This is a genomic window from Salinivibrio sp. VGrn1 (assembly GCF_009377995.1).
GTDB lineage: Bacteria > Pseudomonadota > Gammaproteobacteria > Enterobacterales > Vibrionaceae > Salinivibrio > Salinivibrio siamensis.
Genome location: NZ_SATA01000002.1, coordinates 403,699 through 461,369, shown reverse-complemented (window position 1 = coordinate 461,369; position 57,671 = coordinate 403,699). Strand labels below are relative to the sequence as shown.

The 57,671-nt window shown below is 50.4% G+C and carries 48 protein-coding genes and 1 riboswitch (2 of these 49 only partly in view); of the genes, 25 read left to right on the top strand and 23 right to left on the bottom strand.

Annotation, left to right across the window (positions count from 1 at the left end; genetic code table 11):
• The 4 genes from EHW56_RS05065 to EHW56_RS05050 form a co-directional block, all read right to left on the bottom strand.
• Positions 1-1,392, bottom strand: partial view of a DUF342 domain-containing protein gene (locus EHW56_RS05065; protein ID WP_152794412.1) — the 5' portion only. Its footprint begins 273 nt before the window's first position; only the first 1,392 of its 1,665 coding nucleotides appear in the window; the start codon lies at positions 1,390-1,392; the stop codon falls past the left edge of the window.
• A 364-nt stretch (positions 1,393-1,756) separates the two neighbouring features.
• Positions 1,757-3,778, bottom strand: a complete 2,022-nt coding sequence (locus EHW56_RS05060; protein ID WP_172969915.1) for a GNAT family N-acetyltransferase — start codon at positions 3,776-3,778, stop codon at positions 1,757-1,759.
• Positions 3,779-3,882: 104 nt separating this feature from the next.
• Complete coding sequence (locus EHW56_RS05055) at positions 3,883-4,854, bottom strand: ParB/RepB/Spo0J family partition protein (RefSeq protein WP_152794406.1); 972 nt, start codon at positions 4,852-4,854, stop codon at positions 3,883-3,885.
• Between the two features lie 9 nt (positions 4,855-4,863).
• Positions 4,864-6,072 (bottom strand): ParA family protein, encoded by a 1,209-nt coding sequence (locus EHW56_RS05050; RefSeq protein ID WP_152794404.1) that lies wholly within the window; start codon positions 6,070-6,072, stop codon positions 4,864-4,866.
• Positions 6,073-7,429: 1,357 nt separating this feature from the next.
• Here EHW56_RS05050 and EHW56_RS05045 point away from each other — a divergent pair.
• From EHW56_RS05045 to EHW56_RS05035, 3 genes are all read left to right on the top strand, one after another.
• Complete coding sequence (locus tag EHW56_RS05045; protein WP_152794402.1) at positions 7,430-9,409, top strand: replication initiator protein RctB domain-containing protein; 1,980 nt, start codon at positions 7,430-7,432, stop codon at positions 9,407-9,409.
• A 277-nt stretch (positions 9,410-9,686) separates the two neighbouring features.
• Positions 9,687-10,559, top strand: coding sequence for a DMT family transporter (locus EHW56_RS05040; RefSeq protein WP_046075597.1), 873 nt, complete (start codon positions 9,687-9,689; stop codon positions 10,557-10,559).
• A 159-nt stretch (positions 10,560-10,718) separates the two neighbouring features.
• Positions 10,719-11,348 carry a GNAT family N-acetyltransferase gene (locus EHW56_RS05035; protein WP_152794399.1) on the top strand — a complete coding sequence of 210 codons (630 nt, stop codon included), beginning with the start codon at positions 10,719-10,721 and terminating at the stop codon, positions 11,346-11,348.
• Here the strand turns inward: EHW56_RS05035 and EHW56_RS05030 are convergent.
• Complete coding sequence (locus tag EHW56_RS05030) at positions 11,316-13,574, bottom strand: EAL domain-containing protein (RefSeq protein ID WP_172969914.1); 2,259 nt, start codon at positions 13,572-13,574, stop codon at positions 11,316-11,318. The two genes, EHW56_RS05035 and EHW56_RS05030, sit on opposite strands and share 33 nt — an antisense overlap.
• Positions 13,575-14,051: 477 nt before the next feature.
• Between EHW56_RS05030 and EHW56_RS05025 the strand changes: the two genes are divergently transcribed.
• The 5 genes from EHW56_RS05025 (at position 14,052) to thiD (ending at position 19,907) form a co-directional block, all read left to right on the top strand.
• Complete coding sequence (locus tag EHW56_RS05025) at positions 14,052-14,834, top strand: HAD-IA family hydrolase (protein ID WP_152794395.1); 783 nt, start codon at positions 14,052-14,054, stop codon at positions 14,832-14,834.
• 18 nt (positions 14,835-14,852) lie between these two features.
• Positions 14,853-15,116, top strand: a complete 264-nt coding sequence (locus tag EHW56_RS05020; protein ID WP_074214461.1) for a DUF3081 domain-containing protein — start codon at positions 14,853-14,855, stop codon at positions 15,114-15,116.
• 76 nt (positions 15,117-15,192) lie between these two features.
• Entirely contained in the window at positions 15,193-17,082 is a 1,890-nt protein-coding gene (locus EHW56_RS05015; RefSeq protein ID WP_152794393.1) for a PAS domain S-box protein, read from the top strand.
• Complete coding sequence (locus EHW56_RS05010; RefSeq protein WP_152794391.1) at positions 17,079-18,836, top strand: bifunctional diguanylate cyclase/phosphodiesterase; 1,758 nt, start codon at positions 17,079-17,081, stop codon at positions 18,834-18,836. Before EHW56_RS05015 ends, EHW56_RS05010 begins: the two co-directional genes overlap by 4 nt.
• 54 nt (positions 18,837-18,890) lie before the next feature.
• A riboswitch (TPP riboswitch) is annotated at positions 18,891-18,991 on the top strand.
• A 61-nt stretch (positions 18,992-19,052) separates the two neighbouring features.
• On the top strand, positions 19,053-19,907 hold the full coding sequence (thiD, locus tag EHW56_RS05005; RefSeq protein WP_152794389.1) for a bifunctional hydroxymethylpyrimidine kinase/phosphomethylpyrimidine kinase: 855 nt from the start codon (positions 19,053-19,055) through the stop codon (positions 19,905-19,907).
• A 115-nt stretch (positions 19,908-20,022) separates the two neighbouring features.
• On the opposite strand, the gene EHW56_RS05000 is transcribed toward thiD, so the two are convergent.
• Positions 20,023-21,048 carry a potassium channel family protein gene (locus tag EHW56_RS05000; protein WP_046075602.1) on the bottom strand — a complete coding sequence of 342 codons (1,026 nt, stop codon included), beginning with the start codon at positions 21,046-21,048 and terminating at the stop codon, positions 20,023-20,025.
• 173 nt (positions 21,049-21,221) lie between these two features.
• On the opposite strand from EHW56_RS05000, the gene EHW56_RS15605 reads away from it, so the two are divergent.
• Both EHW56_RS15605 and EHW56_RS04990 read left to right on the top strand, forming a co-directional pair.
• Entirely contained in the window at positions 21,222-22,322 is a 1,101-nt protein-coding gene (locus tag EHW56_RS15605; protein WP_152794387.1) for a methyl-accepting chemotaxis protein, read from the top strand.
• A gap of 80 nt (positions 22,323-22,402) precedes the next feature.
• Positions 22,403-23,305, top strand: coding sequence for a homocysteine S-methyltransferase family protein (locus EHW56_RS04990; protein WP_152794385.1), 903 nt, complete (start codon positions 22,403-22,405; stop codon positions 23,303-23,305).
• A gap of 251 nt (positions 23,306-23,556) precedes the next feature.
• On the opposite strand, the gene EHW56_RS04985 is transcribed toward EHW56_RS04990, so the two are convergent.
• The 3 genes from EHW56_RS04985 to EHW56_RS04975 all read right to left on the bottom strand — a co-directional run bounded on the left by EHW56_RS04985 (position 23,557) and on the right by EHW56_RS04975 (position 25,944).
• A complete protein-coding gene (locus EHW56_RS04985; RefSeq protein ID WP_152794383.1) occupies positions 23,557-24,153 on the bottom strand; it encodes a hypothetical protein in 597 nt (198 codons plus the stop codon).
• A 104-nt stretch (positions 24,154-24,257) separates the two neighbouring features.
• Positions 24,258-25,154, bottom strand: coding sequence for a hypothetical protein (locus EHW56_RS04980; RefSeq protein WP_227986264.1), 897 nt, complete (start codon positions 25,152-25,154; stop codon positions 24,258-24,260).
• A 385-nt stretch (positions 25,155-25,539) separates the two neighbouring features.
• The gene (locus EHW56_RS04975) at positions 25,540-25,944 is read right to left on the bottom strand and encodes a hypothetical protein (protein WP_152794381.1); all 405 of its coding nucleotides are present in this window, start codon (positions 25,942-25,944) and stop codon (positions 25,540-25,542) included.
• Between the two features lie 446 nt (positions 25,945-26,390).
• Here EHW56_RS04975 and EHW56_RS04970 point away from each other — a divergent pair, with 446 nt between their 5' ends.
• Genes EHW56_RS04970 through EHW56_RS04945 form a run of 6 tightly spaced genes read left to right on the top strand, consistent with a single transcriptional unit; the run spans position 26,391 to position 31,257 of the window.
• Positions 26,391-27,158, top strand: a complete 768-nt coding sequence (locus EHW56_RS04970; RefSeq protein ID WP_172969929.1) for a DUF3450 domain-containing protein — start codon at positions 26,391-26,393, stop codon at positions 27,156-27,158.
• A complete protein-coding gene (locus tag EHW56_RS04965; protein WP_152794377.1) occupies positions 27,155-28,504 on the top strand; it encodes a MotA/TolQ/ExbB proton channel family protein in 1,350 nt (449 codons plus the stop codon). Before EHW56_RS04970 ends, EHW56_RS04965 begins: the two co-directional genes overlap by 4 nt.
• A complete protein-coding gene (locus EHW56_RS04960; protein ID WP_152794375.1) occupies positions 28,501-29,049 on the top strand; it encodes a MotA/TolQ/ExbB proton channel family protein in 549 nt (182 codons plus the stop codon). The genes EHW56_RS04965 and EHW56_RS04960 overlap by 4 nt, the downstream gene beginning before the upstream one ends.
• Positions 29,049-29,453, top strand: a complete 405-nt coding sequence (locus tag EHW56_RS04955; RefSeq protein ID WP_152794373.1) for a biopolymer transporter ExbD — start codon at positions 29,049-29,051, stop codon at positions 29,451-29,453. Before EHW56_RS04960 ends, EHW56_RS04955 begins: the two co-directional genes overlap by 1 nt.
• The gene (locus EHW56_RS04950; RefSeq protein ID WP_046075610.1) at positions 29,453-30,085 is read left to right on the top strand and encodes an energy transducer TonB; all 633 of its coding nucleotides are present in this window, start codon (positions 29,453-29,455) and stop codon (positions 30,083-30,085) included. The genes EHW56_RS04955 and EHW56_RS04950 overlap by 1 nt, the downstream gene beginning before the upstream one ends.
• Positions 30,085-31,257: a lipopolysaccharide assembly protein LapB gene (locus tag EHW56_RS04945; RefSeq protein WP_077638399.1), complete on the top strand. Its 1,173-nt coding sequence runs from the start codon at positions 30,085-30,087 to the stop codon at positions 31,255-31,257. Before EHW56_RS04950 ends, EHW56_RS04945 begins: the two co-directional genes overlap by 1 nt.
• Positions 31,258-31,457: 200 nt before the next feature.
• Here the strand turns inward: EHW56_RS04945 and EHW56_RS04940 are convergent, their stop codons facing one another.
• Entirely contained in the window at positions 31,458-31,670 is a 213-nt protein-coding gene (locus EHW56_RS04940; protein WP_069360900.1) for a cold-shock protein, read from the bottom strand.
• A gap of 251 nt (positions 31,671-31,921) precedes the next feature.
• Positions 31,922-32,398, bottom strand: coding sequence for a redox-sensitive transcriptional activator SoxR (gene soxR / locus EHW56_RS04935; protein WP_152794371.1), 477 nt, complete (start codon positions 32,396-32,398; stop codon positions 31,922-31,924).
• A 98-nt stretch (positions 32,399-32,496) separates the two neighbouring features.
• On the opposite strand from soxR, the gene EHW56_RS04930 reads away from it, so the two are divergent.
• Positions 32,497-32,685, top strand: coding sequence for a hypothetical protein (locus EHW56_RS04930; protein WP_046075614.1), 189 nt, complete (start codon positions 32,497-32,499; stop codon positions 32,683-32,685).
• A 117-nt stretch (positions 32,686-32,802) separates the two neighbouring features.
• Here the strand turns inward: EHW56_RS04930 and tkt are convergent, their stop codons facing one another.
• From tkt to EHW56_RS04915, 3 genes are all read right to left on the bottom strand, one after another.
• Entirely contained in the window at positions 32,803-34,797 is a 1,995-nt protein-coding gene (tkt, locus tag EHW56_RS04925; protein ID WP_077638397.1) for a transketolase, read from the bottom strand.
• Positions 34,798-34,895: 98 nt separating this feature from the next.
• Complete coding sequence (gene tal, locus EHW56_RS04920) at positions 34,896-35,846, bottom strand: transaldolase (protein ID WP_152794369.1); 951 nt, start codon at positions 35,844-35,846, stop codon at positions 34,896-34,898.
• Positions 35,847-36,026: 180 nt separating this feature from the next.
• Positions 36,027-37,043, bottom strand: coding sequence for a sugar-binding transcriptional regulator (locus EHW56_RS04915; RefSeq protein WP_046075617.1), 1,017 nt, complete (start codon positions 37,041-37,043; stop codon positions 36,027-36,029).
• A 333-nt stretch (positions 37,044-37,376) separates the two neighbouring features.
• Here EHW56_RS04915 and EHW56_RS04910 point away from each other — a divergent pair, with 333 nt between their 5' ends.
• Positions 37,377-39,953, top strand: coding sequence for an EAL domain-containing protein (locus tag EHW56_RS04910; RefSeq protein WP_172969913.1), 2,577 nt, complete (start codon positions 37,377-37,379; stop codon positions 39,951-39,953).
• A gap of 16 nt (positions 39,954-39,969) precedes the next feature.
• Here the strand turns inward: EHW56_RS04910 and murQ are convergent, their stop codons facing one another.
• Both murQ and EHW56_RS04900 read right to left on the bottom strand, forming a co-directional pair.
• Positions 39,970-40,884, bottom strand: a complete 915-nt coding sequence (gene murQ, locus EHW56_RS04905; RefSeq protein WP_152794365.1) for an N-acetylmuramic acid 6-phosphate etherase — start codon at positions 40,882-40,884, stop codon at positions 39,970-39,972.
• A 9-nt stretch (positions 40,885-40,893) separates the two neighbouring features.
• Positions 40,894-42,006 carry an anhydro-N-acetylmuramic acid kinase gene (locus tag EHW56_RS04900; RefSeq protein ID WP_152794363.1) on the bottom strand — a complete coding sequence of 371 codons (1,113 nt, stop codon included), beginning with the start codon at positions 42,004-42,006 and terminating at the stop codon, positions 40,894-40,896.
• A gap of 197 nt (positions 42,007-42,203) precedes the next feature.
• On the opposite strand from EHW56_RS04900, the gene nagZ reads away from it, so the two are divergent.
• A complete protein-coding gene (gene nagZ / locus EHW56_RS04895; RefSeq protein WP_152794361.1) occupies positions 42,204-43,208 on the top strand; it encodes a beta-N-acetylhexosaminidase in 1,005 nt (334 codons plus the stop codon).
• 121 nt (positions 43,209-43,329) lie between these two features.
• Here the strand turns inward: nagZ and EHW56_RS15305 are convergent, their stop codons facing one another.
• The 5 genes from EHW56_RS15305 to EHW56_RS04875 all read right to left on the bottom strand — a co-directional run bounded on the left by EHW56_RS15305 (position 43,330) and on the right by EHW56_RS04875 (position 46,970).
• Positions 43,330-43,506, bottom strand: coding sequence for a hypothetical protein (locus tag EHW56_RS15305; protein WP_172969890.1), 177 nt, complete (start codon positions 43,504-43,506; stop codon positions 43,330-43,332).
• Positions 43,507-43,656: 150 nt separating this feature from the next.
• Positions 43,657-44,502 carry an HTH-type transcriptional regulator HdfR gene (hdfR, locus tag EHW56_RS04890; protein WP_152794359.1) on the bottom strand — a complete coding sequence of 282 codons (846 nt, stop codon included), beginning with the start codon at positions 44,500-44,502 and terminating at the stop codon, positions 43,657-43,659.
• A gap of 79 nt (positions 44,503-44,581) precedes the next feature.
• Positions 44,582-46,048, bottom strand: a complete 1,467-nt coding sequence (locus tag EHW56_RS04885) for a lactate dehydrogenase (RefSeq protein ID WP_046075623.1) — start codon at positions 46,046-46,048, stop codon at positions 44,582-44,584.
• Between the two features lie 18 nt (positions 46,049-46,066).
• A complete protein-coding gene (deoD, locus tag EHW56_RS04880) occupies positions 46,067-46,777 on the bottom strand; it encodes a purine-nucleoside phosphorylase (protein WP_046075624.1) in 711 nt (236 codons plus the stop codon).
• A gap of 22 nt (positions 46,778-46,799) precedes the next feature.
• Entirely contained in the window at positions 46,800-46,970 is a 171-nt protein-coding gene (locus tag EHW56_RS04875; protein ID WP_021023774.1) for a XapX domain-containing protein, read from the bottom strand.
• 176 nt (positions 46,971-47,146) lie between these two features.
• Here EHW56_RS04875 and EHW56_RS04870 point away from each other — a divergent pair, with 176 nt between their 5' ends.
• From EHW56_RS04870 to EHW56_RS04850, 5 genes are all read left to right on the top strand, one after another.
• On the top strand, positions 47,147-47,437 hold the full coding sequence (locus EHW56_RS04870) for a hypothetical protein (RefSeq protein ID WP_046075625.1): 291 nt from the start codon (positions 47,147-47,149) through the stop codon (positions 47,435-47,437).
• 55 nt (positions 47,438-47,492) lie between these two features.
• Positions 47,493-48,407, top strand: a complete 915-nt coding sequence (locus EHW56_RS04865) for a siderophore ABC transporter substrate-binding protein (RefSeq protein ID WP_077606684.1) — start codon at positions 47,493-47,495, stop codon at positions 48,405-48,407.
• A 75-nt stretch (positions 48,408-48,482) separates the two neighbouring features.
• Positions 48,483-49,430: an ABC transporter permease gene (locus EHW56_RS04860; protein WP_046075627.1), complete on the top strand. Its 948-nt coding sequence runs from the start codon at positions 48,483-48,485 to the stop codon at positions 49,428-49,430.
• On the top strand, positions 49,423-50,370 hold the full coding sequence (locus EHW56_RS04855; protein ID WP_152794357.1) for an iron chelate uptake ABC transporter family permease subunit: 948 nt from the start codon (positions 49,423-49,425) through the stop codon (positions 50,368-50,370). The genes EHW56_RS04860 and EHW56_RS04855 overlap by 8 nt, the downstream gene beginning before the upstream one ends.
• A 4-nt stretch (positions 50,371-50,374) precedes the next feature.
• Entirely contained in the window at positions 50,375-51,166 is a 792-nt protein-coding gene (locus EHW56_RS04850) for an ABC transporter ATP-binding protein (RefSeq protein ID WP_152794355.1), read from the top strand.
• Between the two features lie 41 nt (positions 51,167-51,207).
• Here the strand turns inward: EHW56_RS04850 and yddG are convergent, their stop codons facing one another.
• Together yddG and EHW56_RS04840 are read right to left on the bottom strand one after the other, a co-directional pair.
• Positions 51,208-52,125, bottom strand: a complete 918-nt coding sequence (yddG, locus tag EHW56_RS04845) for an aromatic amino acid DMT transporter YddG (RefSeq protein ID WP_152794353.1) — start codon at positions 52,123-52,125, stop codon at positions 51,208-51,210.
• Positions 52,126-52,243: 118 nt separating this feature from the next.
• Positions 52,244-55,990, bottom strand: coding sequence for an EAL domain-containing protein (locus EHW56_RS04840; RefSeq protein WP_152798772.1), 3,747 nt, complete (start codon positions 55,988-55,990; stop codon positions 52,244-52,246).
• Between the two features lie 317 nt (positions 55,991-56,307).
• Here EHW56_RS04840 and EHW56_RS04835 point away from each other — a divergent pair, with 317 nt between their 5' ends.
• Positions 56,308-57,671, top strand: partial view of a methyl-accepting chemotaxis protein gene (locus EHW56_RS04835; protein WP_172969912.1) — the 5' portion only. 235 nt of this gene lie beyond the right edge of the window; 1,364 of the gene's 1,599 nt are visible here — the first part of the coding sequence; the start codon lies at positions 56,308-56,310; the stop codon falls past the right edge of the window.

Genomic DNA, 57,671 nt, shown 5'->3' with positions numbered 1-57,671 from the left:
CTCTTCTGGGATCGCTTCAAGTTTTTTCTCTCCCGCCTGGATCTTATCCAGTTGGACACTTTTCTCTTCCCAGCTTTTATTTAAATTGACGAGTTCCCGTTTAAGTATTGGCAGACGCGGAAAGCAATGTATATACGTATGCGCCCCTGCGCTCGCGCCGATAATCACCGCCTGGACTTTTTCGCCCACTTCATGCTTACCGCCCGCCAACGTGCCTTTGCGCTTGGTGGCATCACTAATAACGATTGACTGCCCTACATGCGTTTTGCAATGCATCGCATGCAAGGTAAGTTCTAGGTTTTGATTGGCACAGAGTGTGGCATATTGCGCGAACTTGGCGACAATATTGCCCTCCGCAACCAGGGTGCAGTTGATGTCAGAGTCTGCTGCGACTTGTCGACCAATGATCCCATTTTGGACAATAATGTCTGCGCCAGCGGTAATGGTCGCTGATTCCACTACCCCTCCCACGGTGACCGTTCCCGATGCTGTGACCTTCATACCCACTTCAACATCACCTTTAATCACCACACTGCCTTCAAAGTTGACATGCCCGGTGCCGACATCAACCGCATCTAAGCTCAATGCATCATCGACCGCCACGCCGTCTTTTTGTAACCGTGGGATCCCAGCCATGGTCGCCACTAGAATATTAGGGTCTTTGTTACTTAACTCGCTGCCTGGGTGCGCGGTCAATGTCATTGGCTTACCGGAAGATGTCGATAACACCGACCCAGTTACAGTAAAGCCCTCATAGCCCGATGTTTCAGGGATCAGTTTAGCTAAAGGCTGTCCTTGCTTAACCATCACCATTTCACCCAAATCACGCATGTCAACGGTTCCATCCTCACGCTGTTTGGGACGGCGAACACGCTCGGCAGGATCTTCAATGAGATAGACAAGGTGCGCATCTTCGCCCGCAACCGGCTGCCGACCGAATGCGACGGGAACATCAAGGTATTCACCAGGTTTGAGCTTTCCTGACGCGGAGAGAAGTTTTTGCAGGGTCGGCTTTTTTATCCCTCGAACGATATTGGCATCACGCAGCGTCGAGAGAATGTCATCGGCTTTCAGTCCACGCCCGCCACACGCGCCGTTAACGATCAAATAGGCCGTCATTTTATCGTCGGCGATACGCGCTTCGATGGTTGCATCACGGCGTTCTGCAATAATGAAGTCTTCCGATTCAGCATCATCCGGCGACGCGTTTAACTTGGTTAATGCTGACTCTATCGTATCATCAAAACAAAAAAAGCCCTCGACTTGGTTGCTCACCAACCAGTCCTTGATTTGTTTTTTCTCTATCGGTTGGCCATTGGTATGCTCGACTTTCCCTGCCGATAAGTATACACGCTGACCATCCTGAGAGACGCGGAGGATATCGTCTAGCATCTCGCTTCCTGCCTATCTAATCCCTGTGGCGGCCTTATTAGCCAGATAAACCACTTGGCAATGCGCTTGCTCCATCATCTCGAGGAGCCTTGCACTCGACTGTTGTCACTGATTAGATTAGTCCAAATCTAATGCAAGTGTGCGCAATTGTCTCATTTATAATAAATTATACAGGTTTATCCCGCTTGGGAGCAGGATCACTGATAAAAACGTGACCAGGATAGGATTAATTCAGTCGCACTCAGCACGGCTCCCATAATGAAGGGTAGTAGACCGATTTACAGTGTAAATAAACGTAATAAGCGACAGCGTTTACACTGTAAACCAAGCCACTGCCACGTGTTCAGTTTACAGTGTAAATGGGTCATGTCGTCATGTGTGTTTGAATATAATTCCGTATCCGGGATTCCGCATCCCTCTTTCCTGCCAGCAGATACCTGGTGCAGACAACAGACCAAGGCAACCCTAACAAAATACGGCTAACCAGAATGGGTAACGTGGCATTTTCGTCGTTTTTCCGAACGCCACCTATATGATGATATAACCAAGCCTGTAAGCTTGAGAGGGCAGCATCGACCCCCACCCCACCGGCGACAAAGCCATCAATTTGTTGTCTTACTTCCTCCGATAGCGGTGCAGTTGGTAACCCAGCAATGATAGAGGCAGCGATGTCAGTTTCCATCCGTTGATGGCTCGTGAGCATCTGAATGGGAAGGTTTTGCCTAAATAAGCGTAACGCCTGATCACACCATTTCAAAGGCTGGATAGGCTTAAGCATTTGCAGCGAATAGCACCCACTGGCTTGATCGCGTTTTAATCCCAATTTAACCGGCTTAAATCCTTGCTTAAACCAAAACGGCGTCAGCACTGCGGTTGCACCGAAGCTAACACCGACCCCGACCACTGAGGCTTCAGCCGCGTGTTTATTCACGGTCGCGAGCAACCGTTGACCGACGCCTTGCTGTCGATAAGGCTCAGACACGGCAATGCGTTGGACTCGCCAGAGCCTGTCGTGCAGAACCTCCGCAAGCCCCAAATGCGCGGCGACCGATTGGCTAAACAGATGCCCTTTTATCCGGCGTTGCCCTGCGACCACCGCGTGACAAGTTTGCCAATCTAATCCTCCTTCTTGGCTCACCACACACGCGGCAATCAATTTATTATTGAGCCAGCCAGCAAAGATTAAGCCGGCGTCATCGTCCAGAAGACGGGCTAAGTCATTAGGCGATGTTTGATAATGGGCCGCGATCAGTAATGTGAATAACTGCCGTAAACACGCCTCATCTCGATACAACTGCTGACGGCTAAGCGGCTCAATCACCATATCGTTCACCCACCCTGTTTCGAGCATATCGGTCTGATCGCTGCCTACGTCGTCGCCATTCAGTAAAAAGAGGGCGTTCAACGTGCGCTCAACCGGATCATCGTCAGCCCATCTCATAGGCGCCGTGAGCTTCAATGTGCGCCACTGCGGCTGCTCGACGTCCAACATTTGCTTGAGTCGGAGCGTAAAAGCACGTCCTGTCCCTTCATAGCCATGCTCGGTCGTCGCAATCGCAACGCGACTGTATTGATTCAGCCATTGGCTGATTATCGGAAGTGGGATTGCCGCCGCTTCATCAACCAATAACAAGTCTGCTGCTGGCGCGTCTTGTAGCAGCGCATCAGGGGCAATAAAGCGTATCTGGCTTCCTTGATAGTCGATATGTTGGCCAGCATCATCGATCTGAAGGGTGGCTTTCAGATGATGAAAAAGCGTTGATGCATGGGCAGGGGAAGGCGATGACACAATGATGCGTCTTGGTTTTTTCATCATCAAATTAGCCGCGGCCATCCCTAATGCGGCTGATTTCCCCCGACCGCGGTCAGCGGTTAGCAGCAGGGGGCGGCGCCGATGTCCAGTCACGACTTTTTCCACGGCAGCAATCGCATCATCCTGAGTCACTGAATGCGTTTGATGTTTCGCTGGACGTTGCTGGGGTAAACGATGCAGCCAATGACAATTAAATGCGACGCTATCATCTTCACTCAAACAGCGAAGAAGGCGTTGTACGGACGGAGGCATTTCGTTATCGAGGGCGGCAATTCGGAGCACAATGAGCGCACCCGCGCGGCAACAACCGACTATGGCGCAAAAGGCCTCCGCATTAAATTGCGCATTCACCTCCACCACGATATGACCACATTCTTGTCCCAGCTTTTGATGTGCTTGGCGCCAACTCAAACCATATTCTGTGTTTCCCACAAGCAGCGGGGGCTGAGTCTCACCAAAGCCGGCCAGTACAGTCGCCAAGTCCTGATCGACACAAACCAGTTGACGGTGGGAGTAGTGCGCTGCACGTAAGATCAGTGGCTCAAAAAAGTCTTCCAATGTGGGTAATGTCATCATGTTTCCATAAGGCTTTTACCAAGCGGATAGGAGATGATAACACGCAAAAAAAAACGACACGCTAGGCATGTCGTTTTTAACGCTGGGGCATGTGCAAAATATTAGTTTTCTAGCGCTTGTTTAATCAGTGCCAGAATTCGGTCTGCGTCCTCATCACTGACTTTCCTTAAACTAATATTCAGGTTATTTCCTTTGCGACGATAAGACGCACGTCCGTCCAATAAGGTTTTGGTTTGCTCTCGTTCACTCGATGTCGGCTCGACAAGTTCATCTTTAAACTGCTCAATCAACTGGGTGACTTCTCGCGTAATACGCGTCACTCCTTGCGCCTCTACCTGTTGCCATAAAGGCGTGTCACCAAGCTTGGCAACCAGCTTTTGTTGCAGGGACGCATCAAGGCTAAAATATAAGCGATGCAACTTCACGATGGTTGGCCGTCCCAGCTCAGACACACTCGGGTAGGCTTGCAGTAGTGGTAAGGGCAGGGCCGCGGCTTTTAAGGCACCGCTGACCAAGGCTTCGCTACACTGACACGCACTCGCCAATGCTTTTTGATCACTCACTTCCCCACTGTCTAACATTGCCTGCATCTCTTTACCGCGTTCATAAAGCGATAACGGTTTGTGGGCATTGGCGACATCGGACAAGAATTTAGCATGGCGTGTACTGATGCCTTTCGCCACGTAGACTAAGAAATCTTGTTCTGCAATCAGACACGACATGCGGCGTCGGCTACCGTCGAGGACTTCAATACGACCATCGTCAAGCCAACGACCCACAGCAGGGTACTGCTGGCCATGTGCTTTTAACGTTACCAAAATATCGGATAACGCGAGTTCATTCAGAAATGACTGCTCTCGCGCATTCTTATCAAAAACGGTCGTTTTATCTCGGATCTCACTGGCAGGGACTTTTACCAGCTCAAATTCAACCGTGTGTTCACCGGCGACCGCAAGTTCAATGACTGCCGCTTTCTCACTCGCCGCACTCTGAGCTTCTTGCGTTGTCGTTGCTCGTCGCTTGTCTGCTTTGGCAAACAAACGCGCATTTAAATCAGAGGTCTTAATGGCCATTTTTTGTGATTACTCCTGATTGAGCTGAGACCAGTGGCTGTGCAGCACACGCTCTAGTTCTAAACCGACACGATGGACGGCATCTTGGGCTGTCGACAAGGTCTTCTTACCGCCTTCAAAATCTTGAGAGGTAAGATCAAAGACTGTGCTGTAAGTGTCGGCACAGGTCTCAAACGCGCGACTTCTTGGAATGGTCGCCATCATTACTTGTTCACCCAAAAGATAATTCATTTCCGTTAAGACCGAAATCTGTTTTTTGTTGTCATCTTCAAACATAGTCGGCATTAAACGAACAAACTCAAGGCCATGCCAGTCTTCAGGGAACATCTCATAGACTTGTGGCAGATGCTGGAAAAAGTTCACCGTCGACGCCCAATCGAGGCGTTTTGCCGCACAAGGGATCACTAACGAGTTCGAGGCGTACATCGCATTCCACACCAGCGGATCGATATGCGGGCCTGTATCTATCATGATAATGTCAAACTCATCACTGATTGGGTCGATGACTTTTTCTTGCAGCAACTCAACCACGTTCAGAGACTGGCTAGTCGCTAGTGCTTGCCATGCCTCAGCATTAAACATCGCGTCTTCTGGAAAGGCCGCCATGGTTTTTAAGTTTGGATACTGTGTCGGCAGTAAGACATTTCGCATCATGAAGTCTTTGTCTGCAGGCTGGGGCGTATTATCCAGCATGACGTCAACGGCGGAGTAAATCCCCTCTTGCTCGGTCAAACTAATTTGTGGATTGAGGAACAGTCGCAATGAGCCTTGTGGATCCAAGTCGATTAAGCAAATGCGATAACGCTTTTCCAAGTTGAGGGCCATACATGCTGCTAAGTGCACCGCACTCATGGATTTACCCGTTCCGCCTTTCTGATTCTGGATGTTTACCACCCAAGGCTTATGGGTTTTTCCTTTATGCTCATGGAAAGTCGGCACGTTCGCCGCATCCATGATTTGGTGCGCCTCATCGAGTGTAATCGAATAATGGTTAGCATTGTTTTTAGTGAACTGATGTCCCTCTTGCTCCATGCGAGAGATCGCTTCATCGAGCTTTCGCCGCGTTAATCCCGAACGTGTTTCCATTAATGCTTTTGACATCGGTGGAAAGAGTTGGTCGTGGCGCTCTTCCATCACAATCTCGACCCGATCAGACTGAACCTGTTTCGTCTGCGCGGCGATATTGCGGAGGTTTTCAATCGTCTTTTCCCTATCCATATTCTTTTTCGCCTTAACGAGAAATAATTGCCGATTGTACAGCACATTCCACACAAGACAATAAAAAGGTGAACAAAAGCCAATCAAATAAAGATCCTGCTCACAATTGTTATCATGGATGATTGATGAAAACATCGACGAATAGTTGGTTATACTCACTTCGACAAACCATGCGATAAATTCCTCACATTTAAAATGTCACAGCGTCACTTATTTACAATGTAAACAGTTGATAGAGTCGGAAGCCTATCTTTGAATGGCTAATTTACGGTACCCGATCGTTGAACCGAATTTATCGCCTTTTACCCCTTAAGAGGGGAGAGCGGTTAACAATCTCACCCATTAGCCGTTCATGCGATGGCTTACCGCGGTTTTGATCATTTTTCCCGTAACGATGATCAAGGTGTTCGGCCTTAATAGATGCTAATACTTGATCATGCTTTCGAGAGTAAAGGCGCTGTTGGGGAAGCATGATCAAGCAGAATTATGGGTTAAATCATCGGCAAATCTGCGCGATGTGTCTCTGTATATTACGGAACAATGATCAAGACTGGCTGTAAAGACTACCAGCCTGGGCGGTTGTTCGGAACGATATAGTCGAACCGCCAAATTACGGATAACGTCAGGTGTAACAAGGGATCGAGAAGGATCCGGGCATTCCATCCATATCACGTGGACTAAACAACGGTTTACATCAAGATGATCGAACAGCACGATCTCATACATGATCATTGTTCCACTAACCGGACACATACATTCCTATGGCAGTTATACTGTCAATGTCATCTCGATTTGGAGGATGAGAGTGAAATAGTCGCTAGCCTTATCGGCAACATGCACGCTTTTTCATCAAATCAGCTAAAAAAGCGCTGTCTTGATCATTGTTCCTAAGCCTCATTAGCCTGATTAACCACCGAATCCAATAACGTCATCACCCGCGACATCCTATAGCTGTGGATAAGATGTGTATCACGCTTGATCATTGTTTCAGTTATTATCTGATCATTAATGCGGTAAGGTGTTGATCATTGATGCAGGCCTCACTTGATCATCGTTGGTGCATGATGTTGATCATGCCTCCAAGACATTGATGATCATGCTTTCGAGAGGGCTGAAATTATAATTCATAAAAATCATGGTGTTATAAAAAAATAGCCACTCGGATCATAAGATCAGATCATCAAATTAGATCAGAATAATCATAAAGATCAGTTAAAAAGCACAATAAAAAAGATCTTTCTTTTTGGGTCTTTTTTTATTAGTCTTTACCTGGAAGAGTGATCGATTTACGGTTTCCGTCACCTCAATTTAAAAAAATGCGCGTTGAGTATGCCCGTGACAAAGGATTTAAGCTGACATGAGTGCCAGTAAACCCGAAAAAATCTTGATAAAAGCCCCTCGCTCCCACAAAGACGGGCATTTGTTCGCCGTACACGATCAGTTGATTGATTGGCTTGCACAGTATGAGCACTTTAAAGGGGTAACCAAAAGTATTCTAGAGCTACTGAACTTAATTTCAGTACGCGGTTTTGCCTCTCAAGACGGGTATGTATCCACCACTGAATTGGTTGACGCAACAGACGGGCAACTCACTCGCGCAGCCATCCAACAACGACTCCGTGCCGCTGTCCAGTTAGGGCTGTTCATTCAGCAACCCGTGCGGTTTGAAGAAGGACTCGCAGGCAAAACCATGCTGCATCAGTTTGTTAATCCCAGCCGATTGATTTCATCACTCGGCAGTGCAGGCTTGATGACAGAAAAAAGTCGCGATGCCGTCAAGCAAAAACGGTCGAAAGCGTTAGCGCAAACGCAAGTTAATCGACAATTGCTCAGTGAACATGGACTAGGCACCCCTCCGATGATGCCTGGTGAAAAAGATCAAATTTTGGTCTCACCGACCAGTTGGGCTGGGATCATTGATCAAGCGCTTGCTCCGCCGCGAACCAAAAAGGGTTATCAGAAGTCGATGGTGGCGATCAGCGGCACTAAGGCGATCATTGAAACGCGATCGGCCAAGTCGATCATGACGGTTGATGATCTGATGACACTGTTCGCCCTGTTTACCCTCACGGTGCAATATCATGATCATCATTTACCCAATTACGAGTTACAGACCCAATCTATAGGCAACAAAACACCGATCTATATCACTGATATCCTGCAGTTACGGGGTAAAAAAGACAGTGGTCCTGCGCGTGATGCCATCCGCGAGAGCATTGATAGAATCGAGTTTACTGACTTTCAGCTTCATGAACTAACAGGTCGTTGGCTGAGTGAAAACATGCCAGAAGGGTTTAAAAGTGACCGATTCCGGTTCTTAGCCAGAACCATTACCGCTTCCGAGGAAGCGCCCAAAGAGGGTGAAGACGGTGAGGTCAGGATCAAGCCCAACCTTTATATCTTGGTATGGGAGCCCTCGTTCTTTGAAGAATTGATGACGCGTGATTACTTCTTTTTATTTCCACCAGAAATATTGCGTCAGCATACCTTGGTGTTTCAACTCTATTCGCTCTTCAGAAGCCGTATGTCGCGTCGACTCGAAGATACCATGCTACTTAGCGAGCTGAACCAAAAAATGGCCCGTAATATCGAATGGCGCCGTTTTTCCAGTGATTTAACCCGGGAGCTCAGAAAGCTGGCTGAAGGTAAGGTGACAGAGTCTGTCTTTGCGGTGAACTTGTGGGGATATCACTTAACGTTAACGCGCGAAGATGAAGAGAAAAAATATCCTGACTATCGCATGGATATAAAGTGCAACGTCGACGAAGTGATCCGCTACTCTCGTGCCAAAATGTATAACGAGGGCAAGCGCTCGTTGGCTCCCACTATGCCCAATCCGCTGAGAAATGAGATCCTTCCTAGCCAAGACCTTGATCAGCTTTCCGGGATCATTGATGGCGAGTTTGAACCGATTCAGCGCAAAGAGAAGAGCAGTGGCCGGTTAGGGCGTCGTGTGAAACAACGCAAGCACTTGGTTGAGATTAATGCGGATGAGCTGACCATTGTGCTCTCAAAGTATACGTCTGAGGAGGCGTTGCAACGCAGCATTACCGCGTTGTCGGCGATGACAGGCCATCCTTCCTCCGTGATTACCGAAGAATGTCAGGGTTATCTCGAAAAACTGGATTGGTTGCGGGTCGGTGATCAGGTCGTCTCCTATGAAACGCTCAGCCGTACGATTGAGTTTTACAATCAACAAAAGCTCGATAGACATCTTTCTATTGAAAAGTTGATATCTGGGTTAGCCGTGCGAAGAAAAGTCTGTCAGCGCGTGTTTGAGGGCCATCTCGATGGGCAAGTGCTCAAGGCCTTGGATGACATAGCGATGGGAGGGTAGTGACCGATTTTTCAGGTTGTTGACGTGGTAATGACACAACCTTTGATGAGCGGCGTAAACTACTCACCGATAGATACCTTTGTCCTATTGGGTGCCTTGATGGCACCATTTGGCTAATCACTTGCCGAGCGGGCTTTGCCCGCTTTTTTCTTCCTTGCCAACGATGATGCGTTTCCCTCTTTGTCGTGGGGTCACGTCAGCTATTGGTTTTATTCTGCGTTTTACAGTGTAAACTGCCTACTTTCTTCCACCCTATATTGGGCTTTGCGAGGCCATGATGCCATTTCTCTTGCCATTGGCGGCGGTGCTCATTTGGTCGGTAAACACGATTGTAAACAAGATGTCTGTCACTGTGATTGCACCGGGTGCGATGGCATTCTATCGGTGGTTTTTTGCCATTTTGGTATTAACGCCGTTTTGTTTACCGACATTATGGCGCCAACGACGTGCGGTGCGTTGCTATGCACCACGTCTTGCCATTCTAGCGCTGTTAGGCATGGTCACTAACCAATCCGTTGCCTATTTTGCTGCGCAAACCACGACGGCGACCAATATGGCGCTGATTATGTCGTTGGTGCCCATGTTGAGCTTGTTGATCAGTGTGCCTGTGCTGTCACAGCCGTTGACGATGCGTGCGATCCTCGGGGCTGTGTTATCCTTCGCTGGCTTGGTGTATATGCTAACGCTGGGCAAACCGCTTTCTCTTTTTCACGCAGGCGCGTCGGTGGGAGACGGGCTAATGCTGGTATGTGCGTCCTCGTATGCGCTGTATTGCGTTTTACTTAAACGTTGGTCGATGGCGCTGTCCAATTGGGTGTCTGTGTATGTACAAGCTGTATTTGCGGTGGTGATGTTGTTGCCCGTTCTGTGGATGGCGCCCAGTCCTGCCATCCCCGCTGACGCCTATCCGCTAGTGGGGTTTGCCGCCTTAGGCGCTTCCGTGCTTGCGCCTGCGATTTGGCTAAACGCTATCGCGCTCAATGGGGCGAGTCGAACGGCGATGTACATGAACCTTTTACCCGTGATGACAGCGGCTATTGCAGTGGCGGTACTGGGAGAAATACTGACTCAGTATCACATCCTCGGTGGAGGGCTTGTGATGCTGGGCGTTGCCATATCACAGCAATCAAGGCAGCCGTCCTGTCAGTAACCGTCTACACTCAATTAAGTGGGTTCTTTGACGGAGGTCGCCAATGTGGTGGTTAATTGAGTTAGACTGGGTACCCTTGTGGGTCATACCGACAAGCGGTCGCGCTGAGCGGACAGCGTCGTCGCCCATCATTTGGTAAAGAGAGAGCAATAATCTTACATGGATGTGGATGTATCTGAATGTTGCGTCGTCACCATTCGGCCTGCGCAGCGCAACGAAGCGCGCTACTTTTGGCGTAATATATATTATTCCCGTGCTTGGAAGCAGTATGATGCGCCGTATACACCGATAGATCCGGTGTCGTTTTGGTCGTTTCGTTTTGGGCTTTTTCGTCGTTTCATCGTGGGTGACACGGCGCAGGTGATTTGTGTGGACAATAAGCCTGTGGGTTATGTCACCCTGTATTGGGAAGACAAGCGCACGCGTTGGTTGGAAGTGGGGATCACCATTTTCGATCCTGTCCACTGGGGCAAAGGTATCGGCCGACATGCTCTGACGCAGTGGATTGACCAATTATTTATTCGCCATCAAGTAAACCGAATCGGCTTGACCACTTGGTCGGGGAACACGGGGATGATGCGCTGTGCTAAAGCACTAGGGATGCGCGAAGAGGGGCGCTTACGCGCCGTCCGTTATTATCAAGGTGAGTACTATGACTCACTCCGTTATGGGGTATTGCGCGATGAGTGGTTGCAGCAAGCTGCGCCAGTGCGTCAAAACGGTCCTTCGTCCGCCAACACCCTGGCCGCTGTCGCCTCAACCATGCACCAAGACCATTCGCTGGTTTGATTGCGGCAGTAACCAATCTTCAAGTGCTGTCCGTTCAATCGGGCGAGAGAGCACATACCCTTGCAAGTAGTCACATTGGTGTTGGCGCAGCCAGCATAGCTGCTGTTTCGTCTCGACGCCTTCTGCTACTACGGTTAAACCGACGGCATGTGCCATGGCAATCATTCCTCGACACAGGGGCGCCGCTTTACCGTTAGGCTGATCGATATCCATAATAAAACTGCGATCCATCTTAATCACGCTAAACGGATATTGGCGCAGCAGCGAGAGGGATGAATACCCGGTGCCAAAGTCATCGAGGTACAGTTTTATTCCCAGTGCGTGAAGCTGACGCAAGTTCCTCCCCACCGTTTCTGAGTGCTCAAGTAAGGCCGTCTCCGTCATTTCTAACCCTAGACACTGAGGCGCGAACTGGTGCCTGGCGATCAGTGAGGCGACGTCATCGGCGAAGGTGGCGGACTGACACTGCTTGGCGGACACATTCACGGTGATAGAAGGGCATTGATTGGCAGGGAAGCGGGTGTGCCAGTTATCCAATACGTCGGCGACTTGCTCGAGCACCCAGTCGCCAAGCTCAATAATATAACCGGTTTCTTCTGCGATTGGGATGAACTCTGCGGGCGAGATCCCCCCTAGCGTCGGATGCTGCCACCGGAGCAGTGCCTCTGCATGGCTGAGTGTTTCTTGTTCGCCATCAAAAATAGGTTGAAACATCAGATGAAACTGCTGCTGTGCCAACCCTTTTTTTAAGTCTTGTTCGACAATAAAACGTTGCTGGACTTTGGCAAGCATGGCCGGCTGGAAAATCGCGAGGCGATCACGGGTTTGCTTGGCGTGATACATGGCAATATCCGCCTGCTGAATAATATCCGTCACTGATGCATTGGCTTTGTTCACCGAGGCAATGCCAATACTGGCGGACAGGTTAATCATATGCTCGTCCACCTTGTAAGGTGTGCTAAGCGCTTGAAGTAGGTGCTTGGCCCTAGTTTGTGCCAATGCCAGTGAACTGTCGGCTTTAAGCAAAATGATGAATTCGTCGCCACCAAAGCGAAACACACGCTCGCCACTGACGGATTGGTTCAGGCGTTTGGCTACCTGCTTGAGAAGCTTGTCACCCGTCATATGACCGAGAGAGTCGTTAACCACTTTAAACCGATCGAGATCGATAAACAGCAAGGTAAAATGCTCGCTGTACTGGGCGCTCACTTGCTGGAGTGCGCCCTCCAAGGCATTGTCGAGCGCCGCTCGGTTTGCCAGCCCCGTTAAACTATCGTGCTGTGCTTGGTGGGTGAGCTGGCGGGTCTGCTTGTTGACTAATTGTTGTGCCAATGACAGTCGGTTGGCGTAGGACCAAAAACTGGCCAGAACCGACAAGCCGAGTGACAGTACCAATAGTCCAACCAGCACCCCGTAGAGTAGCCCCGTGTGCAAGCCGCGTAGATGGGTGAACCTGACCACTAACCCTTCTTCGCTTCCGGCTATCGGAATAGTGATGTCGGGCGAGTGAGTATTTCGCCATTTTTGCAATGCTTGCGTTGAGTGCGTGGTAAACATTTGCTGGTGGCCAAAGGCTTCGCGGGCGATTAGCCCCATATCGGGCGCGGGGGTGTCATCTTGCCAGAGTGTGGGTAGAAAGGTATCAAAATAAAGTGTGGTGGAGAGAAAACCGGCTAATTGGCCGTCTCGTGCAGTAATGGCCGCGAACCAACGCACCCCATGTCCTTGCTCGTCGTGAATCAGTCTTGCCACCGGTTGGCGCTTAAAATAGGCACGCTCCATGGTGACGGTATTCTCGCATTGCGCATCCGCGCGCCAACCTAAATATCCCTCTGCCGCGGCTTTGGGAGACAAGTAAAGTGCGGGAAACGTATCACCTCGCATCACCCACTGGCAGGCGTGGTTATTGAGTGGCGGAAAGGGGTGATAGTGACCTTGTTGCGCGGCAAACTGTTTTAACTCAGCGCGATTGACCCGAGGTAGCCACATGACGCTATCAAGCCCTGAGCGCTTTTGGGTATGGTTATCGATAAAGGCATGGAATTTATCACGCGTTGGGCCGCCTTCTTGTTGCAGATAAAGCTGCGCCGATAGTTGTAGCTCATAGAGCTGAGAAAACGCTTTACTGAGTGCGTGACGCTGCTTTTCAACATCGGTAGAAAACCGGCTTTGCTGACGCTGGTTTTCCAAGGTATAGACTGACCAACCTGCGATCAGCGCAATCATAATAACCGTTAGGTAACGCCATAGAGGCTGTGAGGAAAAATACCGCATATAAAGAATACATCGAGTCTCACTATCGAGAGAGACAGGGTAGAGTGCATCGATGACAATCTGTGCCTATTTAGGTTTCATTTTTGTGACAAAGCGATGGTTTTCGATCGCAGGGCGCAGTCATCTGGTCAAATAATCGTCAAAAATGTGACGGTTTTTTATACAGGGTTAAGGTCGGTATCGGTGAGTGCGAAGATATGTAAATGTGAAATTGATCACGGTATGGTTAGGGGCTTGATTCGCCTCTGAAGTTTGGGCGCAATCGGTCAGTTATACAATTTTGTCTCGGTGATTCGATACATTCTGCCTGCGGTTTTGGTAGGACGCGTTCTCGTTCTCTGCTAACTTTCAAAGACTCGTTGGATAGCAAGTCCGATCCACCGTTCCCTTTCCTTTCTGGCTATAACACACTGATTGTGGAGGCGTTCCATGAAAAAATTGGAGAATATCTCTGCGATATGCTTTGACTTAGACGGCACGATCGCAGACCCTTTTGATGATCTTTATGACGCTGTCCTCGGCATGTTGCGAGGGTTTAATTTGCCAGAGGAAGAGCCCAGTGCGATTCGAGACTGGATTGGTGATGGTGCGGATCTATTGATCCATCGGGTGCTCACGCGACACATTGATGGACGGGTTTCAACCACAGTGTTGAATCAAGCCCGTGCGTTGTTCCTGTCCTCATACCTAGGCAAAAAACCGCCAAAAACTCGACTCTATCCAGGGGTACTTGCTTGCCTTGAAGGACTCTCTCAGCGCCAGTTCCCGATGGTATGTACCACGGACATGCAAACGGCGCATGCGAACAGCCTTCTTAGAGCGCTTGGGGTCAGCCACTTTTTTACCCGTATCTTAGGAACGGATGCGATCGCGGCCGGAAAGCCGGATCCCGATAGTATTTTTGAGTCGGCGGCGATTTTAGCGGTTCCGCCATCAGAATTGCTGGTGGTTGGCGATGCGGTGAATGATGTTCATGCGGCAAGGGCGGCGGGCTCTCCTGTCGTCTGCGTTGATTATGGCTATAATTATGGTACAGCGATCCAAAAAACGGGACCAGACACCACCCTTGATACATTGGCAACCTTGCCCAATATTATTTCTAAGCCAAACCGGATTAAGGTGTCAGGGCATGTGTTGACCACGCCACCGGTATTGGCCGGCCCACTTTATGGTCGTGGATCACGGCCGGGAGGTGGGGCACAGTTTCGCTAACACTGCCAGGAGGGAAGCGTGAAAAACGAACTCAATCCTACCCACCTACTACGCGCCTTTGAGATAGTGACAGAGTATGGTGAAGAAATTGAAGATGGACACCGCCTAGATGGCATCGACGCTTTCTCAGATTATGACGGCTATACCATTTATTTAGCGGGCAATGGCGTACAGTTACGTGTGGGGTTCCACAATACCTATGATCTCGACTATGAGCACGAAAACCTAAAAGAGCAGTTCCTGAAAAAGGTGGACGCTTTGGTCAAAAACTACAAAAAATGACTACGATATCAACTCGTTAGGTCCGTGGTAGACGCCCCAATATAGCTGGGGCGTTTTTGTTAGAGGCGGGAACACGATGACGGATCAATCTACCATGGATGGGTGGCGCACGGGCGGCTCGCAGGCTCACTACAAAGCGCTGGTTGACAGTGCGGCCGCCGCCATTTTAGTCATTGATGACCAAGGTATTATCCTTGATGCTAACCCTTTCACGCACACGCTACTTGGCTACGAGCAACAGCAGCTTATCGGCCAGGATGTGGCGTGTTTAATGCCTCCCGAGCATCGAGGCAAGCACGGCCAATACGTAGAAAACTACCTTGCAACCGGTCAGCCCAATGTTATTGGCACAGGGCGGCGCGTGAACGCGCGGCACCGTGATGGGCGCCTGATCCCAATCCATTTGGCGGTGAGCGAAGTGTGGATCGATGAACGACGAGAGTTTATCGGCATTATGTCGGATTTAAGCGCACTCACGCATGCCCAAGCCACTGTTCAGCACGAGCGAAATCGGCTAAAAACCATCATCGATGCCATCGGTAATCCGGTATTTGTTAGAGAATTAGGTGGCCAATATGCGTTGGCAAACCGAGCCTGTTTACAAGCGGTGGGAGCGGATCATGTGAGCCAACTGGCTGACGCATTTGGTCGCGCGCTCCCTGACGGCATGCGCGATACCCTCAATGCACTCGATCACCAATTAACGGTCGACGGTGAGCCTGTACATATTGATGTGACCTTGCGTGACGGCCGGACGTTTAAGTTGGCGAAAACACTGATCCACCATCTTGCCGGAGAGCCTTACGCGATTGTAACGGTGGCGTATGATGCCACACCGCTATTACAAGCGATGCAAGAGGCCGAGCGCGCCAACCAAGCAAAAAGTGACTTCCTATCCGCTATGAGTCACGAGCTACGTACGCCTTTAAATAGTGTGCTGGGGTACGCGCAACTACTACTCAAATCTCCCACTCAGATGCTGGCCGATGATCAGCGCCAGTACGTTGATCATATCCACCAAAGTGGGCGACATTTGCTGGCACTGATCAATGACGTGCTCGATCTGGCCAAAATAGAGGCCGGACAAACAGTGCTTCATCTCACCTGGTACCCTGTTAGCGCATTGGTCAATGATGCCATTCAAACCTTATCGCCGCTGGCAGAGCGACAGAACGTTAGCTTGCAAAATTGTTTGCCTGCGGAGCAAGAGGGAGAGCTTTATGTGGATCCAACGCGGTTTAAGCAAATCTTAATTAACTTACTCAGCAATGCAGTGAAATATAACCATCCACAAGGCAGGGTTTGGGTGGATGCGCACACGCATCACGGCAATCTGACCATGACGGTGAATGATACAGGCATTGGTATTGCCGACGACCAGCTCGACGGCCTTTTCGAGCCCTTTAACCGTTTAGTGGCAGAAGACTCTTTGATAGAAGGCGCGGGGGTTGGGCTGGCCGTCACCTATCAACTGGTGACTCAGATGCAAGGTGAGATCAGGGTTGCGAGTCAACAGGGCAAGGGCAGTGCCTTCTCGGTGACCTTCCCTTATCGCGCGAAGCCACACTCCTCTGAGCCCCTGGTTGCAGAAGCCTCTGACGCGAATATACGCCTCACTCAGCCACACCGTGTGCTTTATATTGACCAAGGCAGTCACCAGCAACGGCTGGTCTCTGATTGCTTTGAGGACTGGCCGCTGTTGACCTTGCACCATGCGCACGATTTTTCGTTGGCTGAAGCGATGACACATAGGCTCGCCCCATCACTTTTTATCATCCATGGTAATGACTTAGCGCGAATGCCCGCACATTGGACGTGCCTGATGGAGCATAAACCGCTGATCATACTTGGGGCGGAAGGGCAAGCCCATTGCAGCGCCGCCACACCACACATACGACTACAGCAGCCCGTATCGTCAACTGCGCTCGCCGCGGCTATTCAATCGTTATTAGAGGACAGGGAATGATAAAGTCACCATCACAAGCGACCATTTTGATCATTGACGATCGCGCGGAAAACATTGACTTACTCACCGCGATGCTTGACCAAGCGGGGTACGTGCATCTGATTGGGCTAACGGACCCCTGTGCTGTGCACGACCACTTGTCGCCGGTGCCCGATCTTATCTTGCTTGATATGCGCATGCCACGGCGCTCGGGACTCATGGTGCTGGATGATCTGAACCAAGCATTGGGGGACCATTGTCCACCCGTCATGGTGCTCACTGCGGATAATGATGTGGGGTTACGTAATCAAGCGCTATGCCGAGGGGCGATAGATTATATCAGCAAGCCGTTTGATTATGACGAAGTGCTTCAGCGTATTCACAACCTACTGCAGTTACAGCTTAAAACATTGAAAGAGCGTGACCAAGCTGCGCGTTTGCAAATGTTGGTGAACAAACAAACCGCCACTTTACGCGCCCTTTCTCTTACCCACCCATTGACAGGTCTCCCCAATCGCCGAGCCTTATTGGATGCAGCGGAGCGACAATTGATGCGAGGGTCGGTGACGGTGTTGATGATTGCGCTTGATGGGATGGAAGCGGTGACGCAGCATCAAGGGCATTTAATGACCGAAGCCCTGTATAAGCACATTGCTGAGCTGCTGGCGAACAGTGCGGTGGCGCGCTCGCATCGAGTGGGGGTTTGGGACAGCTCGAGACTGGTGATGCTGATAGAGGGAGACGGAGAAGAGGCGGTGAAAAAAGCAGCGAGGATTCACCGACTCATCAGTGGTCATCATACCCTCGAAGGGCGACTGATGTTCTTGCATTGCCATATAGGGATCAGCCGTGCTGACTCGGAAAGCGCCGATGTGCCGCAGTTGTTTCGCCAAGCGATCCTGGCTATTCCGACCGATGATCAGGCTGTCGGTGAGTATCAGCCCGAGCTAGACAGTAAAGCGCAGCGAGAGCACTTGATCCGTACTGAGCTAGGCCCGGCCTTGCAAAGCAATCATCTCTCCTTGGTCTATCAACCTAAATGGCGGCTTGATGGGGGCCTGCTGGTGGGCGCAGAAGCACTACTGCGTTGGCAGCATCCAGCCCTAGGGGCGATAAGTCCCGCCGAATTTATTCCCATTGCCGAGCGCAGCGCCGATATGATGCAACTTGGCGATAAAGTACTGGCGATGGCACTGGAGGCGGTGGCGCAATGGCGCGTACAGGGCCTGACTGATGAGCACTTTCATCTGTCAATCAATGTCTCTGCCCAGCAACTCCGGCATGGTTTTGCCGAGAGTGTGCTGGCTCGCTGCCATGCGACAAACACGCCGCCGGCGATTATTCAATTGGAAGTCACGGAATCGGCACTGATTCAGCAAATCTCGGTGGCATTGCGCGAGCTACAACAGCTGCGGGATGCCGGGATGCATATCGCGTTGGATGACTTTGGCACCGGTTACAGCTCGTTAAGTTACCTTAAGCAACTGCCAGTAGACTGGGTTAAACTCGACCGCAGTTTTATTCAAGATTTGGCCACCAACGCCAGTGACAAACACTTGGTGGGTAGCGTGATTGAGTTAGCCCATGGCTTTGGTCATGGCGTGGTTGCCGAAGGGGTGGAAGAAGTCAGCCAGCAGCAGGTGCTACAGACAATTGGCTGCGACCAAGTGCAGGGGTTTTTATATGCGCGGCCGCTTATCCAAGATGGATTCGAACAACTGCTTAAAACCGCCCAACAAGGCAATACGACCATTAACCATTACGAGAATGTGTAAACGCGCCATCAGAAACATCAGACTTGCGCTTTATCATTAAGGTTTATATTCTGACCGTGTTAGTCGGGGAGCAAGTGATTGCTGAGACTGCGAAAGCAGGACCCGTAGAACCTGATCCAGTTAGCACTGGCGGAGGGAACTGACACGTTCAGCACACGAAGTGGCGCATTCTGGCTCGCTTTGTCTCCTTCCGCCCCTGATGATTAAGGGGCCATTATGAACCTATCTCCACCTGTTATTCTTACCATCGCCGGCTCAGACAGCGGTGGCGGTGCTGGCATTCAAGCCGATATCAAAGCGATTTCAGCCACCGGCGGTTATGCGTGCTCGGTGATCACCGCGTTAACCGCGCAAAACACCTGTGGCGTTGAGGCCGTCTCGGCGGTTGATCCTGGTTTTGTCCGTGCCCAGTTAGAGGCCGTCTTGTACGATATGCCGGTGCGTGCAGTGAAAATTGGTATGCTCGCCAACCAAGCGGTTATTCGCGAAGTGGCCGCCGTGCTGGCGCGATCGCCTCACTTACCGGTGATTTTAGATCCCGTGATGGTAGCCACCAGCGGCGATCCTTTGTTGGATGAACACGCCATGACAGCGCTGATTGAAGCGCTGATCCCGCGAGCAACCGTGCTCACCCCCAACCTGCCTGAGGCGGCGCGATTAACCGGTCAGCCTGTTCCCACCTCCATTGAGCAAATGCATGCGTTAGTTCCAGCCCTACGTCGGCTCGGGTGCCCGTATGTGATGCTCAAAGGCGGGCATTTACATCACGCCCCTGAAAGCGTGGATGTGTGGATTAGCCAAGATACCTGTCAAACCCTGAGCGCCCGTCGGGTTGAAACCGTTAATACACACGGCACAGGCTGTTCACTGTCTGCGGCGATGGCCTCTTATTACGCGCAGGGAATGACGCCCGTTGAAGCCGGGCGGGCGGCTAAGCAGTATTTGACAGAGGCTTTAGCGCATAGTCAGCAGTTAAAGGTGGGAAGAGGCGCGGGGCCTGTGCATCATTTTTACGCCTACCCAGTCGAAGCGTGTCATTCTGATGCACAAGAAACCTCGGTGGTCGAATAGACCGTTTTTTCGCGAATAGGGCACGTAAAGCCAGTCCGCCGCCTCCGTCTTGGCGGCGGCGGACTGCTCCGGAAGGGTTAATAGCCAGTGTCGCGTGTGATAAATGGTGCCCGAATCACGCCGCCGACCAATGCGGTAAACGTTCAGCGGCAATATAGAAAAGGCGATCGCCGGGGGCGACTTCGGTTTGCAAGCTGGGGTTAAGGGTAATGCCCTCACCTTTGTCGATACCAATTAAGGTTGTATCGTATTCATGCTTTAACTGATTGAACAAGGTACCCACATCCGTCGTGCTCGCGTTAGTCGGGTAGCGCGCACAATACTGTGTCATCCCTTGTGCGGTACTCAACAACTCGTGATGCAACTGGCTGGAACCCGGATCAACAGCGGCTTTCGCCAGCATTTCTACGGAAACAGACGGTACACATTCTGCGTGTGGATAGTGTTGTTTGAGTATTTGGCTCAGCGCGTCGTCTTGAAAGTAGGCGAGCAGATGCGCTGACGGATTTTTATGCGCGCAGAACAGGGCCGCTGATAGGGTGATATCGTCTTCTGGGTTGTCGATAATAATGCTCGAAGCACTATCAATCCCCGCACGCGCAATCCCCTCTGCATCGGTAAAGCTGGTGACGCGTACAAATTCCACCTCGCCGGGGAGCGGATTTTCCATTTCGGGACGTACGCAAAGCACAATCGGACGATCGCCATGCACACCGCTTTGTAGTAGACGAATGAGCTGAATGGTGCGTTGACCATTCCAGCCCAACACCAGAATATGATTTTTCACAGTAAGACTCCGTTTTCCTTGTAATCCACGTCGCCAATAATCGACCAACGCACTGGTCACATGCCCAATCACAACGGCGAACAGCCCTAGCCCACCGGGAATAATCCAAAAGGCGGTAATCCACTGTCCTGCTTCTGTTGCGGGCGAATAATCGCCATAGCCGACAGTGGACGCGGTGACCATCAAGTAATAGACATAGCGGCCGAGTGACTGGGTCATCTCAGTTTCACCGGCGCCGTGTAAAAGTAGCCAGCCAATCCCGCCATAGGCGAGTACCACCAACCCCAAAATACGCCCGTTTAAATGCGCGAAGTGGCTGATAATCCAACGTTTAAAAAGCAACCAAAAGGTCATAAATGTTCGCTCATTATTTACAGTGATCGCAGTATGAAGTGATTTGCGTCAGGTTTACAGTGTAAATCAGCTCCTTGCGTCAATGCGATCACACTTTGCTTGGATAATCATACATCAGTGAGATAAACCGCTAAAATATTGTAGGAAGCTTAATTACTTAATGAGGAGTCAGCGTGTTTATATCTCGTCGTCAATTAGAACAAGAGCAGCAAAAACAAGTCGCTCTGCAGCAAAAAATTGAGCAGATTAACCATACCATCGACGCGCTGAATGCAGAGAAAGAGGCATTGCAGGCAGAGTTAGCCACCGTAGAGAAAAAACGCCAAACGGGAAAAGCCATCGACGCCAACTTGTGCCACTTCGGTGACTCAATCAATGCGACGCAATCGTCTCTGGCCACCTTGGCAGACACCATCAACGGTGAAAAAGAACGGGTAACGGACGTGAGCCATCAGGCGGCGTCATGTGCCGAACAAGTCAATGATCTTGCGCGTCATGTGCAGTCGTTATCCGCGCAATGTCAGCAATCGTCAGAAGCAATTCGTGCGCTCGACCAGCATGCCCAAGAGGTGAGCGGTATTGTGAAGTTGATTCGCGATGTCGCCGATCAAACCAATCTTTTAGCGTTAAACGCAGCGATTGAAGCGGCACGTGCCGGTGAGCAGGGTCGAGGGTTTGCGGTGGTTGCCGATGAAGTGCGTAGCTTATCGGAACGCACCGCCAGTGCCACGCAAGATATCACCCAGCTGGTCGAGAAGATTCGCGCTGGGAGTGGGCATGCTTGCACACTCACCGATCAGCTTGCCAGTGACGCGATTGAATATAGCGAGCAAGGCCAACAGGTGGCCGATGCGATGGCCACGCAGAGTGAGCAAGCACAGCATAGCCGTACCACTATTAAAGCCTCTGCGCTGCGTGCTTTTTGTGAACTGGCGAAACTTGACCATATTAGCTTTAAATTTGCGATATACCGCGTCGTGCTGGGTGAAGACAGCATGACCGCGGACGATGTCACCGATCACACCCAATGCCGTCTCGGCCAATGGTATGAACAGGGTGAAGGCCAGCAATATTTCGCGCAGTTGCAAACGTTTAAAGCCATTGCCGCGCCTCACGAGCAAGTGCATACCCACGCGAAAGCAGCGGTGGCAGCGTTTCATGCTCAGCAACCCGAGCAAATGGTCACTGCATTAAAAGAGATGGAAAGCGCCAGTATGACGGTGATTGATAAGCTTGAACATCTCGCGATTGAGGGCAGTGAAGAGGTAGCGTAACAACGGGGTGTTAAATCGATAAGCACATGGTAACCTCAAACTAAACCAAGGATAAATGGCCGAAGGAGGCTGAAGTTACCATGACATCGATAGCGTTACTCGATGGCGGCCTAGGACAAGAAATTTATCAACGTGGGCCGGATGTGAGCTCGAAGCTTTGGTCGGTCGCGGTGATGTTAAAACATGCCAATATTGTCAAAGACGTGCACAAAGACTTTATTCGTGCCGGTGCGAAAACGCATACCCTGAATACCTACCCAGCGACCCCCACGCGTCTGGCCAAAGCGGGATTGAGCGATAAAATAGACATTATTTACCAAAAAGCCTTCGAAGCGCTGCAGCAAGCGGTGGATGAGACAAGCGCCGATGTTGATATTGCCGGCTGTTTGCCGCCGCTGGTGGGCAGTTATCTCGGTCAGCCGCAACGCAGCTTTGAAGACATGAAAGCGGAATTTTCGCACATCGCCCGCTTGCAACCTCACGTGGATGTGTTTTTAATCGAAACCATGACCAACACCCTTGAAGCTCGTGCAGCGTGCGCCGCCGCCCGTGAGCAAGGTAAACCGTTTGGGGTTGCGTTTCGGTTGGAGCCTAATGGCGCACTCCGCTCTGGCGAGTCGCTAGAACAAGCCATGCTCGCGGTCACTGAATATGCACCGACAGCAGTGATGCTCAATTGCTGCGACCCAGAAGTGCTTACCACGGCGATGCCAAAGATGGCGACCCAAGCCGACACTGTGGGCGGCTATGCCAACGCGTTTAAATCGGTAGAAGACATGGCCAAAGGCAGCAAAGCCGATGCCCTGCAAGCGCGGGAAGATCTCTCCCCCTTAGTCCACACCGAACGCGTACAACAGTGGATTGCCGACGGTGCCCTCGTCGTCGGCGGCTGCTGCGAAATCACCCCCGCCCATATCCAACACCTCGCGCACACCCTTGAGCAATCTCACGAGATCATCAAGTTCTCGCAGTTAGCAGATTAACTCGTTCCCACGCGCCGGCGTGGGAATACATAAACCGGCTTGGCCACGCAGTTATGATTGTTGCGTAAACGAAATACCCCGCATAACTTACGTAAGTTATGCGGGGTATTGAATCAAAATCTCAATGCTTTGGTATATGGCGCTCATTTCGACATAACTTAGTTTTGGACAGAAACTCGTTAGATCTAATGCTTTAGAACGTTCCTATTGGATTAGGAAAAGTATGTTGATACCTCGATCATTTTCTATATTTATAAGTATCGAACACCTGACACATTTAAAGGGGATTCTTGCAGTTTTTCACGCAAGCCCTCTTCGATATGGTCTTGATTAGGGTAATATCCATGTTCCTCAATGTCTTTTTCAATTTTTATCGTTGTTTCTATAAACATCTTGAGCAATTCATAGTTAGCACGCCTAAAAGGTTCTGTTCTGACTTTGAGCATATGAGCCAACTTAGCTCTATCATCCAAACCATCAGGCAGTTCTAGATCAACCGTTTCGTGCTTCGTTTTACCGTGGGCGAGCGAATCTCGTAGATCAAAGCATTGCTTAGCGATTTGGTATTCTGTTGTGCCGAGATACGAAGGAAGATTCGCGGCTTTAAATAATCGTCTGTGCGACTGTTTTCGACACTCTTTTATCTCATCCCAGTTTTCTATAAGTATACGTCCATAATGGTTTAACATCGCTTCAATAGAAAATGCTACAAAAGCAATCCCAGTTATTGAATGATGCTCTACCTCCCAATCCTCACTGGAGCGCCTAGCAAGCTCTAAACAGTTTGTAGCAATACGAAAATTATCATATGCAGGACGCGACTCTGTTTTGACACTAGCTGTAACCATAGAAACTCCAGTATAAATATAACGCAAAGTTCATTTCCCGAGTGCTGGCGCGATATTTTGAGAATCAAAAATCGTGACAGGATGAGGTCAATTGGAACGTCTTTTTAAAACTCAACGCCATCTGACATTTCTGACATCAGGCTAATTATTCGTCTATACATTAAAGGAAAAACTAGTGTCTTTATCGTAACTTGAATCGTACCATCATAATCAATATGCCGTTCACTATCTTCTTTAAAGCTGTACGATGATTGTATTACACGAGGAATTAGCAAGCCTAAACTCTTAAATTTTTCTAATCCAGAACAAAACTCAAAATCAAGGTTCCCAATATTTAAATCAATTTCATTTGAATTACCGGATGTTGTATCTGATTCTTGGTGTTCTAATACATAAACTAACTCATCTCTTTCTATATATGAAGTATGGGTTAGATAACCTTTCTTTTTTTCTGCATGAGATAATTCGATCCAACTTTCTATAACACTCGCAATATTTATTATTTCAACATCACTTAATGATTCAGCCACAGAAAAGAATAATTCTTCAAATTCGTCAGAAAGCCGCTTTTCTAAACAAATCTCTGCCGTTAGAAAACCAATAATTCTTGGCCCTATGATCTTTGATTTTGATAAGCTAACACTTCGATAGGCATCGAATACAACCTCACTTCCTATTTCAGTGGAAATAATAGAGTCTATTTCTTGTGCTATTTCAACTTGATTATCACCTAATAATCTACATTCAATAATTTTTGCTTGAAATTCTTCAAAAAACTTCTCCGCTCGGTGCTTAGTCCATCTTTCTATAACATTTGAAGCAAATGACTTAGCAAGTGAACTTGCTATTGATGTTCCTGATTTAAGTACCAAATCCACAAAATTCCACCCTTGATTTTTAACAGTGTCTTTAAAGTAGACATTGTCTTTATAATATTTTTTAGAAAATACAGACACGATAGCAGCAACATACTGTTCTATAGGTCTTATTTTTCCTTGCAATCACAAATTGCAGAACATGTATGTATAGTCTTGATTGCTTAACTAGACTCATAATCTGCCATTGAAAAAAGTAGGTCAAGAACTGACAAAAGGAATCGGTCAATTTTGTCTGGCTAGCTCATATTGGGGCAGTTCTGCGTTACGGTGTTCCCCCAAGCGCGGTACCGGCCAAGAGTATGCCATTGAAATGATGCATAACTTATTAGATCTCCCCAAAGCGCACGAGCCGTTCCTAGCATCACTAGACTTTACCCCCTACACAATAAGCTAAATCGCTGCCCTTAGCATTAAGCCAAGGATAATGACCTCTAGCGTGTATTTTTTGATGATTTTTTCATTTTTACACGCATCTCTTACGTAAGTTATGCCTTTTATCGACTTGCCATTACGCGTCTTTCAACGAGCAAACAAAGGTGGTTAGGCCTTCCTTGGTGAGGAGGTGTAGGCCAAAATCAAGATCAAAATAGTAGACGTACCCTTGGCTCTCTTCGCCAATGCCGAGACAAAATACAGCGTTACCGTAGCTGCCCATAAACGGAAGGATCGCTTCGTTATCGAGATAAGGGACAAAGTTTAGGTATACCTCTTCTAACTCATCTTCGGCAAACACTTCTTCAATTGGTAGTGTGTCGTCGGGAATAGCTTGGTTGACGGCATCGTAATCAGTAAGGTCGACAACCTTATCTAAAAGCTCGCCTTCTTGCTCCCAAACAGGTGCCAGCATGCTCTTGATTGTGGTCGCAATGTTCATCTGTACCTCAAAGCCTTTTTTAGGTGAAGGGTAAGTCATTATGCTATCTGTATTTTTCAGGTTATGTTCTATCACTGCTCGGTCACCAGTGTGCCCGACGCCACCTTTAGCGACTGAGTGAGTGGACATGGCCGTCGCCGGTTAAGTGCGACAGCGCAATGTAAACCAGTACCACGGCACCGGCCATTGCGTAATCCACTGGATCGCTGTAGCCAGTGAGATAACAAGTGGGAACGAGTAAACTGACGTTAGTGAGTCATTGTCACATCGGCGCAGACCATCGTGATGAAATGCACTATCCCGCTTTATAGCACTGTCAGCTTATCGTGACTTGATATGAGTAATATTCCCGCACCACTGGACCTGCTAGGCTAGATTTTTGTCGCTAAACTCGGTACATTGCACGCAAATAGAAACTATTCTCACTTTTATTTGTGGCAAAGCCACATCATCAAAGCATGTTTGCAGATATCACCATGATAAAATTGTCTTCATTTCGGCTCGCGCTAGGCGTTGCGTCCTGTTTGGCGCTGACCCCAGCAGTGAGTGCGGATCAACTCGAAAAGGCGCAAGCGATTGAGGGGAACACTACCCAAGAGGCCGCGCAGTCACAGTCACGGATTAATCGTCATTCTGATAGCAGCTTGGCCATGCGCCAAGAAATTGAGCAGCTACAAGCGCAGATCAGTAACCTGGAAATCTATCGCGATCACTTGCAAAACTTGGTGGTCAATCAGGATAAAGAGGCGACCAGCCTGCGGAATCAAATCGACGAGATTAAAGACACTCGCCAAGGCATCGTGCCTTTAATGTATCGCATGTTGGGTGGGCTCGAGCAGTGGCTTGCCGAGGATATTCCTCTCAAAGCCGATCAACGCCAAGCCCGTTTACAAAAACTGAAAGCCATGATGACCCGTGCCGATGTGGCGGACTCGGAGAAATTCCGTCGTATTCTCGAGGCATACCAGATTGAGCGAGACTATGGCAGCAAGCTTGATGCCTATCAAGATACCGTTGTGCTCAATGGTCGAGATCACCAGGTCGATGTCCTCCATCTGGGCCGTATGTCGCTGGTGGCGCGTAGCTTAGATGGTAAGCAGTATTGGCTGTGGAGTGCCCGCGATGATCAGTGGGTCGCGTTGGATGCGAGTGTCGCGGAAGCGGTGGATAAGGCCTTTGCGGTGGCGCAAAAGCAAATGGCACCGTCATTGTTATCTCTGCCTTTGAGTGCCAACCAAGGGGTGAAATCATGAGCTGGAAAACCCTGATTGCCGCAATCTGTTTTGTCGTCGTTGCGCCTTTTACCCACGCTGATGATCTTGTTGGTCAAACCCAACAGGCGCATCAACAGGCGAGTGAGCATAACCAAGCGCGAGAAGCACAATTCGCGATGACCGAGCGTGAGCTACGTGAGAAGCTCAATCAGCTCAAAGCCACGCGCAACGCGTTAGAGGCGGAAACCGAGAAGCTCAGTGACACCTTCAGCGATAACGAGCAACAACTGGCGTCGTTAGAAGATAAGCTGCGTTTAGAGTCGGGCAGTTTGGGTGAGCTGTTTGGTGTGGTGCGCCAGGCAAGTAAAACCATTCAGACCGACGGGACGTCGAGCTATGTGGCGATCACTCAACCTGCGTTTAATCAAACGGTGGCGGATATTGTTGCCGCCGATACTTTACCCTCGCTCAAGCAGCTTAATAGCCTGTGGCAGGGCATGCTCACGCAAATGCAAACCAGTGGCGAGCTGCAAGCCCTTTCTTTACCTGTGGTGAATGCGCAAGGTGTGTCGGCGGAACAGTCGGTGGTGCGAGTGGGTAACCTAGGCTTGGTGAATGAGCAAGGGTATTTAAACTGGCAATCGGCACGACAAGTGGCCGTTCCCTACCGCGCCCAACCGGATGACACGTTAACATCCGCAAAGCTTGAACAAGCCATCGGCAACGTGGGTGAGACCGTGCTTGTCGATCCATCACGGGGCTTTTTACTCGGACAGCTTGAAAATGCGCCAAGCTTGAGCGACCGCTTTGCGCAGGGTGGCTTCGTCGCCAAAGTGATCGCGGCCTTATTGACTGTCGGCTTGTTAATTGCTCTTTATCGCGGTGCTGTCTTGCTCTCGATTCACGCCAAAATGCATCGCCAGCTTAAACATCCTGAGTCGCCAGAGGATAATCCGCTTGGCCGTGTGCTAAAGGTCTATCATGATGCACCAAAGCGTGATGTGGAATCACTGGAGCTGCGTTTATTGGAAGCGGTGGTGGATGAGCAACAAGGCTGCGAAAAAGGCCTTTCGATGCTAAAACTGCTTGCCGCGTTAGCACCGATGCTCGGCTTGCTGGGGACGGTGACCGGGATGATAGAAACTTTCCAAGTGATCACCCAGTTTGGCAATGGCGACCCGAAAGTGATGGCGGATGGCATCTCGATGGCGTTGGTGACCACAGTGCTTGGTTTGATTGCGGCCATTCCGCTACTGCTGGCGCATAACATCCTCAGTGGGCAAGCTGATCACATTCGCGGCATGCTGGAAAAGCAAAGCATTAGTTTGGTGGCTGAACAAGCTGAAAACAGTGATCAGCGAGCGGAAACCGGACAAGCGGCATGACAGACGTCGAGTTATTCTCACAGCTTGGCCAGCAAGATATTTGGAGCACCTTGCGTCATTTTATGGCGCAAGGTGGGCCCGTGCTTTGGTGGCTCGGTGTGGTGGTATTGGTGTGCTGGGTGTTGGTGATTGAACGCCTGCTATACCTGTATTCACGGTTCCCCGCACAACGTCGCGCGTGGGTTGCGGCGTGGCAAGCGCGTACCGATCACCATTCTTGGCATGCACGCGCCATTCGCCAAGGCTGGTTGTTTCAAGCCCAACAGGATCTCGGCCGTTATCTTGGCTTTATTAAAGCCTTGGTGGCGATTTGTCCGATGTTGGGGCTGTTAGGCACGGTCACGGGGATGATTTCTGTGTTTGATGTCATGGCCAGTCAAGGCACCAGTGAGCCCCGTTTAATGGCCTCAGGTATTTCAATGGCCACCTTACCCACCATGGCAGGTATGGTGGCTGCCTTGGCCGGTATGTTTGCCCATGCCCGTTTAGTTAAAGCCTGTCAGCGTCGTGAAGTCGCGCTGGAGCAGGCGCTTCGGAGTCAGTAATGCGATTGATTCGAGCCCAAAGACAGCGCGAGGAAGCGCAGGTTGATTTAACCTCCATGTTGGACATTGTGTTCATCATGCTGATCTTTTTTATCGTCACTAGCTCGTTTGTGCGCGAGTCTGGCGTGGAAGTAAACCGTCCGGAAGCCAGCCACTCAACCAGCCAAAAAGAGGCGGGTATTTTTGTCGCGGTCACCGCCTCGAATGAGGTGTACATTGATAAGCGTCTTGTCGATGTGGAACGTGTGGAAGCGACCCTTGAACACCTGTTGCTCGATAAGCCTGACGCTTCGCTGGTGATTCAAGCCGATGAGCTGGCCTACAATGGCACCGTGGTTGAAGTGATGGACGCGGCGAAAGGTGCCGGCATTGGTAGCATTGCGTTGGCCACGGAGTCGCCGTAATGAAGCGATGGCTAATCTCATTGCCGGCGGCGTTGGTCTTTACGCTTGGCCTGTTTATGTTGATGGCGTTGATGGTCGGACAGTCGTCTCAGCGACCTCAGGAGACGCCTTCCTCGGTAAGCATTGATATTTTCATGCAAGAGCCGGATACCGAGGTACAACGCCGCCAACGCAGTGTGCCGGAGCGCCCGACACCGCCTGAGGTGCCCGATCCACCGACGCCGGTCACGCAAACGCAGACACAATCCAGCGCGGCGCCACAACCGGATATGCCTAACTTGAATGTGCAAAGCAATATTCAAGGGGTGATGGTGCAAGCCCCGTCGCTAGGCGATTTAAATGTCAGCACTGGGCCGAACAATCAGCAGGCGATGCCGCTATTTCGGGTCGAGCCCAACTATCCACCACGCGCCATGCGCCGTGGCCTAGAGGGATTTGTGGTGGTGAGCTTTACCATTAGCCCCTCGGGACGTCCACAAGATTTGACGGTGGTCGATGCGAACCCGCCACGTGTTTTTGAGCGAGAGGCGTTACGCGCGCTTCGAAAATGGAAATATGAGCCGAAAGTGGTTAACGGAGAAGCCGTGGCCCAACCCGGTCAACAGGTGAAACTGGAGTTTAACTTACGCTAATGTTTAAACGACTCATTGTTACCTTAGTATTGTTCACCGCGCTGCCAGTCGCTGCCCAGCTGTCACCCTCGGTGGCACGCTCGATTGAAAAAGCACAAACGTTAGAGCAAGACGCCAAACTGGGGGAGGCGATTGCCGTGCTCGAAGCGCTGTCTGCTGAACGCGCCTACGATAAAGCGTTTGTCGATCGCGCGTTGGGGGTGTTCTATTGGCAATATGGTAATAACGACAAGGCGATCGTCCATATTCAACGTGCGGTTGACAGTGAACAGTTGCAAGATGCGCAAGCCTGGCAAACCAAGCGTATGCTCGCTGATTTATTGTTGATTGATGGTCAATATGCCGCTGCACTTCAATACTACTATCCGCTGGCGCGTTCGGTTCCCAAAGAGAAATCGGATCAAGCGGAAGACGTATGGCTGCGGATTATGCAGGCGCACTATCAGCGTGAACAATGGAGCCAGGTATTAAACGCCTATCCGGCGTATCAGGGCGTAGTAAAAAATAGCGCCAGCGTGTCAGCGCTGTCATTGAAGTTGGGAGCGCAGCTACAACTTGAACAATGGCGCGGGGCGACACCGACGCTTAAAGCATTGTTGAAGCTCGAGCCTGACAATAAGCAATGGTGGCGCCAATTGGCGGCCAACTATGTGCGCTTGGAGCAGCCAAAAGAGGCGATCAGCACCTATTTGCTCGCCAAGCGAAAAGGGATAGCGCTTGAACCGAGTGAGCAGCGCACGGTGGCGCAGTTGTATGCCAATGTCGGCGTCCCCGAGCGGGCAGCGAAGTGGCTCAAACGCTTGCCTGAGAACGAGCAAGATGCGCAAACGCTCGCGCAGCAAGCAAGCTTATGGCAGCAAGCGCGAGAATGGCCTCAAGCGGTTTCAGCTTGGCGTTTAGCCGCACAAAAAGACCGTCAGTACCATTGGCAATTGGCGTTAATGCAAATTCAGCAAGGCGACTATCAGCAAGCACTTACTTCGCTTGATAAAGCGGGTAAAGGGGCATCTGCTAAAGAGATAGCGCTGACAAAAGTGCGCGCCTACTACAAACTGAAGCAGTTTGACCAGGCCCTTGAGCAAGCACGCATTGCTAAAAAGATTGCCCCTGATGAGGCGGTAGAGAGCTGGTTAACGTTTTTGAAAAAGCGTCAGACAATGCAGCGAGGCTGATTAAGTCACAGGTAGCGAGTGACTCTTGGTCGGTTACTCTGATAAAAAGCCCCAGCTTGGTGCAACACCAGATAGCCGGGGCTTTTTTGTGAAAACGTGTTGCGTCTATCGTTTGCCATCCGCTGTGTTGATCACGTTCGCCAAACTATAGGCACAAAAAAAGGGCGCCTGAGCGCCCTCTATCAATCAGGTCTGATTTCTTATGCTACAGAAACGTCAGAAGCCTGTGGGCCTTTTTGGCCTTGCTCAACGGTGAAGTTCACACGCTGGCCTTCAGTTAGGGTTTTGAAACCTTCGCCAACGATCGCACGGAAGTGTACAAACACGTCTTTTTCGCCGTTGTCACGAGTGATGAAACCGAAACCTTTCTCTTCGTTAAACCACTTTACGATACCAGTTGCTTGATTAGACATAATCATTCTCTCTTAAATTACAAAAAATAGGATAGCTTTGAACGGAGTCGATGAAATGTCTAAAAGCGAAAGCGGGTAACGTTAGAAACTCTATAATATTGATAATAGCGTAGCTTATGTTGACTTTTACTTGATGTATCATTGATGCTCCATGTTCCAGAGCTGTCACCACCATACAGCATTCCACTCACATGTAAAGCGTTGTGAGTATTTTTATTTAATCGTTGGGTGAAGCGTTGCGACTGGGCTATTTATCGCCCCTGTCCCCATGCTTTTAATAGCTGGCTAACGCCCAAGTCCGGGTGATTCAACACGTTGTCATCTTGGGTTACTTCACCAACCACATCATTGGGGTTATAGAGCGAGCAGGTTTTCATTGATAGGCAGCCACAGCCAATGCAGCCACTTAAATTGGCCTGTAACTGCTGTAAGCGTGCGATTTGCTCATCAAGGGTGGCATCCCAGCGCTGTGCCATATCACGCCATTGCTCTTTGGTGGGAGCGCGGTGAGAGGGCAGTTCACTTAATGCTTCGCCTATCTCTTCAAGTGAGAGCCCCACATGTTGTGCGGCTTTAATCACCGCGAGGCGGCGAAGGACGGCGCGGTCGTAGCGGCGTTGATTGCCCGCATTACGCCAACTGGTGATCAAGCCTTTTTGCTCGTAAAAATGCAGGGTAGACACCTTTAACCCCGCGCGTTTTGCCACTTGCCCAACGCTCATTTCCATCTTTTTTCACCTTTTTCTGCCACTCCTTGTTTACCTCAATATAACTTGAGGTTTTATCCTGACTAGCATCTTCACAACACAATGAGAGGGGAATCACGATGAAAGAAATGAAAGCGGGCGTTACCTCAATGTTATTGGCGATTATCCAAGGTGTTCAAGGGCGAGTTGGTACGAGCCGTAAACCGAAAGCAGTGCCAATCGCATCGATGCCAGCCCACCTTCAAAATGACATAGGGGTGGATACTCTGGATGCTAATGTGCGTCCCTCGGCGAGTCGCTTTCTATAAGCGCGCTGCATCTGTCGCTGTTACAGCATGGGTTGCAGGATGCGAGAAGCGAGGGTAGAAAAAAGGCCAGTCATTGCTGACTGGCCTTCGCAGAATTAACGTGCCGTAGAGATGCGATTAAGCGAGCAACTCTTCAGCGGTGTTAACCACGTTTTCAACGGTAAAGCCGAACATCTTGAATAGCTCGTCAGCCGGTGCGGACTCACCGAAGGTGGTCATACCGACAACGCGGCCGTCTAGACCCACGTACTTGTACCAGTAGTCGGCGATACCCGCTTCAATGGCGATACGTGCTGTTACGTCTGATGGCAGCACGGACTCACGGTAGGCGGCGTCTTGCTTATCGAACAAGTCAGTGCTTGGCATAGAGACGACACGCACTTGCTTGCCGGCGTCGTTCAGTTTCGCAGCTGACTCCATCGCCAATTCGACTTCCGAGCCCGTCGCAATCAAGATCAGATCAGGCTTGCCTGCTGAGTCTTTTAGGATGTAGCCGCCTTTGGCAATGTTAGCCAATTGTGCGTCATCACGCTCTTGCTGAGCCAGGCCTTGGCGAGAGAACACGAGGGCACTTGGGCCGTCTTTACGCTCAACCGCTGCTTTCCACGCGACCGCGGATTCAACTTGGTCACACGGACGCCACATGCTCATATTCGGCGTTTGGCGCAACGTGGCCATTTGCTCAACTGGCTGGTGAGTTGGACCATCTTCACCTAGGCCAATCGAGTCGTGGGTATACACTTGAATATTCTGCACCTTCATCAGGGCAGCCATACGCATCGCGTTACGTGCGTACTCCATAAAGATCAGGAAGGTCGCACCGTAAGGCACAAAACCGCCGTGCAGGGCAATACCGTTGATAATGGCGGTCATACCAAATTCACGCACACCGTAGTGCAGGTAGTTACCGCTGGCATCGTCGGCACTGATCGCTTTCGAGCCTGACCACATGGTCAAGTTAGACGGTGCCAAGTCAGCAGAGCCACCGAGCAGTTCTGGCAGTAGCTTGCCGAACGCTTCTAACACGTTTTGTGATGCTTTACGTGATGCGATTTTGGCTGGGTTAGCTTGCAGATCGGCAATCAGCTTTTGCGTTTCGCTGTCCCAGTTGCTGGGCAGCTCACCCTTCATGCGACGAGTAAACTCAGCGGCTAGCTCAGGGTATTGTGCTTGATAGGCGGCAAACTTCTCGTTCCATGCGGCTTCTTTGGCCGCACCGGCTTCTTTGGCATCCCACTGTGCGTAAATATCTTGTGGGATCTCAAATGGGCCATGCTCCCAACCGAGGAATTCACGCGCGGCTTGGACTTCATCATCACCCAGTGGTGCACCGTGGCAGTCGTGGCTGCCCGCTTTATTGGGTGAGCCGTAACCGATGGTGGTCTTGGTGCAGATCAATGTCGGCTTGCCGGTTTCCGCTTTTGCCGCGTCAATGGCTGCTTGAATAGCCGCCGAATCATGGCCATCTACTGCAGGGATTACGTGCCAGCCATAAGATTCAAAGCGTTTCGCGGTATCGTCAGAGAACCAACCTTCAACATGACCATCGATAGAAATGCCGTTGTCATCCCAGAAGGCGATCAGCTTGCCCAGGCCTAGGGTGCCGGCGAGTGAGCATGCTTCGTGTGAGATACCTTCCATCAAGCAGCCATCACCCAAGAATGCGTAGGTGTGGTGATCGACGATGTCGTGGCCGTCGCGGTTAAATTGCGCCGCGAGCGATTTCTCTGCCACTGCCATGCCCACCGCATTAGTGATGCCCTGGCCGAGTGGACCTGTGGTGGTTTCAATACCCGGTGCGTAACCATATTCAGGGTGGCCTGGGGTATTCGAGTGCAATTGACGGAACTGTTTAAGATCGTCAATCGATACGCCATACCCGGTCAGGTGCAGTAGCGAATAAATCAGCATAGAGCCGTGGCCGTTTGACAGTACGAAACGGTCACGGTTGGCCCAATCTGGGTTTTGTGGGTTGTGGTTCATGTGGTCGCGCCACAAGACTTCGGCGATATCAGCCATGCCCATTGGGGCGCCTGGGTGACCAGATTTGGCTTTTTGAACACCGTCCATCGCAAGGGCGCGGATGGCGTTAGCTAGCATTTTGCGTTCCATGTGTTTACCTACAGGTTGAACAGGTGAAATAGGGTCAAACAGTATCATAAAAGCGGACTGAGCCGCTTTTATTGTGTTAAATCACGCTTTGTGTTGGATCACAATTGTTCGCGAATCATGTCTTCAAGCTTGCCTTGGTCTACCGCAAAATTGCGGATACCCTCAGCGAGCTTTTCAACGGCCATCGCGTCTTGGTTGTGCTCCCACAAGAATTCAGCATGCGTCATACGCGCTGGGCGCTGCTCGGTGGCCCCCGCGTCTTTTAGCTTAACAGGCACGTCACCGTCGGCGTCGCTAAGCTCTTGCAGCAATTGTGGGCTGATGGTGAGACGGTCGCAGCCAGCAAGCTCTAGAATTTCGCCTGTGTTACGGAAGCTTGCGCCCATCACGACGGTGTCGTAGCCGTGAGCTTTGTAGTAGTTGTAAATGGTGGTGACAGATTTAACGCCTGGGTCTTCTGCCGCCTCGAAATCACGGCCTTCTCTGGCTTTGTACCAATCCATGATGCGGCCCACAAACGGAGAAATCAGGTAAGCGCCCGCTTCGGCACAGGCACGTGCTTGTGCGAATGAGAACAAAAGCGTCAGGTTACAGTTGATCCCTTCTTTTTCCAGGATTTCTGCCGCACGGATACCTTCCCAAGTTGACGCCAGTTTGATCAGAATGCGCTCGTTGCTGATCCCAGCTTCGTTATACATGCTGATAAGCTTGCGCGCTTTGGCAACACTGGCTTCTGTGTCATACGACAAACGTGCGTCTACCTCGGTAGAGATACGGCCAGGGATCACATTGAGAATTTCTTTACCAATGTTGACGGCGAGACGGTCACAGGTATCGGCAACCTGTTGGTCTGCATCGCTACTATGTGATTTTGCATAGGCAATGGCTTCCTCGATCAGGGGCGCATATTCTTTAATTTGCGCGGCTTTGAGGATCAGAGAAGGGTTAGTTGTGGCATCTTGCGGTTGATATTTTTTAATCGCTTCGATGTCGCCTGTGTCAGCGACCACTGTGGTTAGGGCACGGAGTTGATCCAGTTTGTTGCTCATCTTCACTCACCTTCTTTACGTGGTAGGCCCAGACGCCGTGTGACGTGCTAACGCTTGCTCTGAATATGAACAGATGCAACGCGTCTGAGCAAATGATGTGACGATCTTTGAGTTTTTTACGTCACTTGTCAATTGTATTGCGACATAAAGAGAGTTAAGTCTCACTCTTTCGTCACGAATTTACTCATCCTGTTGAAACGTGAACGCGGTTTCATCGGGGGCAGGCTCAGACATGTTGAGCAGCGCCATCGCACAGCTGGCACTGGTGGCCAACACATCAATCACGCCCGTGCGCAAAGCGCCGAGTATCGACAAGGCTTTACGACTTTCACTGGCCATCGCGATGACACTGGGAATACGTGCCAAGTCAGGCATGGCTAGCCCAACCACTCGCCCTCGCATCAAATTATCGGTGGGTTGTCCGTCGAGACGGAAAAAATCAAAGCCACCGATGTCTCCGACAATACCATGGTTAACACGTGCTTCAACAAATTCGCGTGCGGTAAAGCAGCCCAATTTGACCATATGGCTATTTTCGTCCATATCGCCAATGCCGACCAGTGCAAACTCTGCCTTTCTCGCCTGATTCAAGGTTTCACTGATATTGGGGTGAGAGACAAACACTTGCTGGATTGATTCGTTATCGACGTAGGCGGGGGCATACAGGGTTTCACTGCTGCCGCCAAATTTTTTGGCGAGACGCCGGCAGATATGATCCGCGTTAAAGGCATCACCACTTCGGTGGGTACCGCCGATCGCACAGACAAAGCGCGCTTGGCGATGAGAGACGACCCCTGGATGATCAGCCACCGCGGCGACGTTTTGGCCTTGTCCCACCGCGACCACCATGCCGTCGTTGAGGTTACCATCCAAGTAAGTGGAAACCAGGGTCGCGACTTGAGTGCGCTGCTCTTCGGGGCTGGGCTGGTCGAGAGAAATTAATGCGCGTTTGAGATTAAATCGCGCCATGAGCCTTTGCTCCAACTGCGCGCTGTGCACCGGGTGAAACTTCACCGTGATTTCAACAATCCCTTCCTCACGTGCTTTTCGGAGCAGGCGGCTGACTTTGGGGCGACTTATTTTGTATTTGCGTGCGATCTCCTCTTGGGTCGCGCTTTGCTGGTAATACAGAATGGCGATTTCGGTAAGCAAATCAGTGTCTTCGTGAACGTTATCTAGGGACGTCGGCGTACTCATGTATTTTGGTCTCGCTCATCGATCGAATCAAACTCACCGCACACTGTACGGCTCACTGTAATGGGTCTCAGTGTATCGCGCTTATGATGATTGAACAAATGTTCCATTTTAAAACTTATGTTCATTTATTTTGGCTTCTACGACGCGCTATGTAACCCTCTGATTAATCGTATAGGCAGCGTTTTTAAAGGCGCTCTGTTTGAAAAAGTAGCCATCACTATCTATTTTTATTACGTCCCGCCAGCATTCCGAGCAGATTAAATCGCAAGAAGTACAAGGGAAGGGGAGTAACCTCGGGCGGCAGACTCGTTTTTGGTTAAGGAGTGTATGTTTATGCACGCACTACAGTCTCGGCAGCCCCTTATTTGGGTGACGACCTTGTTCACATTGGTGGTTGTATTGGCTGTCGGATTTTGGATGACGAGTTTGAGCCGCACCACAGCGCCCGAACTATCACTGGTGGATACGGACTATAGCTATTTCATTGACGAGACAAACGAGCTATCTCTTAACTATGTGCTCGATCATGCCCCCTTTACGAAAGCCGATAACACGGGTGAGATCCCGTGGAAGCTGGCTTATCAAACCTATTGGATCAAACTTGAGTTTAATTACCACGGATTGACTGAGCGCGACATTCATGTGCTCACCGATAACCCACTGATTGACTATCTAGACGCGTACCATATTTTGGATGGCGAGCAGGTGCGCTCACAGATAAAAGCAGGGGATAAAACATCGGCACGCTTGAGCCGCTTGCCAATGCCCCATTCCATTCCGATTAACTTACTGCCGGAGCGCGATAACCAATTACTGCTCAAAGTCACCTCGAATGATATGGCGATCATGCCGTTAAGCGTGATGTCGCACCAGGCGTTTGATCATCTGTCCCGATCGATGCATTTGGTCTGGGGGGGATTTATCACCTTTACGTTTATGGTCGCGTTGTATAGTGCAGGGGTGTATGTCTACAGTCGTCAGCGCGTCTATCTCATTTTTGTTCTCGTTGCCCTTATGAGTGCGATGCTTGTGAGTGTGAATCATGGTTTCAGTCGTTATTTTTTGCCGGATCCGTTGCAGATATTTATCAGTAATCACTTGGTGACGTTGGCCGTTTGCCTACTCATGGCGGGATTATGGTTCACCTACTATTTTCTGGATTTTGAGCGAAGTCGGCTTTATCAGCGCGCGCGCTCACTCTTTTTTATGACCACCGGGGGGCTGTTTGGCTTGGCCTTGCTAAGTTTTATCACCCCCACGTATGTGTCGCTTTCATTTGTTTTTATCGCGCAATTACCGGTCTATGGCTTGGTGGCCTATTATGTATGGCACCAATGGCAACCCAATAAATTTTGGCTATCGCTCTTTACCCTCTGTTGGATCCCGGCCATGGTGGGCGGGGTGATTTTCTACGCTCTGATGCTCAACGTTATTGATTACAGTCTGCTATCACGTTACGCACTGATGATGTCGCTGGGAATGACCATGATTTTCTTTTCATTGGCTCTTGCTGAACGCTTCCGGTACCAGCGATTACAGGAAATGCAGGCGCTGACGCATGACACGCTGAGTTATCTACCGAATAACAATGTGTTACATATGGTGGTCAATGATTTGATCAGCCGAAATGCCCGTTTCAATTTGTGCTGTTTATCAGTGGATAATTACAACAGCCTGCTTCCGTATTTAGATGAGCACGCCCGCGAGGAATACATTAACGCGATTGCTGGCCGTATTAATGATGTGTTGATGATGCAACCTGTGTTGGGGGTGAAAACCGACAGTGATATGCTGGATTATCGTTTGGGTTGTTTAAAAGAGGGCGTGTTTGCGTTTTTGATTGATGATGTCGACCGCTCGGCTTGCGATACGATTCTCGATTCCGTCATTAAAGGATTAAATGGTGACTTATGTGTTGGCTCATTTGTGACGCAAGTGAATGCGCGTATTGGTGTTTGCCACTATCCCACTGACGGTGACCACCCAAGCCTTTTAATCAGCCGCGCCCTGAGCGCCATTGATCAACATCGATCGCTTGCCAGCCACTATGCACATTTTAATTCTTACGAGCAACGACACCATCAATTGCATGTTTCTCTCGTGACCGACCTGAGGGATGCTATCGAGAATGATCAATTAGAGCTGTATCACCAACCGCAGATTGATTTACGCACTGGCTCTGTCCATGGCTCGGAAGTCTTAGCGCGTTGGACACACCCTGAGTACGGGCAAATATCGCCTGAAGTGTTTGTGCGGATGGCAGAAGATGTCGGTATCATCAATAACCTCACGCTGTGGGTGATTCAGCGGGCTTTCCAGCAGCAAGCGCAGCTGATCACTAACGGCCATTGTCGCCGCCTGTCAATCAATATCAGTGCGTCTGATATCTATATTCCGGATCTGGCCAACCGTGTGGTCGCGCTGGCGCATCAATATGACATACCGACTAACTTGATTTCGCTGGAACTGACAGAGTCGGTGATGGTCGAGGACTACAACTGGCTAAAACAACTGATTACAGCACTATCAGCCAGTGGCATTGAAGTATCGATCGATGACTATGGCACGGGCTATTCCTCGTTATATTTCCTCTCGCAACTCCCATTCACTGAGCTTAAAATTGATCGCAGTTTTGTGCGAGATCTTCACAAGAGTGGTCGTCACCAAAGCATTGTTCGTGCGACCACGGACATGGCGCGATCACTGGGGGTAATGGTCGTTGCTGAGGGCGTGGAAACCGAGGAAGCGGAGACATTATTGCGACGTTATGGTGTCGATGTGTCACAGGGCTATTATTACTCTCGGCCGCTTCCGTTCCAACAATATCAGGCTTACGTTGAGCGCATGGACAGCGTGCAACCGACCACGGTGCTAAGAGAACAAAATATACGCTCGTCCTCAAGAGGATAAGAGTGGGTGCATTGCATCAACCTAATTGCAATGCATCACGTAAATGCCCATTGGCCTGCTGAAGCCGCTGCCGTGCCGTCGCCGGGTCTTGCTCCGCTAAAATCATAAAAATGGCGACCTTCACCTCACCATCTGACTGTGACAGGGCGTGTGTTGCGGTGTGTTCTTCACATCCTGTCGCTTCCATCACGATCAACGTGGAACGGGTAACCAGTTTATCGTTGCTGGCTTTTACATCGACCATCAGGTTTTGATAGCACTTGCCCGTCTTTATCATGGCGGCGGTGCTCAGCATATTTAATACCAGTTTTTGTGCAGTGCCTGACTTCATTCGGGTTGAGCCTGTGAGCGCTTCAGGGCCAACCTCGGGCGTAATGGCAATCTGGGCGTAGGCGTTAATGGCGGTATTGGGGTTACATGACAAAGCGACCGTGACTGCGCCGACTTGCTTGGCGTAATCGAGTGCACCGATGACATAAGGCGTGCGGCCACTGGCGGCGATACCGACCACCACATCCTTCGCGGTGAGGCCTTGTGTGACCAAATCCGCTTTACCTGCATCTGGGTTGTCTTCCGCGCCTTCTTGGGCGACGAACATAGCAGGCTCGCCACCGGCAATCAGTCCTATGACTTGCTGGCTATCCACCCCAAAAGTGGGCGGGCATTCGGCCGCGTCAAGCACGCCCAGTCGACCACTTGTCCCCGCACCGATGTAGATAAGACGGCCGCCTTGGTTAAAACTTGCCGCAATCGCATCGACCGCTTTTGCAATCGCGGGGAGCTGCGTCTGCACAGCGGAGGCTACGCCCTTATCCTCTGCGTTAATCATTGTCACCAAGCCAAGTGTGTCTTGTTGGTCGATCGTCAGTGTATGCGGGTTGCGTGTTTCTGAGAGTAAGCCTTTTAGCTGGTCGACGCTGGGGGCTGACATAATCGTTCCTCAGTAAGGTAGATAAATGGCACCAAGACAACAGGCTTGCGTCGCGCCTGTCACGGCGGGCACATTGCCTGGTTGGTGATTAAGGGTTTGCCTGGCCAGCCAAGCAAAGGCAATGGCTTCCATATCGTCGCAACTGATCCCGGCATCGTCAGTTTGTGCAATGGACCACTGCGGAAGTGCCTGTTGTAACGCATGCATCAATGCCTGGTTGTGCGCGCCACCGCCACACACGAACACTCGGCCACGCTCTAATGGACGGATCGCTAACGCGATACTTTCGGCAGTCAATGCCAGTAAGGTGGCTTGCACTTGGTCTGGAGAGAGTGAAAACGCGAGCAGGTGACGATCGAGCCAATCGAGATTAAAGTATTCCCGCCCAGTACTTTTAGGTGCCGGACGTGAGAAGTACGCGTCGGATAACAGGCGGTTGAGTAAGGGTTGATACGCGCAGCTGGTGGCTGCCCACTCGCCATCTTTGTCATAGGCTTGGTGACGGTGACGCTGCGTCCAGGCATCCATCAACATATTCCCTGGACCCGTATCATAGCCATATAAAGGGCGATCGGGGCAAATCATTGATACGTTGGCAATACCGCCAATATTCACTACTGCGGTGGCTTGTTCGCTATCGGCAAAGTAATCATTGTGAAAGGCGGGCACCAAAGGGGCGCCTTGACCGCCATACGCCATGTCTTTACGCCTAAAATCAGCGACAGTGGTAATGCCGGTTCGTGCTGCAATCACATTGGCGTCGCCAAGTTGCATGGTGAATGGATAATCGCCGCTCGGTTGGTGATAGACGGTTTGACCATGACAACCGACCGCCGCGACATGTTTAGGCAGTAACGCCGCTTGTTCAAGTAGGGTATTGATGGCACTGGCGTAACACTCCCCTAAGCGACGATCGAGTTCACCCAAGGCTTTGACCGACATCGGATGACCTCGGCTCAAGGTGATCACGGTAGCTTTAATATCCTGCGGTAGCGGGTCACTATGACGAGCAATTGACTCCACGTGGCCGGCTTGAGTGAACCGGACAGCGACGACATCAATGTTGTCTAAGCTCGTCCCTGACATAACACCTATGTAGATATCGGCGGCGGGTTGTGGCATTGGGTGCTTCCTTTCAGTAGTCCAGCGATAAAATGACGATAAGAACCAAGGTACTGAGTATAAACAGATTGCGATAAGTGGCAAAGTGCTTGATGATCCCTTTGTGGTACTGGCGCCTTGCAATAGTTAATGGTCTGATTGGACGAATATAATCAAAGTGGTTGTCAGTGGGTTGACAAGAGTATGAAGGAGAAACGATGGGACCGGTTTGGCTAGATGTGCACACCGAGCAACTTGATAACGAAGAGAAAGAAATCTTGGCACATCCCTCTGTGGGAGGCGTTATTCTATTTGCTCGCAATTATTTTGACTCCGCGCAGCTGCGTGCATTAACTCAGTCAATACGCACAGCGGCGGGGCGAGATATCCTCATCGGTGTTGACCAAGAAGGGGGCCGTGTTCAACGGTTTCGCGACGCGTTTACCCCTATACCCGCCGCGCAGTCTTATGGTGCGTTAAGTGCGAGTCCAGCGCTCGCGGAGCAAGCGGGTTGGGTGATGGCAATGGAGCTGATCGCTCATGGGATTGACCTCAGTTTTGCGCCTGTGCTGGATTTAGGATTTGGGTGTGCGGCAATCAAAGACCGTGCCTTCGGTGCGACACATCAAGCTATCACTGACTATGCTGGCGCCTTTGCTAAGGGTATGCGCGTGGCAGGCATGGCCACCACGGGCAAACATTTTCCTGGACACGGTGGGGTGAAAGAAGACTCGCACTTAGTGACACCTGAGGATACGCGCGATATTTTGCACTCAGACGACTTTGCGATTTTCCAATCGTTTATTGCGCGGGGGCTCGTGGATGCGATGATGCCTGCCCATGTGATTTACCCGCAACACGATGCCTTGCCAGCCAGTGGCTCGCCGTACTGGCTTACCCAGATTTTGCGCCAACAACTTGGGTTTAAAGGGATTATTTTCTCGGATGATTTAAGTATGGGCGGTGCGCATTTGTTCGGCGACGCGCCCGCGCGTGCCAAAGCGGCGCTTGATGCGGGATGCGACATGGCCTTGATATGCAATGACCGCCACAGTGCGGTGTCGGTGCTCGACGCTTTGCCCATTCAGTCGGTCCCTGCTGCTGGGACATTGCGGATGCGCCAATCCGTGGAGTGGCAACGCTTACAGCAAGATCCGCGTTGGCAGTCGGCACAGCGTGAGATTAAGCGACATGCGGAAGAGTGGCAAGCGCAACAAGCCTGAGCGAGTGCACTAGCGTCAACGTATTTCGGGACGGGACACAACAAACAAAAAAGGCAACATCATCACGTTGCCTTTACCCTTTTAATGGAGAGTGCAATGCATCGCGAACCTTACTTCGCGATTAGCGATCCTCTCCAAAATAACTGTCGTCGTGCTGAGCGCGTTGCGCGCGTTTGTTATGGCGCTTCTTGTCCTTTTTGCCGCGTGGCATATCGTCATCAAAATCATCGTGGTGGCGAGATTTAAACTTCTCTTTATGTTGCGAGCCGTGTTTTAACCATTGATCCCACTGTGCCATGGTGGTGTTTTCCTAACGCTTGTTGATTGTCAGTGCTATGTGTAGCCGGAGTGTTAGACATTTAATGTTTGCCTAACGATTCTAAGATAGCCTAAAAATTGAACGTCGACTAGTGAAATAGGCGTGAATTTACCGATTTTTTCTGAGCACTTATAACTGACCGGTCGATGATACTAACTCATTGATTAGCGGGTTTTTATCACTGTTAGTTAGCCAGGTAAGGTAAAGGGGGTGGGTAAGAATATGGCCGTGATCAATAAGATGGAGTTGTCCGTTGTTCAGATAAGGGTGAACTGCCAGTGACGGCAGAAACGCGACGCCGCCGTGCACGAGTAAATAGTTTAATGCCAGTTGGCATGACTGGGTATGTAACACGGGTGAGCGTTGTAGTGGCGCAATTTGGCTTTGCTCAAGTGAAAAGCGAGTTCCCCAATCAAGATAAACCAGCGGTAGCGTGTCGCTCGTGTCCAGTGTGAGCCCCGGTAAATGGCTAACTAACTGAAGTTGATAATCGCCTAGGTGGTGTGATTGTAACCCTTCAAGCTTAGGCAGCTCTGAGGTCAACCCGGCATCAATACGTTTTTCAATCAAATGGCGTGCTAGCAACTGGGCGGGTGTCGACTCGGCACGGATCAACCAGTCTGGGTGTGCCGCACACACGCGGTTGACCCATGTGCTGACGCCATCGAGTTCCCACAGCATCGGGGAGGCGGCAAGCGTGAGTTGTGCGCTCGCGTGCTGCATTGCACTGACGTCCTGTTGGGCGCGCTGCCACGTTTGCAGCATGGTTTCAGCGTAAGGAAGTAAGCGCTCACCCGCATCGGTCAGACGAACATTATTGCGCTGACGAACAAACAGTGATGTATCTAGCTGGGTTTCTAGTTGTCGAATGCGAAAGCTCACAGCGGATTGGGTCAGGTAAAGGTTTTCCGCTGCACGACCGAAGTGACGCGTCTTGCTCACTTCAATAAATGTACGCAGTAGTTGAATGTCCAATGGCGTTTTCCTTCTCGGCGATATCGGGCATTTAGACAAAAAACTTCGATGCACGTCAAGTGAATGCGCGCGAGATGGATCAGAGCATCAGATCTGCCAGTGTCAAAGGGCGTTCGGTCAAGCCAAGCCGTTGGGCTGGGGTGAGATGCGCGCGGTCTTGCCAACATAAGTTATGCCATGCCCGATAGATATCCAGCAGGGGCAATAGCCCACCAGGGCGCAGTCGGCGTCTCGGCTCATTGACCAATAATGAAAACTGCTGGTGGAAGTGTTGTTGATATTTTTTCAACGCATCACAGCTTGCATGGGTTAACCAATAGGCCTCTTGACCTTTGTTTTGGCCATGATCACAGATTGCTTTAGCACCGTCGCCACTGCGAGTAAAGGCCCAACGGTCACGCCACCAGCTTAGCAAAACGATATCAATTTTTTCTGGCTCTGATCCGGGCTGCCAACCGGCATCCTGCTCGACGTATACATGGCTGACGCGCTTATCTCGAATATCGGCCTCGAAAACGGAGAGGCAAGCAGAGCGCAATAAGGGCTCTTGCGGCGAAAAAACCACAATTTGCTGCCAATGTTCGATTAACGGCTTGAGGTTGAGGTAATGCGCATACGTGGTGTATTGAGGGCGGATCAGCGTGCCGCGATTAGGATAAATAAAGTGCAGCGGCTGCGTATAGGGGTCTTCGACATTCGAGCGGGCAAAGACGTCGCGGTATTTGGCATCCACTCGACCCAATAACCCCTCTGGGCGTGCTACTGTATCTTGCGGCTGACCCGCACTGTGCGTCGACATAAAGCGACAGTCAGGCTGATAAGGGTCATGATGTGTATGCAAGTGGTGATGGTCATCCGTATGATAATTCACATCCTGTTGCAGCACGTAGCCACTGTGCGCTTCTCCTGTTGCCAGCCATTGCACGCCATTGTCGCTCTTGGGTTGCAAGGCGGTGTGGACACTGGCCAGATGGCCCGTTGAGGTATCGGCTAAAAACCGGCTGTCGTAAGCGGCAAGCTTTTGTCGGCAGCGCGCGGCTATTTGGTTAAGATGGTCGTAGAAGGTTTTCGGGTTCAGTGACAGTCTTCGGCAGATGTCACGCACTGTGTGGCCAGTAAAAAGAAACGCTAACAGCTTTTGCTGTAACTCACTTTTTTTGTTGACCCCAGACCAGCGGTCGACAAAGGTGCTTTGGCAGCTTTTGCAGCGATAACGCTGACGATCGCCACTATAGCCGAACGCATGATAACAATGCCGATGCGTGAGCACGGGTTTACCTAAATGCTCACATTCTGGGTTGGTACAGGCACACAAACCATCGGCATGAAGTTGACGCTGAGCAATCAGCTCAGCTTGAACATCATGGTTATTTAACAGTGGAGGAAACGCGCCACACTCTCGACACACCAAGGTTGGGCGAGCAGGATTGGTGTGTTGAACCAAGTAATCTTGCTCATCTTTCGACCCAAAGTTGGGGCAGGTGAGTGTTTTACAAAAGTTTAGCTGTAATTCACCGGCTGCAAGAGGCAGCTTACTGCTTGACACGTTTCCTCCGACCAACACTTACAGGTTGATCGCGGTTTCTAGCGAGACCGTCATCATCTCGTTAAATGATTTTTGACGCTCGTCAGAGCTTAGTGCTTCGCCACGGATGATATGGTCAGACACGGTCAGGATGGTGAGTGCACGCGCACCCAGTTCAGCCGCAACACCGTAGATGCCTGCTGCTTCCATATCTACAGCGAGGATACCTAAGTTATCCATTTTATTGAACAAATCACCTTCTGGGCTGTAGAACAGATCGGCAGAGAAGACGTTACCGACACGCACAGACACATTCTGCTTACGTGCTTCGCCCACGGCCGTTTCCAGGAGGTGATAGTCAGAGATAGCCGCGAAGTCATGGCCAGCAAAGCGTGTACGGTTTACTTTCGCATCCGTGGATGCGCCTTGTGCGATGATGACATCCATCAGTTTGACATCGTCTTTAACCGCACCACAGCTGCCGACGCGGATCACGTTCTTAACACCGTAATCTTTGATTAGCTCATGCACATAGATTGAGCAAGATGGGATCCCCATGCCGTGACCCATGACAGACACTTTCTTGCCTTTGTAGGTGCCGGTGTAGCCGAACATGTTACGCACGTCGGTGACGCGCTCCGCGTTCTCGAGAAAGTTTTCGGCAATGTACTGCGCGCGCAGCGGATCACCTGGCATGAGGACAGTTTCAGCAAATGCGCCGTCTACAGCATTGATATGTGGGGTAGCCATAGTGTGCTCCAATTATCTTTAGTTAAGAAAAAAAGCGTTCGATCACAGCTTGGTAAGCCATGCCGCCAAGGTAGATACCAACAATGCCCATGATCCCAGAAATTACCGGGGGAGCAGGCAGTGGTAACTTGATCGCGCTGAAGAAAAAGCCAACGATGGCGCCAGCGACGACCGCAAGTAAAATTTCGTTCATTATAACCCTCAAACATCTAGTTAGGTGCAGTCCAGCTCAAATCGGTACCCAAATTGCGACAGTCATAGCTGTCTTTATTGTCTTTTAAGTGGTGCCGCATGAGATGAGTCCAGTGTATGTAACCCATGCGCATTTACGCGCGATCTTGATCACAACTATCCCCATATTAGCGCGTAATGGCCACAATGATTACTAAATATGTTGATAGTGTCGATGCAATCGCTTGCGTTTTGGTCAAATGGCGCGGTTTTATCGCCTCTCAGATGCGTGGTGATGACGAATCAACAGCAGGTAGCCGATTCAATTGCGGTTTTTTTGCGCAAGATCAAAACAGTTTTGGTAAGCGTAACTGGCATCGCCGGATGAAAGACATGATGACTGGCTTTTGCGAGCGAAACCTATTGCCTCATGCCATGCGCTTAATCAATAACACTATAAATATGAATAGTTCTCACTTCTATTCGTGACTTGCTTATTCAACTGCGTTAGCATTCCCCCACCGATTTTTGCGAGGAAAGGGCTATGCAAGCTTTTCGTTCATTTTTTCCATTTATTTTTCTCACTGTTTCTTTGTTGTTGAGCAGCCAGGCGGCCGCAAAAACCATCACCCATGCGATGGGCACCGTTGAAATCGACGGCGTACCACAACGCGTCGTTGTGTTGGGGCAGGGCAGTTTAGATGTGCTGGATCGCCTCGGTGTTGAGCCTGTTGGCGTGGTGAAGTCTTTAATGCCGGATTATCTTGCCAAAACCTATCAAGACGATAAGTATGTCGCGGTCGGGACGGTGAAAGAGCCTGACTATGAGGCCATTTTCACCGCTAAGCCGGATTTGATCATTGCGGAAGCGCGTATGGCCTCGCTCATGGGCGAGTTAGAGGAAATCGCTCCGACAATTATGTTTCGAGCGGACTACGAGAATTACTGGCAAAGTGTGCAAGCTAATTGGCGCATGCTAGGCGAGGTGTTTAACAAGCAAGAAAAAGTCGACGCGATCATTGAACAAATGAATACCAAGATCGCGCAGACCCATGATAAAGCGGTGGCAGATAACTTTAACGCGTTGATGGTTATGAGCAACGGCAGTAAAGTGGCGATGTTCGGCGAGAATAGCCGATTTGGTATGGTGTTCGATGAGCTAGGCTTGAAACCTGCGAAAAGCGATGATGTAGAAGTGGCAGGCTCACACGGTAATTTGATTTCGTTCGAATATATTGCCGACGCCAACCCAGATGTCTTATTAGTCCTTGATCGTGAGCAGGCGATTGGGGAAGGTGAAGGCAAGGCAAAAGCGCGTTTTGATAATCCTTTGGTCAACAAAACGCATGCTCACCAACAGCAACGTATCAGCTATCTCGACCCAACCGCGTGGTACATTACCATGGCTGGCATGACGGCGATGGATAAGATGATCGATGATGTAAACCGCGTGCTTTAATCATCATACGAGAAACAAACAGACCCAGGCTGGCCCTGGGTCTTTGTGGTTATAGACCTCAACGGTAGTGATTCTGTGAAGTATCTTTCTATTCCTGTCCTCGTGGTGCTGGCGATCCTGTCGATATCCATTGGTGTGGCGCACGTGTCCTTCGCGAGCTTGTGGGCGGGCGATCCAGAAGCGTGGACAATTTTTACCACCAGTCGTATTCCTCGATTACTGGCTATCTGTTTGGCTGGTGCAGGTTTAAGTGTGGCTGGACTCATCATGCAGCAGATCTGTCAAAACCGCTTTGCCGCGCCCGACACCACCGGCACCATTGATTGTGCACTGCTGGGTTATGTGCTGACGTTGGTAGCGTTTGGAGGCGCCAGCCAATGGCTGGACTTGTCCGTTATTGTGGGGATGGCGATGGCAGGTACTTGGCTATTCGTCCATTTTCTCCAACGACTGAAGTTTAAAAATACCGTGCTGGTTCCCTTGATTGGCATTATGTACGGCAATGTCGTTTCTTCGCTAACCCAGTTTTTAGCTTATAAGTACGATCTGATTCAAACCTTGCAAGCGTGGACGGTCGCCAACTTTTCGTCGGTGCTCGCGGGAAATTATGAAGTACTCTTTGTGGCTATTCCGGTATGTGGTATCGCCTATGCGTATGCCAGCCAATTCAGCGCCGCCAGTATCGGCGAAAGCTTTGCCAAAAACATTGGCCTTGATTATCAAAAGGTAGTGCTATTCGGTGTCATGGTGGTCGCGTTGCTGTCGTCCGCTGTGGTGATGATTGTTGGGGTCATCCCCTTTCTTGGCTTAATTGTGCCCAATGTTGTCTCGCTTTTTATGGGCGATAACATTAAACGCAACTTGCCTTGGACGGCCTTTTGGGGCGTGGTGTTGGTGTTGAGCTGCGACATTCTGGGCCGTGTCATTATCTTCCCTTATGAAGTCCCGATTGCGATGATCATTTCTATCTTAGGCGGTGCGGTGTTTATCTATCTAGTGATGAGGGACAAAGCGAATGCGTGATGGTATCAAGCTTTCCCTGGTCGCAATGGGTGTGGTGCTCGTGGCGGGGTACTTTTTAGGGCATGGATTAACGGCGGATAATTACGCGTATTTTCTTTCGCGACGAACCCCTAAGGTTTTGGCAATCACGCTGGCTGCCGTGGCCATCTCTGCGTCTTCGCTGGTGTTTCAAACCATCACCAACAATCGGATCCTGACCCCTTCGATTCTGGGCTTTGATAGTTTATACGTTCTCTTGCAAACCGTTTTATTGGTGGTATTTGGCTCAAGTAGCGTATTGATGATTAATGCCTACGCGAACTTTACCGCCAGTGTGGTGTTAATGACGGTAAGTGCGACTGTGTTGTTCACGCTTTACTTTCGTCGACATCGCGCCAACATCTATACGCTGCTGTTAATTGGTATTGTGTTAGGTAGCGTGTTTGGCAGTATCAGTCAGTTTTTTACCTTGTTGGTCGATCCGAGTGAGTTCGCCATCCTGCAAGATGCGATGTTCGCCAGCTTCAATAATGCGAATCGTGAGCTGGTCTATGTCAGTGTACCGGTCTTAGCCGCCTGTTTGCTGGTGCTATATCGATTTAGCAATCAGCTTGATGTGTGCTTGTTGGGTGAGGATAACGCAACCAGCCTTGGCATCGATACGCGCCGACTCACACTGAAAGTGATGATGGTGATTGCGGTGATGATTGCCTTATCAACTGCTTTGGTTGGACCGGTGCTCTTTTTTGGTTTGATTGTGGTGAGCCTCGCACGACAAATGTTTGTCAGTTATCAGCATCGTTTTTTAATTGTGGCCACCAGCGTGTTGGCCGCCTTTTTGCTGTTAAGTGGCCAGTATGTTGTCGAACAATGGTTTGGGTTTGAGACCACGGTGAGTGTGATCATTAACTTTGTCGGTGGCGGTTACTTTTTGTATCTACTGACGAAAAACAAGTTTTAACATTATGATTGAATTAATTGGATTATCGAAAGCTTATGGCCAAACACAGGTGGTCAATCAAGCCAGCGCACTGTTTCCCCTCGGTAAAGTGACCGCTATCATTGGTCCCAACGGGGCTGGGAAAAGTACGCTGCTATCGATGGCGAGCCGACTGACAGACAGTGATGCCGGTGAGGTGTTGATTGGTGATAAACCACTGAGTGAGTGGAGTAACCAGGCGTTGGCGCAGCGCTTGGCCGTGTTGCGTCAAGCGAACAACGTCAATATGCGTTTTCGGGTGCGTGAGTTGGTTTCATTTGGGCGCTTTCCGCATTCCAAAGGACGGCTAACCGAACAAGACAACGCGGTGATTGATGACGCCTTAGCGCAACTCGGGCTGACAGAGTTGCAAGAGCGCTTTATTGATCAGCTCAGTGGTGGTCAGCGTCAAATGGCATTCATTGCCATGGTGGTGGCGCAAAACACCGACTATGTTTTCCTCGACGAGCCACTCAACAACCTCGATATTCGTCACTCTGTGGCTATTATGAAAACGGTACGAGAGTTGGCACACCGATACAACAAAGCGGTGGTGGTGGTGATGCACGATATCAATTTTAGCGCGTGCTACGCCGATAACATGATTGCGATGAAAGCGGGTGAAGTGGTTGCCAGTGGCCAAGTGAAAAACGTGGTGACTAAACCCATCATGGAGCGGATTTACGAGATTGATTTTGAAGTCGAGGAGATAAACGGGCAGCGCATTTGTCTGTATTATGGCGCCGCCACGCCATCGATGGCCGCTGCAGAGTCTTAAGCGTGTTGTGAATGACTAGCCGCTATTAGCGGCTAGCCGTCTTAGTGTGCTTTGGCCTCTGCGCGTTTGTTCGCCGCTTTTTTAACGGGTGCCCGAGTCAGCCACCAACTTGCCAGTGAGCCTAAAGTGACCATGGCCACACCTTGCCAAAAGGTGAGCGTCAACGAAGTAGAAAGTAGTACTGCCGACAATAAGGTCGATAAAATAGGGATGAAATAGGATAGGGTGGCCAAGACCATCAAATTGCCCTTGAGAATACCTATATTCCACAGCCCATAACCGCCTCCCATGGCGAGTCCAGCGAGCAGCACATAGCCGCTGGTTTGCCATGAAAGATGCATGGCGGGTGCGTCAGAGGCGAGATAGCCCACCCACAAAGTGATCGCGGTGGCACAGAAAAACCAGGTGATCCCATTTTTACCCTGCGCGCGCATCTTGGTGAGGTTGCAGTAAATCGCCCAAATAATCGCACCGCTAAACGCCAATATATAGCTAACCGGGTTCGACTGAATGTTGGTCACAAGGTGAGACCAAGATACGCCTTGCTTGCCTCCTACTGTCCACACCACGCCCATAAAAGCGACGACTAACGCAGGATAGAGCCACAGGCTTACTTTCTGACGGGTCAAAATAACCGAAAACAAGACAGTTAAGCACGGCCAGAGGTAGTTGATCACCCCCATTTCGATCGCTTGGGTGCGGGTATTCGCCCAAGCCAATGAGAGCGCTAAGCACAATTCATACACGACAAATAAAACGCCGCCAATCAGCAAATATTGGCGCGGGAAGGTGTTGAGTTTGGGGAGGCCGACGACGACAATCAAACAAAGAGAGGCAAGCGTATAAATCGCCGCTGCGCCACCGAGTGGCCCAAGCAGTTCGGTGACATGACGGATAAAGGCGACATTGCTGCTCCAAAGCATGATGGCGCCGCATCCGGCCAGCGTATATCGGTTCATGAGGTAGCCGTCCAAGCAAAACCTCTAAATTGCCTTTTTTATTGGACGTGTGCAACCACCATCGCCACTGCGTATTAGGTGAATGAGTCAAACAGTAGTCGGTGGTCGTCGGGCACCGTCAGTGACTCGGCGGTGTGAGGGTATGCGTGGCAAGCAGTGTATCAAGCGGTGTTGGGTAGTCGATAAGAAACCCTTGCACGTAGTTAATGCCAATTTCTTGTACGCAGGCAAGTTTTTCTTCGTCGGAGACCCATTCCGCGACCGTTTTGTAACCCATGGTGTCACAAATGCTGACAATGGATTCCAGTATGACGCGATCGATTTTGTTTTCTCGGTCGGTCAGGTTAGCCACAAATTGACCATCAACTTTAACCACATCCACATTGAACAGCTTTAAGTAATGAAATGAGCAGAGGCCGGCGCCAAAATCATCCAGCGCGACATGCGCGCCATAGTGGCGTAGTTCGTCGATAAAAGAGACGGCTGTGTTTAAATGACTAATGAGGGCTGATTCAGTGATCTCAAAACACAGTCGCTCGGCAGGCAGGACGGAAGCGCTTAATAGCTGTTTGAGTTGTGCCTGAAATTTAGGGTCACTGATTGAGTTTGCTGAGAGGTTGATGTTGAACCTGAGTCCTGACTCTGCCAACTCCGCGGCGCGCGTATTGAGCACATAGTTCACTACCCAGCCATCGATATCGCGAATGTAGCCAAAGGCCTCAGCAGCGGGAATAAATTCCCCCGGGTTCATAATATTACCGTCGGTATCTATCATGCGTATTAATAGTTCGTACCAGTGTTCAATCACAGGCCCTTGTGCGGGTGCCACCTGTTGGCCATAGAGCGCAAAGCGGTTTTCAGTCAGTGCTCGTGTAATTTTCCCCACCATTTGCATGTCGCTGTGGCGTCCCTGCGCGGTGCCTGAGATATCGTTGTAATCCACTATCTGGCCACGTCCTGCCGATTTGGCCTCATACATCGCTACATCGGCGCGGCTCATCAAATCCGAGAGGGTTAATGTCGCATCGTTAACATCCACCAGACCCACACTGGCACTGATGGCAAAAATGCGCTCACCATAGGAGAAAGACAAATGTTCAAGCTGTTTGATTAAGTCGGCGATCGTATGTTTCGCGTCGCGCATATTGCAGTGCGTGAGCAGCAACGCAAACTCATCGCCGCCCAAACGCGCCACCACATCATCACTGCGTATGTTATCGGCTAAGGCTTGTGACACTTGGCATAGGACTTCGTCACCGGCGTGATGGCCGACCGAGTCATTGATGATTTTGAAAAGATCTAAATCGATAAACGCTAGCACGGAAGGCGACTGACTCTCGCGGGACAAGTGATTTTCCATGAGGGTTTCAAAGGCGCGGCGATTGGGTAGCTGTGTGAGCGAATCATGATTGGCGTTGTAGTCTAACTGTGCCATCAGCGCATGCTCATCCGACACGTCTCGCAGCACAAACACATACCCGTGTTCACCGTTTTGGTTACTGGTCAGTGGCGACATAGCCACCGATACATACAGGCGTTTGCCGCCCGCGATAACCAGTTGGTAGGCGTCTTTTATTTGGGTTTCAAAAAAGGTCTCTGTTTGCTGACTGCTAAAACTAGAAAGCAGCACCCGTTGCTGGTTGTTGTAAAGCTCGAAAACCGCGTCCACAGGTTGGCCGAGTGGCAGCACGCTATCATTGGCAACAAGCCACTGCGCGGTGTTGTTGAGGTAGGCCAAGTTGCCCTGATCGTCGATGGTGATCACCGCATCGTTGATGGAGTTCATCACCACATCCAGCTGTTCACGCTCTTGGGCCAGTGCGTAGTTAAGCTCGTTGATTTCGGTATTGTCCCAATTGGCGCCGATCATCCGTACTGTGTTGCCATTATCGTCTAGTTGTAAGCTGGCGAGAGCTCGGAGATAGCGAATCCGCCCTTGGCTATCAATGATCCGAAACTGGGTATCGAGTCGTTGATGATGTGTAAGCGCGTCCTGGAGTGTTTGGTTGATGGTCTCTGCATCATCGGGATGAAGGCGTTGCTGCCAGGTGGCGAGTGTTTCACGGCCTTCGGCCTCAGGGAGATCGTAGAGGCGGTACATTTGTGTGTCCCACTCTAGCCTGTCTTCGTTAACGTGATACTCCCAAATACCGATGTTGGCCGCTTTTGTCGCGGCTTCGAGTCGCCGACGTAAGGTGTCTGTTTGCCGGTTAGTTAGATACTGCTCAGTGATGTCAATCACGGTACTCAAAACGGTTTCGGTTTCTTCCCCCGTTTGCCGCGCCGATGACTGGCGTAGATAGCGATAGGTGTTCGCATCATTATTAAATCGGAAGATCTCCACCATCCGATCGGTGTGTTTGTCGACCAGCAGGCGCATAGATTGTTCCCAGGCGGCGCGATCGTCTGGATGTATGCGACTGATCCAGTCTTGGTAGGTGCGTATCTGTTTGGCATTGATGCCGAGCAAAGGCGCGGACCACCCAGAAAACAGGAGTGCGCCCGTATCAACGTTGAGCTCAAAGACGGCAAGTTTGTTAATATCGAGGGCAAAACGCCAACGCTCAAGCCAACGTTTTTGTTCACGCTGTGCCGCTTTGAGGGCGTTAATATCTTCGACTTGGCTGATTAAGTGAGTGACATGCCCAGCGTGTTTATCCCGCACCGCAGTGACGGAGAGGCGTCCCCATACTATCTCGCCATCGGCGCGTACAAAGCGCTTTTCCAATCGCTTATTATCAGAATGGCCCATGATCAAATCATTAAGATAATCCCCCAGTGACGATTGGTCTTGTGCTCGCGTGAACAAAGACACATGCGAACCGATAAGCACGCGCCGCTCACAGCCAAAAAACTGCGCCAAACTGGCATTGGCATCTTGGATGATACCTCGCGGATCCAGTATCGCCATCCCAATCAATGAGTTGTGCATCGCTTGTGTGAGCAGCGAGTGCTGCTCAATGTGGTGTCGTTGATGACGTCGATAGCTATACGCCAGCTGTGTCATCACCACGCCGGTGCCCATGGCTGCGGCCGCCATTGCCATCCGGGAGAGTGAAGCTTTTTGATCAGCGCTCGCATGAAACGTGAGTGCGCCAAGGGCAGATAGGATGTCAAAGCTAAGAAGCGTGAGTGCGATGCAGATAAAGCCAACCAAGCGGTTTTGCAACGTTGCGGCCAATAAAAATAGGGCAGTCAGTGCGATAAAGGGGTGAGGGGAGAGATAAAGTAAGAGAGTAATTACAGTGAGTGCGCATATACATAGGCCAATCAATGAGCCCCAAGACTTTCCTGACTTTATCACTGGATCATAACGTCTTTGGTTAAAATGATTTTTTATCACTAACAATAGAGGAAACAGTGAAACAAAACCGACAAACTCACTAATAAACCAGCGTAGTAAAAGATAATCAAAAGGTTGACTAGTACCCACTGACTGAATACTCGCTCCAAATATCGCACCCACTAGCGGACTCAAAACAAGGCTGGGGGCGAGTCCTCGGATAAAGGGCCACAGACTCTCGAGTGGATCACCGTAACGTTTGCGCATTAAATGATAGGCTGTGCAACCTATCCCCGCTGTTGCAGTATTGACTGCTGCCATACTGGCACTGAGCAACGGAGGAATACCCATTAGTGTGTCTGCACAGTAGACACCGATAAAAAAACCGACGGCTGCAAACAGTTTTGCGTAACGAGGAAAACAGCTAAACCCAAATGCACCGGCAGCTGAGACATACCAAATAACCGCAAACTCTTCGCTTTCAGGCAACACCGCCAATGATAACCACACCAGCGAGAAACTAATTGTCATCAATACCGAAAAGGCGTGAATCGTCTGACGCACTCGTAGACCGCGGAGCATGGCTCTCCCATTATTTACAATGACCTAGCTGTAGCTTAGCGCATTTTGTCTTAGAGTTAACGACCTTTATTGACTTTCCGCTACCTTTGTCGGTACTGAATTGTTGCCCGCCGTATTGAGTGGCACCTGCGTCCTATTAATTGTTTGGTTACTAGCGCCTCAGATCTAATGCTTTAGTCGAAATTTGATCACTTTCACCGCTATTGAGTGTGAAGCATGGCATTAGTAATCAAAACGTGGCAGTCCTGTGTGTCGTGATACGACCGCATGCCATGACATTGGATAAAATCGGTTCAGTGAGGAACAAAGGTGGCTCGATGACAGGGAACGCAGCGAACAAACAATCATGGTTTTGGGTTGTAATAGGCACCACGTTGTCACTTTTAGTGTTAGTGAGTTGGCGCTTTTTTTCTGAGCAGTTTTATACGGTAGCGGGACTCCTCGCCTGCCAAGCGCTCGTGACCGTGTTGGCGATGAAGGCGTACTCGTCGGCACCCAAGGTGGTACCGGGGCAAGATACCGAGGAAGAAACGCAAACGCTGCCGATGAAAACAGTCGGACGGCTGGCAACGCGCGCTACCATGAATGCCATGAATGCGGCGGAAGTCTCGCATCGCTCGGATATATTAAAAACGCGATTAACCGAACAGTTTTCTTCTGTAGTCGAGGTCACCGAGACCGCGCAGCATATCGAACAGACTTTGTCTGACACCTGCCAAGCGCAAGCGGCGTCTGTTGAGCAAGTAACGCGCATGCGAGATCTGAGCTTGGAGGGGGCCGATAAGCTCACTGCCTCAATAGCGGAAATGCGTGATATTAACCAAAAAACGGCTGAAACAGTGGCACGTATTGAAGCGCTAGACGCTAACGTCAATAAAGTGAGTGATGTCGCACAGGTCATTGATGCGATTGCAGAGCAAACAAACCTATTGGCGTTGAATGCCGCCATTGAAGCGGCACGAGCGGGAGAGCAAGGGCGTGGCTTTGCGGTGGTGGCCGACGAAGTGCGTCAGCTTGCGCAGCGCACGTCACAAAGCACCAGTGAAGTTGCGGCGATCATAAAACAAATCATGACAGAGTCGAGTAATGTGATGACCCATATTCAAACGCTGTCATCGGATGTCGAGGCGGGGACGTGGAATGTTGAGAGGGTGGGAGAGATTTTAACCGACCTCTCGTCCAGAGCCGATCAGGTTGAAGCGGCCGTGAGACAAATGGCGGATGGATCGTCACAAAACAGTGCAAGCCTCGAGCAAATTGCTTCAGCATTGACCCAAGTGCGGACTGGACTAGAAGACAGTGATAACCAGGTCATTGCGCTGAGCCAAGAAGCGGAAGGCTTGATGGAAACCACCGAAAAAACCAATGCCGTTTTCGCTGAGCTGTCTGAGGCGAGCCCACATCAACGCTTTTTTAAAGCAGCCAGCTTATGTCGTGATCGTATAGAGGCGGCGTTTGCACACGCCATTGAGCAGGGTGAGATCAGTAAAAGTGATTTGTTTGATCGCCACTACCAGCCGATCGCGAACACCGATCCTAAAAAATATACCACCCGATTTGATAGCTTGTGTGATCGGATCTTACCGCCTATTCAAGAGCCCATTCTTGAGACAGATGAGAACATTGTTTATGTGATAGCCAATGACAACCATGGCTACGTCCCCACGCATAACCAGCGCTT

Coding starts and splice junctions, on each gene's coding strand:
- tkt (WP_077638397.1), bottom strand. CDS start 34,797: ATGGAACGCAAAATGCTAGCTAACGCCATCCGCGCCCTTGCGATGGAC.
- EHW56_RS05035 (WP_152794399.1), top strand. CDS start 10,719: ATGGATGTGGATGTATCTGAATGTTGCGTCGTCACCATTCGGCCTGCG.
- nagZ (WP_152794361.1), top strand. CDS start 42,204: ATGGGACCGGTTTGGCTAGATGTGCACACCGAGCAACTTGATAACGAA.
- EHW56_RS04915 (WP_046075617.1), bottom strand. CDS start 37,043: ATGAGTACGCCGACGTCCCTAGATAACGTTCACGAAGACACTGATTTG.
- EHW56_RS05060 (WP_172969915.1), bottom strand. CDS start 3,778: ATGACATTACCCACATTGGAAGACTTTTTTGAGCCACTGATCTTACGT.
- EHW56_RS05055 (WP_152794406.1), bottom strand. CDS start 4,854: ATGGCCATTAAGACCTCTGATTTAAATGCGCGTTTGTTTGCCAAAGCA.
- EHW56_RS04900 (WP_152794363.1), bottom strand. CDS start 42,006: ATGCCACAACCCGCCGCCGATATCTACATAGGTGTTATGTCAGGGACG.
- EHW56_RS04865 (WP_077606684.1), top strand. CDS start 47,493: ATGCAAGCTTTTCGTTCATTTTTTCCATTTATTTTTCTCACTGTTTCT.
- EHW56_RS05000 (WP_046075602.1), bottom strand. CDS start 21,048: ATGACCTTTTGGTTGCTTTTTAAACGTTGGATTATCAGCCACTTCGCG.
- EHW56_RS04950 (WP_046075610.1), top strand. CDS start 29,453: ATGAAGCGATGGCTAATCTCATTGCCGGCGGCGTTGGTCTTTACGCTT.
- EHW56_RS04965 (WP_152794377.1), top strand. CDS start 27,155: ATGAGCTGGAAAACCCTGATTGCCGCAATCTGTTTTGTCGTCGTTGCG.
- EHW56_RS05025 (WP_152794395.1), top strand. CDS start 14,052: ATGAAAAAATTGGAGAATATCTCTGCGATATGCTTTGACTTAGACGGC.
- EHW56_RS04930 (WP_046075614.1), top strand. CDS start 32,497: ATGAAAGAAATGAAAGCGGGCGTTACCTCAATGTTATTGGCGATTATC.
- EHW56_RS04985 (WP_152794383.1), bottom strand. CDS start 24,153: ATGGTTACAGCTAGTGTCAAAACAGAGTCGCGTCCTGCATATGATAAT.
- soxR (WP_152794371.1), bottom strand. CDS start 32,398: ATGGAAATGAGCGTTGGGCAAGTGGCAAAACGCGCGGGGTTAAAGGTG.
- EHW56_RS05010 (WP_152794391.1), top strand. CDS start 17,079: ATGATAAAGTCACCATCACAAGCGACCATTTTGATCATTGACGATCGC.
- thiD (WP_152794389.1), top strand. CDS start 19,053: ATGAACCTATCTCCACCTGTTATTCTTACCATCGCCGGCTCAGACAGC.
- EHW56_RS04870 (WP_046075625.1), top strand. CDS start 47,147: ATGGCCACAATGATTACTAAATATGTTGATAGTGTCGATGCAATCGCT.
- EHW56_RS15305 (WP_172969890.1), bottom strand. CDS start 43,506: ATGGCACAGTGGGATCAATGGTTAAAACACGGCTCGCAACATAAAGAG.
- EHW56_RS04990 (WP_152794385.1), top strand. CDS start 22,403: ATGACATCGATAGCGTTACTCGATGGCGGCCTAGGACAAGAAATTTAT.
- EHW56_RS04875 (WP_021023774.1), bottom strand. CDS start 46,970: ATGAACGAAATTTTACTTGCGGTCGTCGCTGGCGCCATCGTTGGCTTT.
- murQ (WP_152794365.1), bottom strand. CDS start 40,884: ATGTCAGCCCCCAGCGTCGACCAGCTAAAAGGCTTACTCTCAGAAACA.
- EHW56_RS04840 (WP_152798772.1), bottom strand. CDS start 55,990: ATGCTCCGCGGTCTACGAGTGCGTCAGACGATTCACGCCTTTTCGGTA.
- EHW56_RS05030 (WP_172969914.1), bottom strand. CDS start 13,574: ATGATTGCGCTGATCGCAGGTTGGTCAGTCTATACCTTGGAAAACCAG.
- EHW56_RS04910 (WP_172969913.1), top strand. CDS start 37,377: ATGCACGCACTACAGTCTCGGCAGCCCCTTATTTGGGTGACGACCTTG.
- EHW56_RS05045 (WP_152794402.1), top strand. CDS start 7,430: ATGAGTGCCAGTAAACCCGAAAAAATCTTGATAAAAGCCCCTCGCTCC.
- EHW56_RS04855 (WP_152794357.1), top strand. CDS start 49,423: ATGCGTGATGGTATCAAGCTTTCCCTGGTCGCAATGGGTGTGGTGCTC.
- EHW56_RS05040 (WP_046075597.1), top strand. CDS start 9,687: ATGCCATTTCTCTTGCCATTGGCGGCGGTGCTCATTTGGTCGGTAAAC.
- deoD (WP_046075624.1), bottom strand. CDS start 46,777: ATGGCTACCCCACATATCAATGCTGTAGACGGCGCATTTGCTGAAACT.
- EHW56_RS04960 (WP_152794375.1), top strand. CDS start 28,501: ATGACAGACGTCGAGTTATTCTCACAGCTTGGCCAGCAAGATATTTGG.
- EHW56_RS05050 (WP_152794404.1), bottom strand. CDS start 6,072: ATGGATAGGGAAAAGACGATTGAAAACCTCCGCAATATCGCCGCGCAG.
- tal (WP_152794369.1), bottom strand. CDS start 35,846: ATGAGCAACAAACTGGATCAACTCCGTGCCCTAACCACAGTGGTCGCT.
- yddG (WP_152794353.1), bottom strand. CDS start 52,125: ATGAACCGATATACGCTGGCCGGATGCGGCGCCATCATGCTTTGGAGC.
- EHW56_RS04945 (WP_077638399.1), top strand. CDS start 30,085: ATGTTTAAACGACTCATTGTTACCTTAGTATTGTTCACCGCGCTGCCA.
- EHW56_RS04955 (WP_152794373.1), top strand. CDS start 29,049: ATGCGATTGATTCGAGCCCAAAGACAGCGCGAGGAAGCGCAGGTTGAT.
- EHW56_RS04940 (WP_069360900.1), bottom strand. CDS start 31,670: ATGTCTAATCAAGCAACTGGTATCGTAAAGTGGTTTAACGAAGAGAAA.
- EHW56_RS04850 (WP_152794355.1), top strand. CDS start 50,375: ATGATTGAATTAATTGGATTATCGAAAGCTTATGGCCAAACACAGGTG.
- EHW56_RS04975 (WP_152794381.1), bottom strand. CDS start 25,944: ATGACTTACCCTTCACCTAAAAAAGGCTTTGAGGTACAGATGAACATT.
- EHW56_RS05015 (WP_152794393.1), top strand. CDS start 15,193: ATGACGGATCAATCTACCATGGATGGGTGGCGCACGGGCGGCTCGCAG.